General features: G+C 31.5%; 53 protein-coding genes, 1 tRNA gene and 1 pseudogene (1 of these 55 running past the window's edge). 19 read left to right on the top strand and 36 right to left on the bottom strand.

The window, feature by feature from the left end; all coding sequences use genetic code 11:
• The 16 genes from lepB to RMO70_RS00345 form a co-directional block, all read right to left on the bottom strand.
• Positions 1-875, bottom strand: partial view of a signal peptidase I gene (gene lepB / locus RMO70_RS00420; protein WP_310554442.1) — the 5' portion only. 817 nt of this gene lie to the left of the window's left edge; only the first 875 of its 1,692 coding nucleotides appear in the window; it begins with the start codon at positions 873-875; its stop codon lies off the left edge, out of view.
• A 128-nt stretch (positions 876-1,003) separates the two neighbouring features.
• A complete protein-coding gene (gene dapB, locus RMO70_RS00415; RefSeq protein WP_310554441.1) occupies positions 1,004-1,705 on the bottom strand; it encodes a 4-hydroxy-tetrahydrodipicolinate reductase in 702 nt (233 codons plus the stop codon).
• 11 nt (positions 1,706-1,716) lie between these two features.
• Positions 1,717-2,298 carry a DUF5683 domain-containing protein gene (locus RMO70_RS00410; protein WP_310554440.1) on the bottom strand — a complete coding sequence of 194 codons (582 nt, stop codon included), beginning with the start codon at positions 2,296-2,298 and terminating at the stop codon, positions 1,717-1,719.
• A complete protein-coding gene (locus RMO70_RS00405) occupies positions 2,298-3,200 on the bottom strand; it encodes a ParB/RepB/Spo0J family partition protein (RefSeq protein WP_310554439.1) in 903 nt (300 codons plus the stop codon). The genes RMO70_RS00410 and RMO70_RS00405 overlap by 1 nt, the downstream gene beginning before the upstream one ends.
• Positions 3,201-3,208: 8 nt before the next feature.
• Entirely contained in the window at positions 3,209-3,973 is a 765-nt protein-coding gene (locus tag RMO70_RS00400; RefSeq protein ID WP_310554438.1) for an AAA family ATPase, read from the bottom strand.
• Between the two features lie 336 nt (positions 3,974-4,309).
• A complete protein-coding gene (locus RMO70_RS00395) occupies positions 4,310-5,914 on the bottom strand; it encodes a serine hydrolase (RefSeq protein ID WP_310554437.1) in 1,605 nt (534 codons plus the stop codon).
• Positions 5,915-6,132: 218 nt separating this feature from the next.
• The gene (locus RMO70_RS00390) at positions 6,133-7,182 is read right to left on the bottom strand and encodes an aspartyl protease family protein (RefSeq protein WP_310554436.1); all 1,050 of its coding nucleotides are present in this window, start codon (positions 7,180-7,182) and stop codon (positions 6,133-6,135) included.
• 42 nt (positions 7,183-7,224) lie between these two features.
• The gene (locus RMO70_RS00385; RefSeq protein WP_310554435.1) at positions 7,225-9,003 is read right to left on the bottom strand and encodes a T9SS type A sorting domain-containing protein; all 1,779 of its coding nucleotides are present in this window, start codon (positions 9,001-9,003) and stop codon (positions 7,225-7,227) included.
• 164 nt (positions 9,004-9,167) lie between these two features.
• Positions 9,168-10,265 (bottom strand): serine hydrolase domain-containing protein, encoded by a 1,098-nt coding sequence (locus RMO70_RS00380; protein WP_310554434.1) that lies wholly within the window; start codon positions 10,263-10,265, stop codon positions 9,168-9,170.
• 10 nt (positions 10,266-10,275) lie between these two features.
• Positions 10,276-11,724 carry a serine hydrolase gene (locus tag RMO70_RS00375; protein WP_310554433.1) on the bottom strand — a complete coding sequence of 483 codons (1,449 nt, stop codon included), beginning with the start codon at positions 11,722-11,724 and terminating at the stop codon, positions 10,276-10,278.
• Between the two features lies 1 nt (position 11,725).
• Positions 11,726-13,018 (bottom strand): M20/M25/M40 family metallo-hydrolase, encoded by a 1,293-nt coding sequence (locus RMO70_RS00370; protein ID WP_310554432.1) that lies wholly within the window; start codon positions 13,016-13,018, stop codon positions 11,726-11,728.
• Positions 13,015-13,968, bottom strand: a complete 954-nt coding sequence (locus RMO70_RS00365) for a T9SS type A sorting domain-containing protein (RefSeq protein WP_310554431.1) — start codon at positions 13,966-13,968, stop codon at positions 13,015-13,017. Before RMO70_RS00365 ends, RMO70_RS00370 begins: the two co-directional genes overlap by 4 nt.
• A gap of 123 nt (positions 13,969-14,091) precedes the next feature.
• Positions 14,092-15,702, bottom strand: a complete 1,611-nt coding sequence (locus tag RMO70_RS00360) for a hypothetical protein (protein WP_310554430.1) — start codon at positions 15,700-15,702, stop codon at positions 14,092-14,094.
• Between the two features lie 5 nt (positions 15,703-15,707).
• A complete protein-coding gene (locus tag RMO70_RS00355; protein ID WP_310554429.1) occupies positions 15,708-16,112 on the bottom strand; it encodes a hypothetical protein in 405 nt (134 codons plus the stop codon).
• A 5-nt stretch (positions 16,113-16,117) separates the two neighbouring features.
• Positions 16,118-16,261 (bottom strand): hypothetical protein, encoded by a 144-nt coding sequence (locus tag RMO70_RS00350; RefSeq protein WP_310554428.1) that lies wholly within the window; start codon positions 16,259-16,261, stop codon positions 16,118-16,120.
• A 107-nt stretch (positions 16,262-16,368) separates the two neighbouring features.
• Positions 16,369-17,250 (bottom strand): SDR family oxidoreductase, encoded by an 882-nt coding sequence (locus tag RMO70_RS00345; protein ID WP_310554427.1) that lies wholly within the window; start codon positions 17,248-17,250, stop codon positions 16,369-16,371.
• Between the two features lie 215 nt (positions 17,251-17,465).
• Between RMO70_RS00345 and RMO70_RS00340 the strand changes: the two genes are divergently transcribed.
• Positions 17,466-20,717 carry a VIT domain-containing protein gene (locus RMO70_RS00340; protein WP_310554426.1) on the top strand — a complete coding sequence of 1,084 codons (3,252 nt, stop codon included), beginning with the start codon at positions 17,466-17,468 and terminating at the stop codon, positions 20,715-20,717.
• A gap of 63 nt (positions 20,718-20,780) precedes the next feature.
• Here RMO70_RS00340 and RMO70_RS00335 read toward each other — a convergent pair whose 3' ends face one another.
• Positions 20,781-22,742 carry a T9SS type A sorting domain-containing protein gene (locus RMO70_RS00335; protein ID WP_310554425.1) on the bottom strand — a complete coding sequence of 654 codons (1,962 nt, stop codon included), beginning with the start codon at positions 22,740-22,742 and terminating at the stop codon, positions 20,781-20,783.
• A gap of 180 nt (positions 22,743-22,922) precedes the next feature.
• On the opposite strand from RMO70_RS00335, the gene RMO70_RS00330 reads away from it, so the two are divergent.
• Complete coding sequence (locus RMO70_RS00330; protein WP_310554424.1) at positions 22,923-23,807, top strand: glycerophosphodiester phosphodiesterase family protein; 885 nt, start codon at positions 22,923-22,925, stop codon at positions 23,805-23,807.
• 14 nt (positions 23,808-23,821) lie between these two features.
• On the opposite strand, the gene RMO70_RS00325 is transcribed toward RMO70_RS00330, so the two are convergent.
• The 10 genes from RMO70_RS00325 to RMO70_RS00280 all read right to left on the bottom strand — a co-directional run bounded on the left by RMO70_RS00325 (position 23,822) and on the right by RMO70_RS00280 (position 34,616).
• Positions 23,822-24,877: a hypothetical protein gene (locus RMO70_RS00325; RefSeq protein WP_310554423.1), complete on the bottom strand. Its 1,056-nt coding sequence runs from the start codon at positions 24,875-24,877 to the stop codon at positions 23,822-23,824.
• An 11-nt stretch (positions 24,878-24,888) separates the two neighbouring features.
• Positions 24,889-27,036: a methylmalonyl-CoA mutase gene (gene scpA / locus RMO70_RS00320; RefSeq protein WP_310554422.1), complete on the bottom strand. Its 2,148-nt coding sequence runs from the start codon at positions 27,034-27,036 to the stop codon at positions 24,889-24,891.
• Between the two features lie 304 nt (positions 27,037-27,340).
• Complete coding sequence (locus tag RMO70_RS00315) at positions 27,341-27,571, bottom strand: hypothetical protein (protein WP_310554421.1); 231 nt, start codon at positions 27,569-27,571, stop codon at positions 27,341-27,343.
• A gap of 44 nt (positions 27,572-27,615) precedes the next feature.
• On the bottom strand, positions 27,616-28,980 hold the full coding sequence (locus tag RMO70_RS00310) for a methylmalonyl-CoA mutase subunit beta (RefSeq protein WP_310554548.1): 1,365 nt from the start codon (positions 28,978-28,980) through the stop codon (positions 27,616-27,618).
• A 58-nt stretch (positions 28,981-29,038) separates the two neighbouring features.
• Complete coding sequence (locus tag RMO70_RS00305; RefSeq protein WP_310554420.1) at positions 29,039-29,362, bottom strand: septum formation initiator family protein; 324 nt, start codon at positions 29,360-29,362, stop codon at positions 29,039-29,041.
• Positions 29,363-29,540: 178 nt separating this feature from the next.
• Positions 29,541-30,149: a uridine kinase gene (udk, locus tag RMO70_RS00300; RefSeq protein WP_310554419.1), complete on the bottom strand. Its 609-nt coding sequence runs from the start codon at positions 30,147-30,149 to the stop codon at positions 29,541-29,543.
• 86 nt (positions 30,150-30,235) lie between these two features.
• A complete protein-coding gene (locus tag RMO70_RS00295) occupies positions 30,236-30,583 on the bottom strand; it encodes a hypothetical protein (RefSeq protein WP_310554418.1) in 348 nt (115 codons plus the stop codon).
• Complete coding sequence (locus tag RMO70_RS00290) at positions 30,576-30,791, bottom strand: hypothetical protein (protein WP_310554417.1); 216 nt, start codon at positions 30,789-30,791, stop codon at positions 30,576-30,578. Before RMO70_RS00290 ends, RMO70_RS00295 begins: the two co-directional genes overlap by 8 nt.
• The gene (locus tag RMO70_RS00285; RefSeq protein WP_310554416.1) at positions 30,788-31,969 is read right to left on the bottom strand and encodes a hypothetical protein; all 1,182 of its coding nucleotides are present in this window, start codon (positions 31,967-31,969) and stop codon (positions 30,788-30,790) included. Before RMO70_RS00285 ends, RMO70_RS00290 begins: the two co-directional genes overlap by 4 nt.
• Before the next feature lie 34 nt (positions 31,970-32,003).
• On the bottom strand, positions 32,004-34,616 hold the full coding sequence (locus tag RMO70_RS00280; protein ID WP_310554415.1) for a DUF2339 domain-containing protein: 2,613 nt from the start codon (positions 34,614-34,616) through the stop codon (positions 32,004-32,006).
• Positions 34,617-34,969: 353 nt separating this feature from the next.
• Here RMO70_RS00280 and RMO70_RS00275 point away from each other — a divergent pair, with 353 nt between their 5' ends.
• The gene (locus RMO70_RS00275; protein WP_310554414.1) at positions 34,970-36,250 is read left to right on the top strand and encodes an ATP-binding protein; all 1,281 of its coding nucleotides are present in this window, start codon (positions 34,970-34,972) and stop codon (positions 36,248-36,250) included.
• A complete protein-coding gene (locus RMO70_RS00270; RefSeq protein WP_310554413.1) occupies positions 36,234-37,337 on the top strand; it encodes an RloB family protein in 1,104 nt (367 codons plus the stop codon). The genes RMO70_RS00275 and RMO70_RS00270 overlap by 17 nt, the downstream gene beginning before the upstream one ends.
• A gap of 36 nt (positions 37,338-37,373) precedes the next feature.
• On the opposite strand, the gene RMO70_RS00265 is transcribed toward RMO70_RS00270, so the two are convergent.
• Positions 37,374-37,448: transfer RNA gene (locus RMO70_RS00265), tRNA-Pro, on the bottom strand.
• A gap of 243 nt (positions 37,449-37,691) precedes the next feature.
• On the opposite strand from RMO70_RS00265, the gene trxB reads away from it, so the two are divergent.
• Together trxB and RMO70_RS00255 are read left to right on the top strand one after the other, a co-directional pair.
• A complete protein-coding gene (trxB, locus tag RMO70_RS00260) occupies positions 37,692-38,639 on the top strand; it encodes a thioredoxin-disulfide reductase (protein ID WP_310554412.1) in 948 nt (315 codons plus the stop codon).
• Positions 38,640-38,704: 65 nt separating this feature from the next.
• Positions 38,705-39,205 (top strand): DUF6557 family protein, encoded by a 501-nt coding sequence (locus RMO70_RS00255; protein WP_310554411.1) that lies wholly within the window; start codon positions 38,705-38,707, stop codon positions 39,203-39,205.
• A gap of 51 nt (positions 39,206-39,256) precedes the next feature.
• On the opposite strand, the gene RMO70_RS00250 is transcribed toward RMO70_RS00255, so the two are convergent.
• From RMO70_RS00250 to RMO70_RS00215, 8 genes are all read right to left on the bottom strand, one after another.
• Positions 39,257-40,264 (bottom strand): hypothetical protein, encoded by a 1,008-nt coding sequence (locus RMO70_RS00250; protein WP_310554410.1) that lies wholly within the window; start codon positions 40,262-40,264, stop codon positions 39,257-39,259.
• 24 nt (positions 40,265-40,288) lie between these two features.
• Positions 40,289-41,125, bottom strand: a complete 837-nt coding sequence (locus RMO70_RS00245) for a GIN domain-containing protein (protein WP_310554409.1) — start codon at positions 41,123-41,125, stop codon at positions 40,289-40,291.
• Positions 41,126-41,229: 104 nt separating this feature from the next.
• Entirely contained in the window at positions 41,230-42,693 is a 1,464-nt protein-coding gene (locus tag RMO70_RS00240) for a serine hydrolase (protein WP_310554408.1), read from the bottom strand.
• 12 nt (positions 42,694-42,705) lie between these two features.
• Positions 42,706-44,352, bottom strand: coding sequence for a serine hydrolase (locus RMO70_RS00235; RefSeq protein ID WP_310554407.1), 1,647 nt, complete (start codon positions 44,350-44,352; stop codon positions 42,706-42,708).
• Positions 44,353-44,400: 48 nt separating this feature from the next.
• Entirely contained in the window at positions 44,401-45,150 is a 750-nt protein-coding gene (locus RMO70_RS00230; RefSeq protein ID WP_310554406.1) for a head GIN domain-containing protein, read from the bottom strand.
• Between the two features lie 2 nt (positions 45,151-45,152).
• On the bottom strand, positions 45,153-46,895 hold the full coding sequence (locus RMO70_RS00225; RefSeq protein ID WP_310554405.1) for a PspC domain-containing protein: 1,743 nt from the start codon (positions 46,893-46,895) through the stop codon (positions 45,153-45,155).
• A 4-nt stretch (positions 46,896-46,899) separates the two neighbouring features.
• Positions 46,900-47,229 carry a PadR family transcriptional regulator gene (locus tag RMO70_RS00220; protein WP_310554404.1) on the bottom strand — a complete coding sequence of 110 codons (330 nt, stop codon included), beginning with the start codon at positions 47,227-47,229 and terminating at the stop codon, positions 46,900-46,902.
• A 76-nt stretch (positions 47,230-47,305) separates the two neighbouring features.
• The gene (locus tag RMO70_RS00215) at positions 47,306-47,770 is read right to left on the bottom strand and encodes a DUF4870 domain-containing protein (RefSeq protein ID WP_310554403.1); all 465 of its coding nucleotides are present in this window, start codon (positions 47,768-47,770) and stop codon (positions 47,306-47,308) included.
• A 187-nt stretch (positions 47,771-47,957) separates the two neighbouring features.
• Between RMO70_RS00215 and RMO70_RS00210 the strand changes: the two genes are divergently transcribed.
• From RMO70_RS00210 to RMO70_RS00150, 13 genes and pseudogenes are all read left to right on the top strand, one after another.
• On the top strand, positions 47,958-48,413 hold the full coding sequence (locus RMO70_RS00210; RefSeq protein WP_310554402.1) for a DUF4442 domain-containing protein: 456 nt from the start codon (positions 47,958-47,960) through the stop codon (positions 48,411-48,413).
• Positions 48,414-48,504: 91 nt separating this feature from the next.
• Positions 48,505-49,413, top strand: coding sequence for a TIGR01777 family oxidoreductase (locus tag RMO70_RS00205; protein WP_310554401.1), 909 nt, complete (start codon positions 48,505-48,507; stop codon positions 49,411-49,413).
• A gap of 207 nt (positions 49,414-49,620) precedes the next feature.
• Complete coding sequence (locus RMO70_RS00200) at positions 49,621-50,196, top strand: nucleotide exchange factor GrpE (protein WP_310554400.1); 576 nt, start codon at positions 49,621-49,623, stop codon at positions 50,194-50,196.
• 56 nt (positions 50,197-50,252) lie between these two features.
• On the top strand, positions 50,253-51,365 hold the full coding sequence (gene dnaJ, locus RMO70_RS00195; protein WP_310554399.1) for a molecular chaperone DnaJ: 1,113 nt from the start codon (positions 50,253-50,255) through the stop codon (positions 51,363-51,365).
• Positions 51,366-51,554: 189 nt separating this feature from the next.
• Positions 51,555-52,475: an ABC transporter ATP-binding protein gene (locus RMO70_RS00190; protein WP_310554398.1), complete on the top strand. Its 921-nt coding sequence runs from the start codon at positions 51,555-51,557 to the stop codon at positions 52,473-52,475.
• A gap of 70 nt (positions 52,476-52,545) precedes the next feature.
• Positions 52,546-53,850: an ABC transporter permease gene (locus RMO70_RS00185; protein WP_310554397.1), complete on the top strand. Its 1,305-nt coding sequence runs from the start codon at positions 52,546-52,548 to the stop codon at positions 53,848-53,850.
• 255 nt (positions 53,851-54,105) lie between these two features.
• The gene (locus RMO70_RS00180) at positions 54,106-54,555 is read left to right on the top strand and encodes a hypothetical protein (RefSeq protein WP_310554396.1); all 450 of its coding nucleotides are present in this window, start codon (positions 54,106-54,108) and stop codon (positions 54,553-54,555) included.
• Positions 54,556-54,557: 2 nt separating this feature from the next.
• On the top strand, positions 54,558-55,721 hold the full coding sequence (locus RMO70_RS00175; protein WP_310554395.1) for a sigma-54 dependent transcriptional regulator: 1,164 nt from the start codon (positions 54,558-54,560) through the stop codon (positions 55,719-55,721).
• An 88-nt stretch (positions 55,722-55,809) separates the two neighbouring features.
• The gene (locus RMO70_RS00170; RefSeq protein WP_310554394.1) at positions 55,810-56,442 is read left to right on the top strand and encodes a DEAD/DEAH box helicase; all 633 of its coding nucleotides are present in this window, start codon (positions 55,810-55,812) and stop codon (positions 56,440-56,442) included.
• Positions 56,443-56,467: 25 nt separating this feature from the next.
• Positions 56,468-56,713 carry a hypothetical protein gene (locus tag RMO70_RS00165; RefSeq protein ID WP_310554393.1) on the top strand — a complete coding sequence of 82 codons (246 nt, stop codon included), beginning with the start codon at positions 56,468-56,470 and terminating at the stop codon, positions 56,711-56,713.
• A 1-nt stretch (position 56,714) separates the two neighbouring features.
• Complete coding sequence (locus RMO70_RS00160; RefSeq protein WP_310554392.1) at positions 56,715-57,014, top strand: type II toxin-antitoxin system RelE/ParE family toxin; 300 nt, start codon at positions 56,715-56,717, stop codon at positions 57,012-57,014.
• Between the two features lie 9 nt (positions 57,015-57,023).
• Entirely contained in the window at positions 57,024-57,242 is a 219-nt protein-coding gene (locus RMO70_RS00155) for a putative signal transducing protein (RefSeq protein ID WP_310554391.1), read from the top strand.
• A 111-nt stretch (positions 57,243-57,353) separates the two neighbouring features.
• Positions 57,354-57,671: pseudogene (locus RMO70_RS00150) on the top strand (Fic family protein); the annotation flags it as partial.

The raw sequence follows: 57,671 nt of genomic DNA, 5'->3' as shown, positions 1-57,671 counted from the left end.
AGTGTTAATTTATGTTGATATTGCAATAAAGTTCTTTGGTTATAGCTTGATTTTTTATTATTAATATAAACATCACCATTTTTGATAGATAAATTATCGCCAGCAATTCCCACACAACGTTTTACATAATTAGAACGTTTGTCTTTTGGTTTGTCAATATGTCTTCCTGATCTATCAAAAAATTGATAGACCGTGTCCACAGGCCAATTGAATACAACAATATCATTGCGTTTAATTTCTTGTAATCCAGGAAATCTAAAGGAGGGCAATTGTGGAACACTTAAATAAGATTTCATTTTGGTTAATGGAATACTGTCGTGGACCATTGGCAATGCCACAGCCGTTCTAGGCGTTTTTGCACCATAATGAAATTTGCTCACAAACAAGAAATCCCCTATTAGTAGCGATTTTTCTAACGATGAAGTTGGAATATTAAAAGGTTGAATCACATACGTATGTACCAAAGTGGCCACCACAATGGCATACAATAAGGAACTGATAGTATCGCCAGCTTTGGTTGTAGCGACCAAACTTCTATCTCGTTTGTACTCCACATTTTCAAAATAATTAATATAATAAATATAAAATCCAAGTGTTACAACCCCTAGAATGGTATCTTTTGTTGTGTTTTTACCAAAACTTCTCAAAGTTTCTACCCAAACCACAATAAACATAATTAGATTTACTACTGGAACGAACAATAATGCTGTCCACCACGTTGGACGGTTTATTATTTTCATTAAAACGATAGCGTTATAAACAGGAATTCCTGCTTCCCAAGATTTCCTACCTGCTTTTTGGTATAGTTTCCAAGTTCCTAAATAGTGAACAATTTGTATAGCTAAGAAAAATATAAACCACTGTAATATTGACATAAATAAATTAATTAGTGAATTAGATAATTTGAAAATTAGATAATTCGTTATTTTTAAATCTTTTAATTGTCAAAAGTAAATTATTTAATAAGGTTAATTATTATTTAATTTTCTAATTGACACATTTTCTAATTTAATGAAAGAACATCTTTCATTGTGAAAACTCCTTTTTTATTTTGAAGCCATTCGGCTGCAATTACTGCACCAAGAGCAAAACCTTCTCGGTTGTGTGCGGTATGCTTAATCTCAATCTGATCCACTTCGGAATCATAAAAAATGCTATGCGTTCCAGGAACATTATTGATGCGTTTGGCATCAATTCTGATTTCATTTGGTTCAGGATTCTCTAATGTCCAATTTATGTAATTTGAATTTTCGATTATTCCTTTTGCTAATGAAATGGCTGTTCCACTTGGTGAATCTAGTTTTTGCGTGTGATGAATTTCTTCCATCGAAACTTTATATTGATCTATTTTTGACATCATTTTTGCCAAATAGGCATTCAATTCAAAGAAAATATTTACACCCAAACTAAAATTAGAACCATATATAAAACTTCCATTTTTAGATTTGCAAAGCGATACCATTTCGTCATACTGATCTAACCAACCCGTTGTGCCACATACTACTGGGATATTAGTATCAAAACATGCTGTAATGTTACAAACCGCACTTTCAGGAATGCTAAAATCGATGGCGACATCGGCATTTGTTAATCCATCATAAGAGGAAGTGCTTGATTTTCGCAATACAATTTCGTGACCTCGTTCTAGAGCAATTCGTTCAATCACTTTCCCCATTTTCCCGTAGCCTAAGAGTGCAATTTTCATAGAAATAGAATTTAAAAACGGTAGTTTAGTGTAAGAGCAAAATTCCGGTTATAGTCTAAATTATTTTGATAAACCTCTGGCTTGACAGTAAGTTTTTCATTGACATTAAACTGTTTCAGGTGACCATCAACATTCGCGTCAATTATATTTAAAACATATAATAATGAGGTAACTAAAAGTGATAAATCTCTTTGTTTTTGAAACTGTTTTTGAGCAGCTATTAATTTTTCTGGAGAAAGAAATACACCATTACCAATATTGTTAAATCGATCTGGACTTTTTACTCCAAATAAAAGCCTTTGTTTGTAAGCGTCTCGGTATTCGTTGTATTTATTTTTATTCCAAGAATAAGAATATACACCAGCACCTATGGCACCAAATACAAGCGGTATTTTCCAATACTTTTTATTATAAGCCTGTCCTAATCCTGGTAATAAAGCGGAATAAAACGCTGCTTTTGCAGGGGCAAGTGGATTTATTTTGACTTCAACAGTGTCAATGGCTACAAGAATATCTTTGGGTTTTTGTTGGCAAAATCCAGAGACGCTTGTCATCAAAAAGCAGAAAGATACTATGTGAAATAGTTTATTCACTATCCTTTTATCAAGTTGATAATTCTATTAAAATCAGCTTCAGAATTGAATGGAATAGTTATTTTTCCTTTTCCATTCCCTGCAACTTTTACATCCACAAGAGAACCGAAATAGTCGTTAAACGTTTTTTTATCAGTACCTTTAACTTCAAATGAAGCAGCAGTTTTTACTACACTTCCCGTCTTTTGTTTCACGCCTTCTTGATAGTTTTTTACCAAGGCTTCCGTGTCACGAACCGATAAGTTTTCACTTACTATTTTCTGATAAATGTCAGTTTGAATGTCGTGATTCTCCACATTTATAATCGCACGTCCGTGTCCCATTGATATAAAACCATCACGAATTCCAGTTTGAATAATCGGATCTAATTTTAGCAAACGCAAATAATTAGCAACTGTCGAACGTTTCTTTCCAACACGATCACTCATTTGTTCTTGAGTAAGTTGAATTTCGTCAATCAATCTCTGGTAAGACAACGCAATTTCGATAGGGTCTAAATCGTGACGTTGAATGTTTTCGACCAAAGCCATTGTCAATGATTCATTATCATCAGCCAAACGAATATAAGAAGGAATGGTTTTTAAACCTAAAATTTTTGAAGCTCGCAAACGGCGTTCTCCAGAAATTAATTGGTATTTGTTAAACTCTGTTTTACGAACCGTAATGGGTTGAATAACACCCAATTCTCTAATAGAAGTCGCCAATTCTTGCAATGATTCCTCATTGAAATTGGTTCTTGGTTGAAACGGATTAATTTCTATAACTTCAATATCCAATTCAACAATACTTCCAATTAATTTATCAGCATTTTTATCTTTTACAGATACAATATCATTTTCAGGATCTTTCAATAATGCTGAAAGTCCACGTCCCATTGCTTGTTTTTTTATCGCTTGTGCCATAAATATTTTTAACTATTTTTCTTTATAATTTCGTGAGCCAAACTCAAATAATTTGTAGCTCCTTTGCTTGTAGCGTCATAGTTTATAATGCTTTCGCCATAACTAGGAGCTTCACTCAATTTTGTATTTCGTTGAATAATGGTTTCAAAAACCATATTGTTAAAATGCTTTTGCACTTCTTCCACTACTTGATTTGACAATCGAAGGCGCGAATCAAACATAGTTAACAACAAACCTTCAATATCTAATTCAGGATTGTGAATTTTTTGCACACTTTTTATCGTGTTCAATAATTTGCCCAAACCTTCCAAGGCAAAATATTCACATTGAATAGGAATCACCACTGAATCGGCAGCAGTCAAAGCATTCAAAGTTAATAATCCTAATGATGGTGCACAATCTATAATAATATAATCGTATTTATCCTTGACAGATTCTAATGCTTTTTTAAACATATACTCTCTGTTTTCCTTGTCAACCAGCTCAATTTCGATTGCTACAAGGTCAATATGCGCAGGAATTACGTCTACATTTGGTGCCGAACTTTTTACAATCGCTTCCTCGGGTGTGTTGCTGTGTTCTAAAATTTGGTACGTACCAATTTCTACTGCATCCACATCAATACCCAATCCAGAGCTTGCATTAGCCTGAGGGTCAGCGTCAATCAGTAACACTTTTTTCTCTAAAACACCTAGAGCGGCTGCTAAATTTATCGAAGTAGTTGTTTTTCCTACACCGCCTTTTTGATTGGCAATTGCAATGATTTTACCCATTTTGTTTTTAAAATTTTGAGCCGTAAAAATACAATTATTTATGACTTTTTCAAGTCTTATTTGTTAACAAAATGGGAAAGTTTACAATCATTAACTTTTAGAAGCTATTCCTGCTGTTCGTTGCAACCTTTTTGGCGGTAACTTTTTTTTGTAAGCCCCAAAAAGAGCTTCCTTTGGTCGCTTTTTTAGCTCAACAAAAAATAAGTTCCCTCTGCAAAAGGGTTTTCACTACTATCAGGGCTAAAAAAAAAGAGCAATCAAATTGATGCTCTTCTTAAAAAAATATTAACCTACAATATAATTACTTTTCTAATAATTTCTTGACACTAATAGTTTTTAATTATAGGTTTTTACAATTTTATATTTCGGATTTTCAAAGTCGGTCAAGTCTAATAAAACATCATAAACTCCTACTTTGATTTCTAAATTATTCCCTTCAGGCATTAGCCTGTCACTCATATCTTTTCCAAAATTTAAAGTCCAATCATCATTGAAACGAAATTTTAGTTCTCCAGTTTTTAAAGACACATTTTTAATTGTCCAAATGCCTTTTGTTTCAGTTTCAAAAAGTTTTGTATCAGGTCCTTCCCAGCCTTTTTCTGTGGCACTTCCTACAATTCCCCAAGAAGGAAATATTTTTTTTGCTTTTGTTGGTTGGTCTCCTTTATAAAAAATTAATGACGCTATTTGTGCATTGCTGTTTTTTTCAAAACTCACATAACCATTTAATTCCTCAGCGTAAAATAAATTTTCTTTTACAGGATAAAGAATACTTTTGGGGTTGTTTCCACTTTGCGCTATTAATTTATTGTTTACAATTGTAAGATAAATTACAAAATTGTTTTCTACTTGATAAGTTCCAACATATTGCTTTAAAGTTTCTTTATTTATATTGGCTACAATTGGAATTTTATAATCTTTATTATACAAAATTTTAATAATAGCACTCGTGGCAATGTTTAAATCTCTTTCTGTATTTGTAAGCAGAATAATGCAGATATCATCTTCGGGAATTTGAACAAAATTGCTCCTAAAACCAGCTCCTGCACCACTATGTCCAACTGTCATTTTTTCAAACATTGGAATAGTAACCCAACCATAACCATAATTATTTTTGAAAGGTGTATATGCTTTTTCTAAAGTTTTTTTGGAAATAATTTTGTAATTTTTAAGTCCATTATAATATTTGTTTAAGTCTTCAACACTTGAGTATATTCCACCAGCGGCAAAAGGTCCAGGTGGATCATAAACAACCGATGGTTTTTGTGCTTTTTCAGAAAAAACCTCATAGCCAATAACTTTATTTTGACTTTTTAGGTTTTTAAAAGCAAAACCACTTTGCTCCATTAGCAATGGTTTAAGTATGTATTTCTCAACAGCTTTTTCGTAACTTATTCCAGTAACTTTTTGAATTACGTAACCTAGAAAATAATATCCCGAGTTAGAATAACTCCAATCAGTTCCAACTAGAAAATCCAAAGGTTTTGTTTTTTGAAATTCAATAAATGATTTTTCCGTTTGGTCTTTCATATCATTTCCTCTTGTATAGTCATAAACTCCAGCGGTATGGTTTAATAAACTTTCAATTGAAATAGAACTTGCATCGGGATAATCTGGATAGAACTTTGAAAGTTTATCCTGCAATGATAGCTTTTTTTCTTCTACTAATTTTAAAATTACAGTTGCTGTAAAGGTTTTTGTAATGGAATATATTTGAAAAATGCTGTTAGAGTTATTTTCCTTTTTTAAATCTACATTAGCTAATCCATAACCTTTATTTAGCAAAACTTCTCCTTTTTGTGAAACAAAAACAGAGCCGTTAAATTGATTTTGCTGCTTATAAAATTCAAAAAGTTGTTGTAATTTTTCCTTTTTACTTTGCGCAAAAGATAAATTAGTGGTTAATAATACTAACAGTACGATTGATTTGATTTTTTTCATGATTTTTGATTTTGATTGATTTTGATTGATTCATTTTTTTTAAGTTTTCTAAATCTAACAAACATTACTATCGGAATAATGATTAACAGTCCGATAATAAAATATGGAATTATTCGGTTTTTTTTTCCAAAAAAAAACTCGGTTTCAAATAGATAAACCCTTGCTGATTATCAATAATAACATTAAATTGTTTTAGAATTTTATTGCCAATAAGTCCGCTAAATTTGTATTGCGATCCGTTTTTGTTTGGTTTTCTCTAAAATAATTACACCATCTGAAATTGATTGATTTGCAATTATTAATTTTGGAATAAAGGCTATTTTTTTACTTCCTAGACCTACTAGGTTCGAGAATTTATCATATAAGTCATTTCGAGTCAAAAAACCATTTCCAACAATACCATTTCCAGTATTTCCGGTATCAAACAAAAACCAATCTTTGTATTTTTTACCATCAATATCAAACATTGCTTCAAAAACTGGCCGAACGCCATTGTCTAAAAGCATGTCTTGCTTTACAAAATCGGCATCTATTTTGGGCATTTCATCATACACTACAATGATTTGTTTATCGTAATCTATTTTATAAATTTTGTCTAAAAAAAAACTATTGCCTATAATCGCATCTTCATAATTGTTCATGTTCTTGGTTTCATACATTTCAATATTACTCCAAGTTAAACCAGAAATTTCAAAGGTGTTAGTTGAGCTTACACGAGTTTCGTTTATACCATCACTATTTATAAGATTTCCTTTTTTGTCAAAATCTATATTAATTTTCTTGACCGATTTTTTATTAATGTTTACGGCATCTGCTCCCAAATCGAACTGAAAATTTAAAACTTCAGAACCGTTAATTTTACCTTGAAAATAAATTCTATTATTTTTCATTGTAATAGGAATTGTGTCGTTTCCTTTTTTGTTTTTTTTATAGGTCTTTAAAAGAGGATAATTTGCCGAAATTCTAGTGTAGCACGAATCTTTACCATTCAATAAAACAATGAAGTCTTTAGTCTCACCAAATTTCATATCAAATGTAATTTCTTCAATATCAGTAATAAACTTAATTTTTTGCGCTTTTTTAGGTAAATCTAAATAATAAATATCCGGCTTGGTTTCGGGGAAAACTACCCAAAAATTTGGTTTGAAATTTTTACCATCCAAAATCTTGACGTTTTTAGAATTGGCTTTGATTATGGGTAGCTTTTGTTGTGCGCATATGTTTTGAAAAACAAATACACAAAACATTACTACTGTTGATGTTTTCATGATTTTTGATTTTGATTGATTGATTTTTTTTTTACATATTTTTTAATTTTTAACAACTTTTCTAATAATTTCTTGACCTTCAACTGTTTTTAGTTTCAAGAAATAAACACCGCTATTCAAGTTACTAGTATTAATTGAATTTGTTACTTGACTTGAAAACACCTTTTTCCCTAAAAGATTATACATTTCAATAGAATTAAGCGTTAATTCAGTTTCTATATTAACACTATTTGAAAACGGATTTGGATATACAGCTAATTTGTTACTAATATCAAAGTATTCAATCCCTAAAGTAACAACATTTACACAAGTAGAAGTTACAGTACATCCTCCAAGAGTAATAACTACTCTATAAAGTCCAGCAACTGTAGGTGTATAGCTTCTATTTGTTTCTCCAGTCAATAATACATCTGGTGTACCACATTGGTACCATTGGTAAGTAGCGCCAATTTGAATCGCTTCTAGTACTCCTAAAGCTAATGTTACCCCAGCAACTGGTGAAGGATTAACTGTAACCGTAGTTCCTGCTGATGTATCCGAAGTACAACCAGCGCTTGTAACCGCAACAGTATAAGTCCCGCCTGTTGTAACTGAAATAAACTGCGTTGTAGCTCCATTTGACCAAACATTTCCTGTGGCTGATGAAGATATTAAAGTAACACTTCCTCCTGAACAAAAAGTAGTTGGTCCAGTTGGTGTGATGGTTGGTGTTACCGGAATTGGTGTAACAGTTACTACTGCGCTTCCATTCATAGTTGTAGTACAAGCACCAACTGTTCTAGTAGCTATTACAGTATAAGTAGTTGCAATGGTTTGATTCCCGAATGATATTGCTGAACCTGTACCTACAACCGCTGAACCTACATTTGCAGCTCCATTTTTTAACTGATAAGTAACCCCAGTTTCTGAATTGGATAAACCAACAACAACTCCTGTTCCTCCTGAACAATATGCACCACCACCCGTTACATTGTAAGCAGTAGGGTTTACACATGCTGCAACCAAATAAGAACAACTTGAAGGCAATACAACTGTTGTTGGATAAGTATCTGATAAAAACCAATTTACTCTATTATTAAGTGCTGCTCTAGCATTAGTAACAGTAGTAACATCTGGTCCACACGTAAAACGACCTGTTCTTCTCTCTGAAGCATTTGTTCCTTGAACTCCAGACCATAACCAAATTGCATTTACACCAGTTGTTAAACCCGTTGGCAAACCGCTTCCATTTGTATTACTATTGGCTCCTTCCCAATCTGTATCTGTAGTATTTACTGGGTCTCCACCTGTTGTAGAATAAACATTAAAATGTATTGCACTTATGAAAGTTGGCAAAGCAGTTGTACCTTGGAATGCAAGTATCTGATCTCCATTGGCCCCATTAAGACTCAACATTACTCCAGCACAAGTACCAGCAGTTCCTAAACTTGCTCCAGTTGCACTATAGGCCTGAATAATAGTAGGGGCTGCTGGAGATGTTCCATTATAAATCCCTCCAATTACAATTTCGGTTCCAGCGGGATAGGCGGCATTACTAGTAAAAGTAAAATTTTGCTCTCCAGTTCTAAAAGTACCAGTAGTAGCATTTGTTCTCAACCAACCGTTGTCTGTAAAATTAATTACAGTATTGTTTGTAATGGCTTTAAGAAGAACAAAAGAAAATTTATCATTGCTGTATCCAGTGACTGGCTCAAATTCGTTTGTTACCAATCCCGAAAAAGCTATATCGCCTGCAACCAAAGTGGTTTGTGAGTTTGCATTAAATTGAAATACAACAGTTAAAAGTATTGCTTTTAACATTGCAAAATAATTGTTTTTCATAATTTTTGTTTTTAATTGTTAAATGTTTAATATAAAGGTTTTTAAGACTCTAAAGATAGTAAAAATGTAAAATTTATAATGTATAAGTTATTGAATATTATATCTTTATCCAAATCTAGTAACTTTTATTTGTACCAAACTAAATATCTTTTTTAGTTGTATTCCTAATACATCATTTCTTCTTCTAAATATTCAAATAACTTATGCACAAATTTTGAAGAGAAGAAGTTGTCGCAATTACTAAGCATTACTATTCCAAATTTTTCTTTTAGATAAAAATGAGTATATGATCTTGTGTCGCTATTGTTTCCTGTATGGTAATACCTGATTTTTCCGTTTGTCATTTTGTATGGAAAACCAAAACTTCTGTAAAGGCTGTCTGGTTCTTTTGGTAGCGTTGTATTTAATGACAAAAGTTGTTTGCCAACTTTATTTTTACTATCCATAACCGAAAGTAAAAACTTGGCATAATCTTTTGCTGTGCAATGCAAACTTCCTGCTGCTCCAAACCAATCGGCTGGACCTTGAGAGCTATTGTCTGTTGGTTTTCCGTTTTTATGTGAATAGGCTTTTAATTGCTGGAGGCTATTATTCCAAGTAAAATTCATTGATTTGGCTCTAAATGGTTGCACAACTTCTTTTTGAAAATAGTCATTTAATTCAAGGTCTGTTTTATGTAAAATTTTCCCTAAAACTCTTGCAAGATATTGATAACCTTCGCCTGAATATCCATATTTTTCTCCAGGTTTATTCACAAAATATAAGGTGTTGCTTTCGTCTTCATCCTTTCGCCAATTTGGAAAACCCGAACAATGATTTAAAACCATTCGTGCAGTAACTAATTTATAATAATCATTTGAAGTATCTATTTTCGGGTCTGTATAATATTGATACAATGGTTTGTCTAAATCAATTTTTCTCTTATTTGCTTGTTTCAGAATGAAATAGGCAAATACTGGTTTAGAAACCGAACATACTTCAAAAATGGTATTTTCATCTACTTTTTCTTTAGTATCTATATTTTTTACACCATAGTTTTTAGCATAAGCAATAGCTCCATTATTAATCATTGCAAATGAAAGTCCGGGAATGTTTAGACTGTCCATTTGTTTTGTAATAAAAGTATCTAAATGTTCGAAAGTAATTCTTTTTCCTTTAATGGTTAAAATACTTTTATCTTCCAAACTATTTGGGTTATTTTGTCCGAAACAAAAAATCGAAAAACATAAAAAACAAATGATAAAACTGTGATATTTTTTCATTACAAGGCTATTATTTAGTTTTGAGTTTGTTTAACAAAAAAGTCCAACGCGGATTTTGAGGTTCCATTTCGACTAGTTTTTCAAAATAGGTGATAGCTAATTTTTTGTTTCCGTTTCTTTTATAGAGTTCTGCCAAACTTTCATAAACATTTGGTAGCGATGGATATTCGGTTGCATTTAGTTCAAATATTTTTATGGCTTCTTTTATTTTGTTTTCTTTTCGTAGTTCGTTTCCTAAATTGTTGAGTTGCATTGGTTCAAAAACAAAATGGGAATTATTTTCTTTTTTTAATTTATGATATAAAATAATGGCATCATTAACACCTTTTGATTTAGTTGTTGAGGCTAAAGTGTCTAATAAATTCCATTTGTATTTATAGGGTTTAATATCATTGCTGTTATCCAGAATATGTAGTCCTATATCTGTAACAGGATTGTCGCTATTTGATAAAATAACAATTCCAAACTTATTTTTTTTATCAATTCCAATAAAGGAACGGCATCCAAATGTGCCACCATCTTTCCACAATATTTGCAGATTATCTTCACTCATAATTGTCCAGCCCATTGTTACAAAACCATCATTGCCATCTTTTTTACCTTGATTAATATGTGTTAATTCTATCGCTGGTGATAAATTTGTTTTGAATAATCCCAAATTAGCTGCCGCAAATTTTAACAAATCGTTCACAGTAGAACGCAATGCACCTGAACCGGCCAAAGTTTGATTTTTCCCCCAACTCCAACCACTAACTGGTTTTCCATATTCTGAATGTCCTGTTGCAACATTTGGATATTGTTTTGGTGAAAATGAAACAACTGTATTCTTCATATTTAATGGTTCACAAATTTTCTGTTTTACCAAAGTTTCATAATCTTTTTGTGCTGTCAGCGAAAGGATATGACCTAAAAGGCCAAAGCCTATATTTGAATATTGCCATTTGGAGTTAATATCCTTATTTAGCTCTACACTTGAAATATATTCATACAATTGAGTCGTAGTATAATCAGCCCAAGGGTTATCCAAATTTTTTGGATCAAGATTAAACTGCATACGCGGTAAACCAGATCTATTGGTAGATAAGTTAAGTAAAGAAATTTCTTTACCATTTCTTGTTGGGGTTTTTACAGTTTTTGGTAAAAATTTTGAGATAGGATCGTTATAATTCAATTCGTTTTTTAGACTCATTTCTGCCATTGACAAGGCGGTAAAGATTTTACCGATAGATCCAATTTCATAAATAGTATTACCATCAGGTTTTTGTGGATTTAAATCACTTTTTATTCCAAAACTAAAAGTTTGTGTTCCATTAGCATCAACAATACCTAAAATCATACTTTTAGACCTTTTGTTTGAAACTTCTTTTTGTATTATTTTTTTAATACTGTCTATAGGAATTTGTGCAAATAAAGTGCTAGTAATAGTAAAGAGAAAAGTTATTAATAGTAATTTTTTCATTTTATTTTTTTAATCTTTCGAAAATTAAAGAAGAAAAACTTTTAACTCCTACTCTTATACACTCTTCATCAACCATAAAATTCGGAGCGTGAATCATGGCAATCATTCCTTTCTCAAAGTTGGAACCACCTAAAAAGAAATAAACACCGGGAATTTTCTCTTGAAAATAAGAAAAATCATCATTAGAATAAGGTATTTGCCCATAGTCAAGCGTAACTGTGCCTTTTCCAAAAGTTTTGTCTAATGTATTTATAGCAATATTTGTCAGTTTTGGGTCGTTTTGAATCGTTGAATTTTCTTTGAAAAACGAAACTGAAATCAATTGATCAGACAAACCTTGGCTTTCAATCACTTTTTTTATGCCAGGAATAATATCTTTTAACTTATCTTTATCTGTTTCATACATATCTGCTTCTAAGATAATAGTGTCGTCTTTGGTATAATGTCCAAAATTTGGATCGACCATAAAATAATTTGTATAAATTGTACTTGGACTAGCAAGCCCATCTTTAGGGTCAAGTATTTGTTGCAACTCCCAAGGGTTACTATTATTAATACTTCGGGTCATACTGCTTACTATTTTTGCATATAATTCAGTTAAATTTTCTTTAGTTACTTTATTTTTAAACTGAATTCTAACTCCTTTTTGGTAAGCATACATTTCATTTGATTTGACCATTATTTGCCCAACTGGCCCAGGAGTAATATGCAAACCGTAAATTTCAGTAGGCTTTATTATCGAAAACAAACCGCCCTCAACCATACCTTTTCCACCTTTAAAAGTTTCTTCTTCGGGTTGAAAAATAAAATAAACCGTGCCTTTCAAATCTTGTTTGTTTTTAGATAATACTTCGGCAATACCTAAACCAATTGCCATATGAATATCGTGCCCACAACCATGCTGCACATCTTTTACTTTAGATTTAAAATCAACATTATCTGGAAAGTCGTTTGGCAAGGCATCCATATCAGCACGCCAAGCAATATGCTTTCCTTTTTTGCCTCCTTTTAAAATACCAACAATACCATAACCATAAATATCGGTTTTCACTTCAAGTCCCAAGCCCAACAAATATTGTTTAATGAATTCTTGTGTTAGTTTTTCATTACCTGCCAATTCGGGGTTCTTATGCAAGTCTCTTCTTACTTTAACTATCTTGTCAAAAATTTTGTCGGTTTCAAGTTTAATTAACTCGTGGGTTAGAATTCCACTGTTATTTTTTTGACTGAATAATTTGCTTTGATGGCTACTAACAAGAATAAATAATAGCGATACTAAAATTTTTAATTTCATTTTTTTATAAATTTAGTAGTATGTGGCAACTCTGAATTTTCTGATTTTATAAAATACATTCCAGAAGCCAACAGTGAAACATCAATTTCAATTTTTTGACCTCTTTCATTTATCTTTTTTACGATTTGACCTTGCATATTCACAATCGAAAAATCGAATGAATTATTTTGATTATTATTCGTTATAACTATATGATTATCAACTAGCGTAGGATATATATTAAAACTTGAAAATGAATTGTCTTTTACGGTCAATAGTGGATTAAATACCTTTACATCATCTATTATAATTCTTGTTCCGTAGTGTGGTGTTGAGCCTTGGGCAGCCATATTGAACTTTAAAGTCATAAAAACTGGTGCTTCATTTGTGGTATAAACAACAGGTGTTTCAATATAATTAAATTCAATAAGTCCTGAATAAATATAGTTAGGTTCTGCAATTTTAATTGTTGCTTTTCCGATTTCTCCATTTTCTCCAAAAACGGTTAAAGTAGCCTCAACTACATCAAACAAACCATCAAAATTATTTATTGGAGTGAAAAAATAATAAAACCCTAGAACATTTACTAAATTACCATTTGTAATTGGAACCCCAGAATTCCAACCAGGAGTGTCTTGTGTAGCATCAAAAAACAACTCTGCTCCACCTGGAATTACTTTGTCTTTTGTATAGTTATAAGCGTTTCTAATTTCTAATGATTTATCGCCAGTGTAAAATACTGGCGCACTACTTATAGCAAAAGAATCATAATTATCAAACTGGATAAAATCCTGAGTAATTGCCCCTGTATTAATATCAATACTTACAGGATGCACAAAATCAATTCCCCAATTACTTATTTTCCCATTAGGTTTTATGGTTTCGAATCCTGAATTTAAAACTTGAGCTTGTGACGAAAAAGTAAAAGCGATTAAAACAAATACCACTTTATAAAAAGTATTTTTTTTCATAATTATAATTATTAAAAGTTACAAATCATCATCATTCCAAAATTAAAGAAAGTTAATTTATTATATTACTAGAATAGGTAGACAAAAGGTGTACAAAGTACTATATTATAAACAAGTGTTGGTTTACAAAGCTAAAATAAAAGCTGTTAAATTATCTTCATTATTTAGTTGCAATTTTTTTCTCAATCTGTATCTAGCCGTTTTTACACTATCTGGCGATATGTTTAAAATAGAAGCCATTTGCTTTATGGAGAGATTTAACTTTATTAATGCGCATATTTTTAAATCATTTGGGCTAATGTCTGGATATGATTGCTTTATACGGTTGTAAAAATTATTGTTTATGCCTTCAAAATACAGATTAAAATCGTTCCAAGCGTTATCTTGCGATAAATGTTTGCTTACAATTTTTTGCAATTGATTTTTGGATAAAACTTCATCTTGTTCTATTGTATTCTTCAACTCATCAACCAACTCATTTTTTTGCAACATTTGCAGGGTTATAATACTCAACTGGCTTTCTTTGTTCTCAATATTATCTTGAAATTGTTGGGCTTTAATTTTTTCTTGACTTTCTAAAACCAATAGTAAATCCTCTTTGGCTTTTATTAAAATTTTATCTCTTTTGTTTATTTTTTTTAAAAAGAAATAAACCATTACGAAAATGATAAGTATCACTAAAATTCCAATTAGTAGAAGATAATTTGTTAATTGTGATACTTTTTTTTCTTTTAAAATTAATTCAATTTTCCTGTTTTTTTCAGAAATATCAAATTTAACTTCAAGGTTTTTTAAAATTTTTGCTTTTTCCAAAGAAAAAAAATCATTTTTAATAGTTAGCAACTTATCTTGCCATTGAGAAGCTTCAAAATAGTTGTTTTGCTTTTTTTTGATTTGTATTAAAGCGTCAATTGCTTTAACTTCAAACATTTTATCAGTAAGTGGTTTTGCTATATTGTATCCTTTTTCTAAACAATCTTCAGCTTTTGAAGTATTGTTATCCATTTTTTGAAACCAATTACTAATAGCCAACCAACTGAACACTTGAGCTTGTTTGTTTTCGGTTTTTATAGCGAATTCAAGACCTTTATTTAATAAAAAATAACTTTCTTCCTTTTCGTTTTTTAATTGTTTTATTTCCCCAATTTTATTGTATGCACTTGGTAGATAAGCCGAGTTTTTAGAAGTTAAAAACTCATTCAATGCCTGTTTATAATAAACTTCGGATGAATCAATGTTTTTTGTGTTCTTATATAAATCACCCAAATTGGTATAAGCAAGTCCCAAAGTTCCTGAGGTATCTTTCTTGTTTTTTAGTAATGAAATTACTTCGTGACTAATTTTTATTACTTCAGCTTGCTTGTTTTGCCGACTGTAAATTGTTGCTATGAGTTGCAAACATTTAGCTCGACCGATTATTGATTTTAAAATTTCTTTTCTTTCAATTTTTTTATATTCATTCAAGGATTTTGTTGCAAAATCCAAACCTTTTTCTAAATCGGAACCAAAAGTAGCTATCCCAAGATATAATAAGGATTCCGCTTTGCCAATAGTGTTGTCTTCTTTGTTTGCTTTTTCATTGGCTAATGAGAAATAATGGTACGCTTCGGTTTCGTTGTCTTTAATCAATGCCGCCCAACCTTTCTGCATTAAAGCATTCCTGTTTTCTTGAGCAAATCCGAAAGCAATAGTGAAAAATAATAGACAGAAATAATATTTTTTAATAGATATCATAGTTATTAATTTTCGTGACCGAAAAAATATCCTTTTATGAATTCACTGTATTCTTTGAGGTCATTGTTTGGTTGTTTTTTCAACTTGTTAAGCTCAATCAATATTGTTTTGTATTTTTTATTCAGTTCAGGTTTTTCATTCAGTTCTGATTTTACAAAGGTAATGACATTGTCATTGGGTTGATTCATATACATCATTTCTCTGTCTAACATAGTTCCAGCATCCATACTTTTTGAATTAAATTTAGCGTCATAAATCAAAAAAACATCTTCTAATTTTCCTATTTCAAACAAATAGTAACACAATTGATATAGATTATCGTGACGACGGGTTATTAATTCGCATTTCAATTCTTCCTCAAAAATTGTTCTAATTAATTTAATGTCTTTTAACGAAAAATCATTTAGCAATTCTTCTACAATTTCAGTTCTAAATGTAAATTATCGTCAGCAATTTCATTATCTACATTTTCAGAAAATGCAAACATTAAAATTAGTTCAGCTGGAACTATTTTACCTTCACTTTTTCGGTATTTTTGTATTAACTCTTTTGCCGTCATAAAATCTCGTTTCGTTCCCTATTTGAAATAACAAATCCCTACAAAATAAATACTTTTTTTATGATGTAGGGATACTTTTTAAAAAACAGAAAAATATTTTTGTAATTCTAACTTGATTTTTTTGATTTAACCATAGCTTCTAACTGATCCCAAAGTTCTTCAGGAATTGCTGATAAGTCGTTAAATTGACCAGCACCTTGCAACCATTCTCCACCATCAATAGTAACCACTTCGCCATTAATGTAAGCTGAAAAATCTGAAACCAAATAAGCAGCTAAATTGGCTAATTCTTGGTGTTCACCGTTTCGACGCAATGGAACTCTTTTTGAAGTATCGAATTTTTTGGCTAAATCGCCTGGTAATAATCTGTCCCAAGCCCCTTTTGTAGGAAATGGTCCAGGTGCAATTGCATTCATTCTAATTCCATATTTTGCCCATTCGACAGCCAAACTTCTAGTCATAGCCAAAACTCCTGCTTTTGCAGTAGCACTCGGCACAACATAGGCAGAACCTGTCCAAGCATAAGTAGTAACAATATTTAAAACATTACAATTGGTTTGTTTAGCATCTATCCAATGTTTTCCAAAGGCCAAAGTACAGTTTTTGGAGCCTTTCAAAACGATATCAATTACGGTATCAAAAGCATTTGCCGATAATCTTTCCGTAGGAGAAATAAAATTTCCAGCGGCATTGTTTAATAGAACATCTACACGACCAAAAGTTTTTAGAACTTCTGCCAACATAGCTTCAACTTGGTCATAATGACGAACATCACATTGAATAGCCAAGCATTTTCCACCAGTTTCGGCTTCCAATTCTTTGCAAGTATTTTGTAGTTTCTCTAGGTCACGAGAAGTGATAGCTACTTTTGCACCCAGTTCAAGAAAATATTTTGTCATAGCTTTACCCAAGCCGCTTCCGCCACCAGTTACTACAATTACTTTGTCTTCTAAGGCATTATCACGAAGCATTTTTGCTGAAAAATTCATAGTTTTTTATTTTGATTTTCAAATGTAGTAAAAATATTTGTTATGCGCGCATAGTAAAAAAACATTCTTTTGATTTTTTTATACTATTACAACTTTTAAAGTGATACGTATCCATTAACTAATGTAATTTTTTTTTAACCCTTTCCAACCTTTTTGTAAAAAATAGCCTCTTTATAAGAAATGGAGTTTATTACAAATGCTTAAAACTAATTATTATGAAAAAAATACTGCTTGCCTCGATGTTTTTGTTTGGTTTTTTTGTTAATGCACAGAGTCCTCAACTGAATGTAAAAGGAAAAGATTCAGCTCAAGTTAAGATGAGCGAATTAATTGTCAATGTAAAAGTTGTTGGAAATATTGCTTATACCACAGCCGAAATGCACTTCACAAACACTAACTCCACTCCAATGGAAGCTGAATTATTGTTTCCGTTGCCTGAAGGTGTTTCGGTTTCTAGTTATGCAATTGACATTAATGGAAAAATGCGAGATGCTGTTCCTGTAAATAAAAGCATGGGCAAGCAAGTTTTTGAAGCCGTAATTCACCGTCGAGTAGATCCAGGATTGCTCGAAAAAGTAGAAGGAAATAATTTTAGAACTAGAATTTATCCGATACTTCCTAATAAAGAAAGAATTGTCACTATTGGTTACGAAGAAGAGTTATCCAGTTTTGATAAAAACAATTTGGCATATCAACTGGTTAGTAGCTACTCTAGAGAATTAGAGAAATTTGAATTGAATATTATTGTCATAGGAGCTATTTCGATTCCAACTATTAATGATATTGCGATTGATAAATCTAGCGAAGCAAGTTGGAATCAATCGTACCAAACAAGTATTAAAAAACAAAATTATAAACCTTCGGAAAAGTTCACCATCAAAATCCCTATTCAACACGAAATTTCAAGTGTGGTTGTACAATCTGTTAATGATCAACATTATTTTTATGCCAATATGGTTACTGAAAGTAATAAAATACTAAAGAAAAATCCAAATTCCATAGGCTTAATTTGGGATGTTTCCTTGAGCTGTAAAAATCGAGATTTGAAAAAAGAATTAAATCTTTTAAATGACTATTTTAAGAAATTGCAAAACACAAAAGTGACTTTGTATTGGTTGGGATACCATTTTGAAAAAGATGAGGTTTATATAATTGCTGATGGGAATTGGTCTGTTTTAAAAGCAAAATTAGAGAATGCAATCTATGATGGAGGAACTCGTTTCTCCAAAATTAAATTAGAGGGAAATGACGAATATTTATTTTTTACTGACGGACTTTCGACTTTGAGTGATAATCAATTGGATAAAATAAATAAGCCACTTTATAGCATTACTTCATTGGCAACAGCCGATTATGCTTTTTTAAATTACAATGCAATGAAAATGAAAGGCAGTTTTATCAATTTGAATGTATTAAATGTTGACAAAGCTTTAGATAAATTGATGTATCAAAGTTTAAAATTTCTAGGTGTAAAAGACAATTATTTAGTAACCGAATTGTATCCAATGATTGGTTCGCCAGTTTCAGGGAGTTTTAGTGTTTCAGGAATTTCTTTGAAGGCACAAAATGAAATCATATTGCTTTTTGGATATAATGAGATTGCTATTTTAGAAAAGAAAATTATAATTGATGCAAAAAATCATTCATCAAACAATTTGAATATAGAAAAACTTTGGGCACAAAAGAAAATTGCCAATCTTGAAATCCAATACAAAGCAAATGCAGTCGAAATTGAAGTATTGGGCAAAAAATATGGTATTATTACCCAAAATACTTCATTAATAGTCTTGGAAGATATCAACGATTACATTCAATATGATATTGTACCTCCAACAGAATTAAGAGCCGAATATGATAGAATTATCAAAGAGCAAAGAGAAAATAGATTGGCAGAACAAAAAAACAATTGGAACAATGTAGCTTCTTATCACAGTCAATTGTCTACTTGGTGGGATAAAAACACTAAATATGAAAAACCAAAACCTAAAAAGGTTGTAAAACCAAGAAAAGTAGTTTCAAGAAATACAACTAGAAATTCAGGAACTGGAAGGGTTACTTCAAGCGGGGTGGCTAATGGTACTATTACGGGAACGGTTTCGGATGCTTCAGGCCCGATTCCAGGTGTAAATGTAATTGTGAAAGGTACAAATAGAGGAGTAAGCACTGGTTTTGATGGAAAATATTCTATTCGTGCAAATGTGGGTGACAAATTAGAATTTTCATTTATAGGAATGGAATCCAAAGAAGTTACATTAAGGAATGCAAATGTTTATAATGTTCAATTAGAAGATGGTAATGCACAATTGAGTGAAGTTGTCGTAACTGCTTATTCTGTAAGCAGAAACCAAAGATCAGTAGGTTATGCAAGCCAAACTATTAGGGCGAATGCAATTGAACAAAAAGAAGCTGATTCCGAAGCATTTCCTATCGTAAATGCTTTATCTGGAAAAATTGAAGGAGTACAAATTTCTAATAATGGAGCTGTTGGCGCTTCGTCAAGTGTTGCTTTAAGAGATTCTTTAAACGAAGAAGGCGATTATGGTCGTGAACAAATGCAAAATATCAAAGCGAAATCTTGGAATCCAGATAGAATTTATCTAAAAGCAATTGATGCTGCTCCAATGGATAAAAAATATTCCGTTTACTTACAATTGAGAGAGGAACAATCGAATAATCCTAGTTTCTATTTTGATGTAGCTAATTATTTTTATAGTATTGGAAACAAACAAAAAGCATTTTTAATTTTAAGTAATATTGCCGATTTAGGTCTTGAAAATCATCAATTATACAAATCATTAACGTATAAATTGCGTCAATGGGAAGCTTATGATGATGCATTGTTTACAGCAAATCAAGTCGCAAAATGGAGAACATTCGAACCACAAAGTCATCGTGATTTAGGTTTGACGTTAGAAGACAACAAACAATATCAAGCGGGTTTTGATGAATTAGTAAAAGCTCTTGAAGTAAACTATTTTGGGAGTATGAGCGGACAATATTCAGGTGTAGAAGATATTATTTTGATGGATATTAACAGAATGATTTCCGAACATTCCAGTATTAAAACTGATAAATTGGATAAGAAATATTTGAATGCAATGCCTATCGGAGTGCGTATTATTTTAAATTGGAACCAGATGGATACTGATATTGATTTACACATAGTGGAACCAACTAACGAAGAATGTTATTATGGACACACTAGTACCGAAATAGGAGCAAAATTCTCTAAAGATTTTACTCAAGGATATGGTCCAGAACAATATTTACTGCGTAATACAGTGAAAGGAAAATTCCAAATCAAAACCAATTTCTATGGGGAAAGTGCCTTAACAGAAAATGGACCAACAACAGTTATGGTCGAAATTTACACTACCAAAAATGGTAGAACCGAAAGAAAGCTTCAAACAATTCAATTAGGAAAAGTTAGAGAAAATGAGAATTTAGCAGAGATTATAATAAATTAGATTAGTTTAGTGATTTGTTTGTTATCCTAACAAGTTTAAAAGCTTGTTAGGATTTTTTTGTACTTAGTTTTTCAAAAATTTTATATTTTTAATGCTAGTATCATTTTTGATAGATAATAGATAAAATCCAGAGGCTAAAAAGTCCATATTAATTTTTTCGTTAGTTGCATTTGAATTCATTTGGAATAATAATTTTCCCGATAAATCGTAAATTTTAATTTCATTCCCTGAATCTAAATTGTCAATTATCATTATATTTTCAACTGGATTTGGATACATAGAGATTTTATTATTTTCAAATTCTTCAGATAATAAGGTGCAAGTTGCGTTTACAGTTGCAGTAAATGCTCCAATCTCTGTAAAATTGACATTGTAAATTGCATCTCCACCTCGGTTTTGGTAATTCATACCGCAAAAACGTCCATTTCCATTAGGGTAACCTCTGTAAATTAGGAAGTGTCCTCTTTTCATTGTCGAATTTTCAATATTATTGCTTGGATATTCTTTCCCAGTTCCGTTAATGTTAATATTTTCAAAGGCAACATTATAAATGCCATCTCCAGCAAATTTTTGAATAGAAATTCCGTCATTTTTTGCATCAATAATATCAATATTAGAAAATTTTATATTTTTTACTTGTGTACCAGAAGTTGCAGTACAAAAAATGTCAATTGCCGCTGCGGGATTATTATAAGTGTTATTAAATGTTCCACAACCAATAACTGTTATGTCATTGAATTCATGTATGCCTAAACTATTAAATTCTGCACCAGCAAAATTGTTGTTCACTTTTATTCCTACTTCCAAATTATCTTTTATAATTAGATGATGCGCTTTGTTGTTTTTTCCGCCATAGATGGCTACTCCAGCAGAACGCCAACAGTTTTCGGAAGTGTTATAACGGAACGTATTATTGATGCATTCTTGATTGTTTGCACTCCAAATGGCTTGGTCATCGTCTCCATTATTTCGAAAACTACAATGCTCAACTATGGCGTTTGAAGTCCCTTTGCATAAATTAATTCCGTCGGCATAATTGTTTCTAAATCTACAATATGATAATGTAAAACCATCTGCAATAGCTGGTCCAGTGCTGTATTGTGCAATCCAAGCACCACAAACAAAATGTTCTGCCCAAATGTTTTTTATTGTTGATGTTGCGGTAAATACACCATTTATAGCTTTATAACCATCGTTTCTAGAAGTTAAATTTGTTGTCAAATACAAATCGGCAAAACTAATATTAGTAGCATTCGCTTGCAATCCACCACCGCCATTAAGATACGAAGTATTAGTGAAGTTTAATTGAGTGTACCACATACCAGCTCCTAATAAGGAAGTATTAGCGTTTCCAAAATATAATTTTCTATTAATAGTATAAACACCGCTTGGTATAAATATTTTTTGACCACCATTTGAATCAATAAAAGTTTGTAAATCACTTCCGTCTCCACTATAAATTACAGCTCCTGTTGGAGCGGAAACGATTACTGGAATTGGTTCTAATTCGGCAAAATCAATGTGAGGATTTCCAGTTTCTCTAATTAATTTTAGATTTCCTCCAACCAGAATTTTTGATGGAAGCTTATATCGAACTTCGTCAAATCGCATTTTTGCATTTAGGTTTGTAATACCTGTATTATTTGGATTTCCATTATTCCAAAGTGATTCCCAAGACCAAGTTGATGTTAAGGTTAGTGTTGTAACTTTTGTGGTGCCATTGTAAACTCCAATGGTTGCTGTTTGTCCATCAGGAACACAATAACGAATAACTAATCCATCAGCAGCTTCGGTAATATTCCAAGAAATAGTTGCATTTGTGCTTGACATATTTACACAAACTTGGTCTGAAGCTTCAGATTGCAGGTCTGATTGTGCATAAGATTTTGAAGTTGCAACAGCTCCATTTGTCAAAGTTCCTAAATTGGCTTCGTAACTTTTATAAGGCGCATCAAAATAGCCTCGTTGTGCAAATGTAAAATTTGCTAGTAGTACGAATAATGATAAGTAGATTTTTTTATTCAATTTTTAATTTTTGCAAAGTTATGTTTTTTTTAAAATTTAATTGGTGCCAAAAAGCAGAAAATTATATTTTTCAAATTTCGATATAAAAAATATTTAGCGATTGGTTTATGTTTTTTTTAACATAATAATTACGCCGATTAAATTATTAGCTTTTATTTTTGTTAAAACTAAAAAACTATTATGAAAAAACTTCATATTGCCTTAATTTTTCTAATCTCTACTTTTCAAATAATTGCCCAAAATCCTTTTTATTTAAAAATCACATCGTTTAAAAGTCTACAGAAAACATTAAAATATAATGGAAATAACACACCATTTGTAAGTGCACATAGGGGTGGACCAACAATCAATTTTCCCGAAAATTGCACCGCTACTTTTGAAAATACAATAAAAACTAATCCAGCAATTATTGAAACAGATATTTCAATTACTAAAGATTCGATTTTAGTGATGCTACACGATAATAAATTGGAGAGAACTACAACAGGAACTGGAAAAATTGGAGATTTTACCTTAGCCGAATTACAAAATTTTTTTCTAAAAGATAATGATGGAAATCTTACCAATTATAAAATTCAGACCCTAGATAGTATTTTGAAATGGGGCAAAAATAAAGTAATTTATACTTTAGATGTGAAAAGAGAAGTGCCTTACAAAATGGTGGTTGATGCAGTTAAAAAACACCAAGCCGAAAATTATTGTGTAATAATAACGTACACTGCTGATCAAGCAGCTGAGGTTGCGAAATTGCATAATAAGGTAATGATATCAGTATCAGCGAGAGGTAAGGAAGATATTGAACGTTTGTTAAGTGTAGGTGTAAATAAAGAAAATATTATTGCATTTATTGGTACAACCGTTCCTAAAGATGATGTTATACAATATTTTCATAATGAAAAAATGGGTGTAATTTTAGGAACAATGGGTAATATTGATAAAAGTGCGGCTGCAAAAAATGATTTGGTTTATTTAGACATTTTAAATAAGGGAATCTTTATTTTATCGTCAGACCGACCGACTGCTGTTGCTAATCAAATTGAAATTTATAAAAAAAATAAAAAGTAATGTTTCAAATAAAATTACTGGAGTAGCTCAAATTTTAAAAGTACATCTTTTGGGCACATTAAAATAGCAGGATTTATTTTTGGATGATTTGCAAATAGTTGAATTTCTTCTTGTGTACTAATTTTTGTGAATTTTATGTAATGTAAAGTTTCTGAATTATAAAAATGATAGATATTATCGAATTCTGTATCAGTAGATTTAATATTTTTTGAACCTTTTAATATATAATTAGAATTATTTTTTTTTAAAAAATAATTATCGCCTAGTTGAATGTTATCAATAAATCGATTAAAAAACCTTCCAGAATTTGTCATTCCCATATCGCTCAACGAAAAAAACTCAGGGTAAAACTCGGATTCAAATCCATAAAAATCGACAAATTTTTGATGTACACTTTCTTTAAATTCGATAGCATATTCTGTTGTTTTTTCGAAATCAGTAGTATTAATTTTAAAAGATTGAGTTCCATCATAATTATAAGATGTAATTGATTTGTCATTATTTAAAATATAAATACCAATATTTCTTATAAAATTATCAACGGTGCAGCTCATTAAATGATAATTTTCGAAATTAATTTTTCCAGTAATTGCGGGTAATAAAGCTATATTGTTTTTTAAAAACAATTTCTTATTATCGATTGTTGATGCAAAAATTAAATCATAACTTTTCTTAGATTTATAGTCATAAAAATTTTGGTTATACATAAACTTGTATTTTATCTTTAATGAGATTTTTTTATTACTAAACGGACTAATTAGGGTATTGAGTTTGGAATTAAAAATAAAAAGTTCTTTATCAATAACTACAAAAGAATTGTTCTCGGATTGGTTTATTTTTGCATAGGTTCCTGTAGATAAATTATAACAATGTACATTATCAAACAGGGCGAAAGAAAATTCGTTAATTATTTCAAGCCTTTTATATTTTGGTTCAACTATTTTCTCTTGTTTATCGTTAGCCAAACCATAGGAGTTGTTATAATAATAGGGTAAAAATTTACAATATTCTTGCGCACTACTTGAATGACCTATAATCGCTATTAAAAATAATATTAAAGCTTTTTTCATAATATATTATCTTAATCTTTCAATAAAACCTCCAAAATTTTAATCGCAGCCTCACTAATTTTTGTTCCAGGTCCAAAAATAGCTACTGCCCCAGTATCAAACAAAAACTGGTAATCTTGCTTAGGAATAACGCCACCTACAATAACCATAATGTCCTCACGACCATATTTTTTTAACTCTTCAATAACTTGCGGAACAAGGGTTTTGTGTCCAGCTGCCAACGAAGAAACGCCAAGAATATGCACATCATTTTCAACAGCTTGTTTTGCAGCTTCTGCTGGAGTTTGAAAAAGTGGCCCTATATCGACATCAAAACCAACATCGGCATAACCTGTAGCTACAACTTTGGCACCACGATCGTGACCGTCTTGTCCCATTTTGGCAATCATAATTCGAGGACGACGACCTTCTTTTTTAGCAAATTCGTTTGCTAATTGTTTTGCTTTTTCAAAGCTTTCGTCATTTTTAATTTCTTTGCTATACACGCCACTAAAGGTTTTAATTTGTGCTTTGTATCTTCCAAAAACGGTTTCCAGCGCCTCTGAAATTTCGCCTAATGTGGTTCTGTTTCTCGCTGCTTCAATCGCAATATCTAATAAATTGCCTTCGCCAGTTTGTGCACAATGTATTAATTTTTTGAGTGAATTCTGCACTTTTTCACTATCTCTAGTGGTTTTTATTTGCTCTAATTGTTCGACCTGTTGTTTGCGAACCATTTGGTTGTCCACATCGAGAATGTGCAATGGATCTTCTTTTTCTAATCTGTATTTATTGACACCGACAATAATGTCTTGACTACTGTCTATTCTAGCTTGTTTTCTTGCTGCGGCTTCTTCAATTCGTAGTTTTGGAATTCCAGCTTCTATGGCTTTGGTCATTCCACCGAGTGCTTCGACTTCTTCTATCAAAGTCCAAGCTTTGTCAGCAATTTCAGCTGTCAAACTTTCTACATAATAACTACCAGCCCAAGGATCGACCGTTTTGGTAATTTTAGTTTCTTCTTGCAAATATATTTGTGTATTTCTTGCAATTCTAGCGGAAAAATCGGTGGGTAAAGCAATGGCTTCGTCTAATGCATTGGTATGCAACGATTGTGTTCCGCCCAAAGCTGCTGCTATACCTTCTATGGTTGTTCGAGCCACATTGTTAAACGGATCTTGCTCGGTCAAACTCCAACCTGATGTTTGGCAATGTGTTCTCAAAGCTAACGATTTTTCGTCTTTTGGGTTGAATTGTTTGACCAATTTTGCCCAAATCATCCTAGCGGCTCGCATTTTGGCAATTTCCATAAAATGATTCATTCCAATTCCCCAAAAAAACGATAGGCGAGGAGCGAATTCGTCGATTTTCATTCCAGTTGATAATCCTGTTCGAATGTATTCTAATCCATCTGCCAATGTATAAGCAATTTCAATATCAGCCGTAGCTCCCGCTTCTTGCATGTGATAGCCTGAAATTGAAATCGAGTTGAATTTAGGCATTTTTTTGCTGGTATAATCAAAAATATCAGCAATGATTTTCATAGATGGAGTTGGCGGATATATATAAGTATTACGCACCATAAATTCCTTCAAAATATCATTTTGAATCGTACCTGAAAGCTGTTCAGGCTTGACTCCTTGCTCTTCGGCAGCTACTATATAAAAAGCTAGAATTGGCAAAACAGCACCGTTCATTGTCATAGAAACAGACATTTCATCCAGTGGAATTTGGTCAAATAAGACCTTCATATCTTCCACTGAATCTATCGCAACGCCCGCTTTTCCTACATCGCCTACTACACGCTCGTGATCGGAATCATAACCTCTATGTGTAGCCAAATCGAAGGCTACCGAAAGTCCTTTTTGACCAGCGGCAAGATTTCGACGGTAAAAAGCATTACTTTCTTCGGCGGTCGAAAACCCTGCATATTGGCGAATTGTCCAAGGACGACGCACATACATTGTGGCGTAAGGCCCACGTAGATTGGGTGTAAATCCTGCGCCAAAATCAAGATGTTCGAGATTCTCAATATCTTGTTTAGTATAGGTTGATTTTAGTTCAATTCCTTCGGCTGTAATAAATGTTTCCTCGACTGTGCTTCGACTGCGCTCAGCATAAACTGGAATGACAGTTTTGCTGGAATTTTCTATTGTGATATGTTGGATGTTTTTTCTCATTTGTAATAATTTTTATAAAAAAATATTTTGGATATTTTTTTGGACTTATTGAAGTATGAAAACAAGAAAGAATTTTTATGAGCTTTTTATCTTCGTCTATTGTAAAAAAGAGAATATATGGAAACTTTTTTATTGGAACGGCTCTAAAATTTTTGTAATGCTTTTGAAAATAAGGATTAATCTTTAAGTAGTTGTACGTTTCTGTTAGCCTTTCGTTAAATGGATTAGTACTATACGACTAATTTCGAAATAATAATCTGTTGCGGTTTCAATTTCAAATTGAGCTCTTGGAGAAATTATTATCCTAAATTTCATACTTTTTTTTTAGCCTACTTATAGATTCTTCGGATGTTAAATAATCCTCGGTTGGTTCATTTACTCTACTGTCCAGAATTTCTTTCATTTCATCAGTTAGAATAAAATTATCTTGTTTAGCAAAAATAATAACTTCAACTTCTTCAGCATTAAAATCATTAGGCAAAGTAATTTTGAATGAATGATTTTTCACTTTTACAGTTTGTCTTATCGCTTCCATAACTTATAATTTATTGATGTAAATATAAACTTTATTTCTGAAATTTATTCTAAAGATAGCCTTTCCTGCTCCATTTTTTCAGCCAATCGTTTTTCAATTATGGGCGTAATCAAAGTTTTTCGAGGTTTCACTTTTACAAAAGGAAAGAGCTCTAAATCGTTTTTCATTTTGTCGTTTTTGTTCGGATATTTGTTGGTTCCTAGCAAAACTTCTTTGCCTGAATCGAATAAATCTTGTTCTTTTTGAGCGCTTTCTTGTATTTTCTTTTGGATATTTCCTTCTTTGAGTTGTTTGATTAATCCGCCATTGGCTTCGATTTCTTTAAATAATGACAATCCTTTTTCTGCCAATTGGGAAGTGATACTTTCTATGTAATACGTTCCGTCGGCTGGATTATTAACTACATCAAAATAACTTTCGTGTTTGAGAACCAATAATTGATTGCGTGAAATTCTGTCTCCAAACTCATTGTCTTTATGATAAATAGCATCGTAAGCTAGATTTGAAATCGCATTTGCTTCGCCCAAAACTGCACTCATACATTCGGTTGTGGTGCGCAACATATTGGTGTTATAATCGTATAAAGTTTTGTTGCGTTTGGTTGGTGTTACTATAATATGACAATCTAAACTATGGTTATATTCGGCTGCTAGAGTATTGAAAAGCAATCGTAAAGCTCTAATTTTTGCTATTTCGAAGAAATAATTGGTGCCTACCGAAACCTCAATGGTTATAGGTTGCTGGATGGTTGTTATTTGGTTAAAATATTCGTTTGTGTGTGCTAAAATATAAGCGAGTTGTTGTACCATATTGGCACCTGCATTTTGATAAGTACTTCCATTGATATTGATAAACGAAATATTCTTGCACTGGTTTGATACGGAATTTAAAACGTCAAAATTGTCTTTTTCGACCGTCTCAAACCAGTTGCCATCGGTAAGTAATTGATGAATTGGATCTACTTGAATATGAATAATAGCATTTTGTGAAAGTGCTATTTGGTTGATTTTTTTTAGAAAATCAGTCGAAAGAAATTTCAGATTCAAATAAACTGGAATTTTAACCAAATCAATTTCCGAGAGTAATTTTACACTATCTATTTCTTCATTTTCGATTGTGAAGCGGATGCTTTCTGCACCACGAGCAATCGAATTATTTGTCTTTTTGATAGATTTTTCTACATCAAAGACAAAAATGTTTTGAACAATTTTGAAAGGTGAAGCTTTCGTATTTATAGAAATGGTTTTTTGATCTTCGTCTCTATGGTAAAACGGTTTAACCTTTATGCCTTCTGGACTTTCCCATACCAAAGTTTCGTTATAATCTAAACCTTTGAGTTCAAACTGGATTTGTTGTTTCCATTGTTTGGAAGTTACGGGTTCGAAGTCTTGAAATAGATTTTTCATTATGGTTTATTCGATGATTAGTTTTCTGTTGATTTGTTATTTAGGATTTGAATTTTGAAATTTATTTTTTTTCAAGAGTGTCTCCTTCAAATTCTATGATATAAATGTCTTCGCTGTCTTTTTTCATAAAATATTTTTCACGTGCATATTTCTCGATTTCGGCAGGATTTTTTAGTTTTTTTATTTGGCTATTGTCTTTTTTTATTTCGTCTTGATAATAAGTTTTGTTGTCTTCGAGTTCGCTTACTTCTTTGTTTAATAATCTATGATCTAGATAGGAATAATTATCTAGAAATAGCATCCAAACCACAAAAAACAAGGAGACTAAAACATATTTGTTTAGTATGAATTTATACCAAGGTTGGTTTTGGAATGGATTCTTCATTTTTTGCGGTTTTTTAGCCTCGATTGCTTCACATTATTTCTATTTTCATCGGAGTTCAGTGAACTTCGTTTGTACTGAAAATACTTTTCTTTTTTTGTCATCCTGAGCTTGTCTATGGACAAAAAAAGAAAAGATTGTAACAAATAGCGGGAAATAGCTCCTAAATATAATTAATAATTTATGATATTCTTTGATTTATTACCGCTCTAACGACGTCGATGGCTACGGTGTTGAATTTATCGTTTGGAATAATAATGTCGGCAAAGGCTTTTGTTGGCTCGATAAATTGCTGATGCATTGGTTTTAGTGTTGTTTGATATCTGTTTAAAACTTCTTCCATATCTCGACCGCGCTCGGCGATATCACGTTTTAGTCTTCGGATTAATCGCTCGTCTGAATCGGCGTGAACAAAAATTTTAACATCAAACATATCACGAAGCTCTGGATTTGTTAGTATAAGTATGCCTTCAACAATCATTACTTTGCGTGGATGAGTCGAAATGGTGTCGTCTGTTCTGTTGTGTGTAACAAATGAATAGACAGGTTGGTCTATAGTTTTGCCCTCTTTTAGGTCTTTTAGATGTTTCACTAATAGTTCAAAATCGATGGCTCTGGGATGGTCGAAATTGATGAGTGCTCTTTCTTCGTAGGCTAAATTATGTGTTTCTTTATAATATGAATCTTGCGAAATGATGCCCACTTCGGTATCAGGTAGCTCGTTCATAATTTGATGCACTACTGTTGTTTTTCCTGATCCTGTACCGCCTGCGATGCCTATTATTAACATTGTTGTGTAGTTTGTTTTGGCAAAAATAAGAATATTTAGTGAGAAGATTTTTTAATTTTTTGCGAAATTAAAAAAACATAATACTTTTACAACCCTAGAAAAACTAATAACCCCATCATTGATAGAATTGAAATCAAGATTGTAACTAGTGCAGAATTTCTAAGTTGGAATTTCTTTGTAACTTGATAATATATGGTTTCGACTATTAAAACCACCAAAAACACTAAAAATAAGACAGCAAAAACGATGGCTATTAAAAGTTCGTCATTTGATCCATTGCTAATTTCGATAAGATAATACGGTAAGCCAATGAGTACAACTAGAATACCTAAATGAATGGAAAAATATGGAATAAAATTCCTAGGTTTGATTGCTGTTTCGAGTGTATCTTGTTCTGAATTTATTTCAAGTAAATCGTCAATTTCCTTACTCATTACTGTTGGTTTTATTGTTTTGTTTTTGGTATAAAACATAGAAAAAGTTAGCTATTGAAACAAATCCAATAATTTCGATAGTATTTAACGCAATATAAATTTTTGAACCAAAAATATCCAAACTCAAAAGGTTGCTTATTAAATAAATAGTTCTTTCAATTATAATGGCTATTGCTCCATAAAGTGCGAGTTGTGTTGTTTGTTTCATATATTATTTTTATTTAAATCTTTTATTAAGGACATTGAGAAATATAAAACTGCAATTCCACCAATACTAATACAAACCCACATAAACCAAGGTTGTTCCCAAAGGGGTTTCTCTTGAATAATTTTAGCTCCTAATTTAGGTATTGCAATTTCAGAAATTTTGGCTTCTGGAAGTGCAACTGTGATTGAATTTTTAAAATTTTCTAAATCATAATTTGGCGCAATTGTATCTGAATTTCCTGTTTTTATCGTATAATTTTCATTGGTTTTTAAATCGGCAATAACCGAAATTGGAACTTGAAAAAACTTGATTTCTGAAATTTTTAATGGTTGATTGTCTTGGTTTTCAATCTCGATATAAAAATCTTTTTCGTGAATGTTGAATAAATTAAAATTATTTTGAGAATCTGAGCTTAATTCGAAATTTGAAATTTCGTTTTCAAACGTTTCAAACTTGTGTTTGATTTTGCGGGTTTCTAGTTTGAAAACCCGTACAGTTCGTTTGTATAATTTTGGTTCTGTAATTTTGAATCTAATTTGATTTAGAAATTGCTTGCTATCAAACAAAATATGAATTTTTGTTTTCTTTTCAGATTTTAAATCTATCATTTCTTTATCAGCATAATCAACAAGCAATAAATCACCAAATTTAGTTTGCGAATTGTCATTTCCGATTCTTTGAATACTAATGGGCAAGGATTTTTTATCGTCTAATTCGATTTTTAAAAATTTATAATTATTCAATGGGAACGAAATTGTTTTTGTAATATTTAAATCTTCGGCTGCATTCAATTCTGATAAAACGTTGTTGTTCGACAAACCATACCATTGTTTTTGGTCGTTGCTTCCTGATAAATTATAGGTTTTTTCGCCATCATAATTAGCAATGGATAATAGTAAAGAACTTATTGATTTTTCTGGATTTTCGAAAATTATTGTGGTTTGTTTTTTTGGTATTGCAGTTTCAGAAATAATTTTATATTCAACATAATTACTAGTTGTTGTAGATTCATTTGTATTATTGTAAAAATAAGGAACCTCATTCCCTTTGGAATCCAAAATTCTAAAATCGGATAAATCTTCCTTGGAAATTGAGCGAATCTGTGTTGGTAAAACAATGGTGTGTAAACCATCTTTGGTTACATTTATTATTTTTGCAGTAGTTAAATTTTGGGACATTCCTATATTTGCTATCAGCAAAAAAAGGATGATTTTATTTATTTTCATCATTGTTTTCGTTGTTTGAATTTTCTTCTTGAATAGAATCAATTGTCTTGATTTCGGGTTTGACATCATCGGAAACCAAAACTTTTAATTTTTGATATACAAACGAAATTATCAAAATCAAAACACCTAAGAGTATGAATGCAATGATTTTTCCGGTTTCGGAAACGTTGCTTATGTCATAAATGAAGAGTTTTGCAATTGTCAATCCAAGTAATGACAATGCAATAATTCGCATTGTTTTTGATGGTTTTTTTATACCAAAAACCAAGAAAATAAATGCGAATGCTCCCCATAAAACCGGGAAACTTGTTTTTAAAATTGTTTCGCGAGCATTGGCTATTTGATATTGCCCAAGATAAGATTTGCTGTTTTCAATCGAATATTTATCTTTTATAATCGCAGGATTGTCTTTCAAAACTTCTTGCATTGTTATAGGCGAATTATTTAAAATTAATCCGTGAAGCATTACTTCTGATGAGGCAAGATATATGATGAAGAATGATCCAATCCATATAAAAATTGGTTTTTTGAAAAAATCTAAAAGCTCATTTTCTCGATTCATTTTATACAATAAATAGCCAAAATAAATTGTGAAAGTTAACATTACATAATGCAAGTAGAAAACAATATTTTCGTTAATTCCTGACGATATATAATTTGAATGTTCAGTGAAAGCTAGATTCGAAAACACAAAAGTGTACAATATTATATTTGCAACTGCCAATAATGTTGTGGCTTGAATTCCGAATTCTGTATCTTTTTTCAATAAGAAATGACACAAAATTGCGCTAAAAAGCAAATGATAAACCACAGGAATAGCTGTTAGTGCTGGTGAATTTGGGAAATAATCAGCAGCTTGATAAGCGACTTCAAGAATTCCGACAAAATAAGCAAGAACGATTCCAATTAAGAAAATAAATTTTCTATATTTTTCTGGATTGAAAGTCAAACCAAATTTTTCGATGCTTTCGGTTTCGTTTTTCAACAAATAATAAACGCCAAAACAAGATGCGATTGCAACAATTCCAGTTATAAAAATTGGATTTAAAACGATTTGCAAAATCGAATTGCCAGCATAAAAATTACTCCAATCGAGTAAAAGGCTTCCAAACATTAAAAAATGAACGATTATTGAGCCAAACTTGTAGCTCGAAATACTTGATTTTTGTGATAACCAAAGCAATAAAACTGCTTCACCAGCCCAAAATAAAGTAATGTAATGTCCAGAAAATTGAATAGGCACCGCCAATGTTATAAACGTCAATGTTAGCCCGATTAACAAATAAATAGCATTTTTGTCGATACCGAATTTTTTGTATAAAAACCAAGCATAAATCAAATTTAATACTCCAACAAATGTGGTAAATAAACCTTTTAAATGCGGTTGATAATCAGACAATATCCAAATTCCAAATCCGTAAAAAACGAAAGTATTTGCCGTTAGCAATGCCAATTGTGTTTTAGAAACTTCTCCTTTATTTCGAATATTATTAATGATATTGATGACCATAAATAATAAATAAAATGCAAATGCAAAAGTTAATCCGCCCAAATAATGTTGTGGAGTTTCATATTTCTCTTTATTAAGCCAAGCCAAAAATAAAATGGATGTAAAAATAAAGGACAAAACATTGATGATGTGCCACTTTTTATGGTAAGCAATCGCCAAAATTCCAGCATTTAAAATCAGAATATAAGTAAATAAAACAATGTAATTTCCTTCGCCAGTACTGACCATAAATGGAACAGCAAAACCGCCAATTAGAGTTAGAATTCCCAGTTCGAGTCGATTATAAGAAATGGTTATAAGCGAAGCAAATGCAGTGATTAAGACCATAATCGAAAACGCAACCTCTTTACCAAAAAGCATGTATTCGTGAAAAGCGATGGCAATCGTAAAATAGAATATTGCGATGGCTCCAGCCACAAAAACCGAGCTAAAAGCAACATAAAGTTTTCGTAATTTATGAGCAACACCAAGCACTATTGCACCAGATAAAATTCCAATTCCGACTCTTGCAGGTGTTGGAATCCAACCTTTATCGATAGAATAGCTCACAAAATATCCAATTCCGAGAACCAAAATCAAGATTCCTATTTTATTGATTAAATTCTCACCAATAAACTTCTCCAAATCAGGATTATTGTCTTTAAAGTTCTCTATAAACGATTTTTTAGGTTTAACAGAAGCATAAGGTTTACTCGGATTATCGCCAACAGCCACATAAGGTTTTTGACCAATAGGAACAAAAGGTTTTTTAGGCTCAATCACAGGTGTGTTTATAGCATCTGCAGCCGCAAGAATCTGTTCTTTTTTCTCTTCTTCAACTGGTTTTATAACAGTAATTACAATAGGCTGTTTTACCTCTTCAACAATAGGAATAGATTTTATTTCTTCTTCGATAGGAGCAATAGGTATATTTTTTGCAACTTTTTCTGTAGATTTTTCATCATCGAGAACAATCTCACCAGATTTTAAAGCATTAATTTTTCTATTTAAATCCTCTAAACTATTTTGTAAAAAATCAAATCTTGAGTTGATTGAATTTTTTGTAATAAACAAAAAAACCAGTAAAACAATAAGTAAAACAATCTCCATAACAATAACTTAATATTAGTAATTGTAAATATAGGAATGTTTTTGATTTATCAATTACATTAAAGGCATTTGTGGCTGCTTTGTATATTTTTTTGAAGCTATTCCAACTTTTCGTTTCAAGTTTTTTCGTTCCAGACTTTTTTTGTAAGTCCAAAAAAGAGCTTCCGTTGGTCGCTTTTTTTCTCCAACAAAAAATAGTCAGTAACTTCAAAAAGCTTTTCACTGCAATTTGGGCTAGGGGTTAGGAGGTTATTTTTGTTTAAAAACAACATAAAATAGATATTAATCTTTAGTTTTGCTTTTAATAATTTATTTTTCGCTATTTTTGTACAAGAATCAAATTGTAATTTATTATGATATTAAAATTTAAAGTAAAAAATTATCGTTCTTACAAAGAAGAAACTGTTTTTACTATGGAGGCTGGTTCTTCAGAACAAAAATCGGAAAATATAGCTGATTTTACATTAGCAAATAGTCAGAAACAGCGTGTTGTTAAAACATCTGTTATATATGGTGCAAATGCATCCGGAAAATCTAATATTATTAGGGCTTTATTTGAAGTTGTTAATTTTATTTTAAACAAGCCAAAAGTTGATGAAAAACCAAGAATTTATAATCCTTTTATTTTTGACGTAGAAACTAAAGAAAAACCTTCTGAATTTGAATTAACATTTATTAATTCTGAGATAAAATATTTGTATAAATTTTCAATTCAAGACAAAAAAGTGCTTGAAGAGCAATTGGATTATTATCCAAATGGTAAAGTTACAAGAATATTTACCCGTGAAGTTTTTGATGATTCTAAAAGAATTCAAAAAGGATTTTTAGGAGATAGTTTTAAGAATAAAGAAATAAGTGTTTTTGAAAATCAGTTAATATTGTCCAAGTTTGGTGACGATGAACCACACGAATTACTTACAGAAGTTTTTTTATATTTTAAAAATTACAATGTAATTAATGCTACAAATGAAAAGCATAAAGATTACCTTTTAGGAAAAGTAAGTGGAGAGTTATTTAAAAACAATGATTTAAAAGGGCGTGTAGGTAAATTAATTAAAGCAGTTGATACAAAAGTTAATGATATTGATATTGTTCGTGTAGATGATGAAAATTTAAATGATGAAACAAAAGCACTGATTGAAAAAAATCCTTTTTTAGTTTTTGGCAATCACGATATGTATAATAAGAATAAATTTATTGGTACAGATTCTTTACCTTTAATGGAAGAGTCAACTGGAACTCAATCGTTATATGTTTTAGGAGGAGAGATTTTAAGTACAATAGAAAAGGGAGGAGTATTAATTGTTGATGAGTTAGACACCAGTCTTCATCCATTTATTACAAAAATGATTGTTATGATTTTTCAGTCTAAAACTATAAATAATAAAAACGCACAGCTCGTTTTTACTACACACGATGTGACTTTATTAGATAAGGATTTAATAAGAAGAGATCAAATTTGGATAGCCGAAAAAGATAATAAAGGTTCAACTGATTTATATTCATTACAAGATTTCGATGGTTTAAGAGAAGATATACCTTTTGAAAAATGGTATTTGGCAGGTAAATTTGGAGGTTTACCAAAAATTAAATCAATCGAATCTTTATTTTCTGAGAATGAACCAGTTTCGTAAAAACATTCTAATTGTTTGTGAAGGTAAAGTTTCTGAGCCTAATTATTTTGAGCAAATTTACGACATTCTCATAGAACAAGACGTAAAAATTTATATTGATGTTAGACCAAAGTCTGTAGTAAAAGAGGATAAAAAGGCGCCTAAATCTAAAGTTAGAGATGGTGGTAGAAAGCGTCAAATTCAAAATGAAGATGTAATTGTTCCAACAATCGAAATAGAAGAAATGTATAAGGCACAGCCTTTAAGTTATGTCAGAGAAGCACAACTTGCACTTGAGGATGAAACTTTCGATGAAGTTTGGGCTGTTTTTGACAAAGACGGACATCCAAAACATAAAGAAGCTTTTGAATTAGCGGAAACTGAGATAAATGGAAAGAGAGTCAATATTGCATTCACAAGCATAGCTTTCGAATATTGGCTTTTATTGCATTTTGAAGAAAATTCTACTGCTTTCGAAAAATCAATGTGCAGAAAGAATTTGTCAAAAGGCAAAAAGGAGCATTTTTATTGTGGAAGTAAATCTCATAAAGATGATTGTCAAGGTTTAAATTGTGTTTGTGGAAGATTAGTTAATCAATCTTATTTAGAATATAGTGGAAAAAATAAAAACTTTCTATTTTCTGATTATCATCCAAATGTAAATAGTGCAATTGAAAGAGCTATAATGTTGAGAAACTCTTATTCAGAAAACGAAAATCCGATTTATAGTTTAAACCCATTTACAAATATTGACAGGTTAGTTTTTAAATTACTTCAACTCTACAGGAAAGATTATTTTTGGTTTAATTTTTGTTCTAAAGTATTAATTAATAATTTTTTGATTCAGTCAGAATACGATAATATGATTATTAAAATATCAGTGCAAAATATCAATAAAACTAAGGAAATTCTAAATATTGAATCATTTTGTTTGGTAAGTTTAGATGGTGAAATGATTGAATGTGGTAAAAGAGAAAAAATTGATTCAGATGAAATTTTTTGTTTCAAAATAGATTTAAGTAAAATAGAAAATTTTTCGCCAGTATACTTTGGCTACAGAGAAAATGATTTCAAATATTATATTTCTGAAATTCCTTTTAGTTACTAACCAAAAAATCCTCTCCACAAAGTGAAAAGGATTTTGTCGGGGTGGCAGGATTCGAACCTGCGGCCTCCTGCTCCCAAAGCAGGCGCGATAACCGGGCTACGCTACACCCCGAAAACTTGTATTTAATTTTCGGTTTAAAACCAATTTTTTAAGAACTTTTCCGATTTGGATATGTACGAGTTAAAAAGCTACGCTACACTCCGTAAATGCGAGTGCAAATATAGGTTTATATTTTAGTTTTCAAAAGGAAATTTCAAAATAAATAAAATTTATTAACGCATAGTTATTTTGGATTTAATTGGCTGTGAAATTTTTATAATAAAGTTTACCTTTGCCTTTCAAAAATAAAAATATATGTCTGATACAATCGAAAAAATAAAATGCCTAATAATAGGTTCTGGCCCTGCGGGATACACTGCTGCAATTTATGCTGCTAGAGCCAATATGTTTCCTGTTTTATACCAAGGAACACAACCAGGTGGACAACTAACAACGACTAACGAAGTAGAAAATTGGCCTGGAAATCCTGAAGGAATTACGGGTCCTGAAATGATGGTTGGTTTACAACAACAAGCACAGCGTTTTGGAACTGACGTTCGTGATGGTTGGGCTACCAAAGTTGATTTTTCAGGTGATGTGCACAAAGTTTGGATCAACGATAGCAAAGAATTGCATTGTGAAACAGTAATTATTTCAACAGGAGCTACGGCAAAATATTTAGGAATAGAATCGGAACAACACTACTTGAAAATGGGTGGTGGCGTTTCTGCTTGTGCTATTTGCGATGGTTTCTTTTATAGAAATCAAGAAGTAGTAATCGTAGGTGCTGGAGATTCTGCTTGTGAAGAAGCGCATTATTTGTCTAAGTTATGTAAAAAAGTAACGATGTTGGTACGTAGTGAGAAATTTAGAGCCTCAAAAATAATGGAAGCTCGTGTTCGTAAAACTGAAAATATTGAAATCTTAATGAACCACGATACGGTAGAAGTTTTGGGCGATGGTCAAGTGGTTACAGGTGTGAAAGCCTTGAACAAGACTACCAATGAAACTTTCGAGATTCCATCAACTGGATTTTTTGTAGCCATTGGTCACAAACCCAATACCGATATTTTTAAAGATTTTATTACACTAGATGAAACAGGTTATATTGTAAATACGCCTGGATCATCAAAAACTAATGTAGCTGGTGTTTTTGTTTCTGGCGATGCAGCAGATCACGTGTACAGACAAGCAATTACTGCTGCTGGAACAGGTTGTATGGCAGCATTAGATGCGGAACGATATTTGGCTGCCAAGGAATAAATTTAGATATTAGATTTCAGATATTAGATTTTTTTAAAGTGATTAAAATACTTAAATCGTAAAATATGAAATTAGCTCAAATTATTCGTAGTAACAATTGGTTGAGTGTTGAAATGACATTGCTCAAATTGTATCCTGACCAATCGGAAAGTATTGAAGCATACAAAAAAGTATATGGAAATCTTCAAGAAATGAAGGTTGATATTAATGACATAAAAATTGAAATCGATCAAGAATATGATGATGAAACGGGAGATTTATGTTTTGCTAATGTGTACGGAGTTAATGAAAAAAGCACTAACGAAATAACTAATGGAGTTGCTATCGAATTTGAGCCTTGGAGTAAATGGTTGGGAATGACTATTAGTGAGCGAACTTGTATTGAATTTAATGAATTAGAAATCATAGCGCATTGTCTTTGGGAAATGACTTATATGGGTTATGATGAAAATGAAATTCAAAGTGAATTGTGCGAAATTAAGAATGTTAGAGAGGAATATATGAAATTGTCTGAGGAAGAAAAAAAGACTAAAACAAAATCAATAGATGATTTTGAAAATGAATAAGGTTCAACTAAATAAAAAAAATTCCAGTCTAAAATTTAGATTGGAATTTTTTTATTCTTCTGATTCAGAATTTTCAATTTCTGATTTTGGTTTCTGAATGTATTCTGTCATTTGATCAAACTCATCATCATAAACCAATGCCATGTTTGGTTTGTCTTTAAATTTTATTAGTAAAGCTGGAGTGCCATTTAATAATTTTTCTTCACTGTCCATATAGATTTGAGAATTATATTTCTCGTCCTCATTACTTTTAGTTTCAATAATTATTTTACTATAAAAAGTTTTGCTGTACAACAAATAAACTTTTTGATTTCTATTATAAGCAAAAACAAGAAGTTTTTCTGCACTATTTGGCTCACTTGGATCTTTTGATCTTAAAACAATTGCACATTCATTAAATTTATTTTGTGTAAAAAAACCATATTGAATTAATGATGAGATACTTCTTTGATCTGTTTCGGCGATAGTATAGTTCTCACTTTCGTTTTCGTTCAAATATTTTATTAAAACTTGTTTTATTGCATATGGTATGCTTTTTTGACTCAAATAAATAAATTCTGTTCCGTATTTTTCGTTATACGTTTCTTGATTTATAAAACCACCATCGCTTTCTATCGGATATTCCGCTTTTCCGGAATCCGTAAGTTTTAAGTATTTTTTTAAATTGTCAAATTTATAATCTTCGCTGGAAGCATCAATTTCTTTTGCCGTTTTCTTCGTTTCAAATAAACTGAAGCAAGGCACTGAAACCATTTCTTGAGGATCATTTTCTGAAGAATAAAGTTTATCTCCAAATTCTAAAACAGCAAGTGTATCTGGAATTTTGTCGTATTCTTCTTTGAATTTTAAATCTAATAATTTTCCTTTTACCAAATAGCCTCTGTCTTTTTCAAATATAAAAAGTTCTCTTTCTTGGGTGCTATTTGTTAATTCTTCACTTGTTAAAAATACTTCTTCATTTTCAAATAGATTTTTATCCTTAGAATTTTTATAATAAAAATAATAACCTAATCCAATTAACCCAATTAATAATGTTGCAACAATAATTTTAATTTTCATATTGGGCATTTATAAATATTGAAATTATTTAGTCATTTTCTTTATCAATTTGCTTTCGCCTGTAAACTTTTTTAACTCAATTTTTGGTTCACCATAAATTTTAATTTCTGATTTTCCGTTGGCAGTAATAATAAGATTTCCATTCGTATTTACAGTACAATCTGTATCGCCTTCTGTGGTGAGGTCAAGCGTTTTTGAGATTAGTTTTTTGCCCTCATATTTAGCATTATTGTCTAATCTCACTTTGAGCTCGTTTACATCGCCCTCGAGTACAGCATCTGATTTTTGGTACATATCAAAAGTAAGCTTGTTTGAAGAAATAAGCGCTTTTACGGAGGCATTTTTGCTTACTTCGACAAATGTATTTTCTCCTTTTATATTCATTGCAATTTCAGACTTATCGTTTGCAAGTAATGTAAATTTTGGAGAATTTGCATTAATAAAACTTTTAGAATAGTCAAATGTTTTTATAGTAATATTGGGAATTGCCATTTCAGTCAAAATATTTAATTTTGCTTCGTGACGGTTTGTGATGAGTTTTAGACTGTCCGTATAAGTTACTCGAACTTCTAATTTTTTGAATCCAGAAATCTCCTTATTAGTGTTTAATCGAAGGGTTTTTCCATAGGTTTGATGGTTGATAATAGCGTGGAGATTTTCATCGGTTTCAATTTCGACACTATTTTTTTCCCCTTTGATAAGAAACACTTCTAGGTTGTCTTCGATTTCAATTTCGGTAAACGGTTCCACTTCGCTTTTTACGATGGTCACAATTTTAGTCCCTTTGATTTTTTCTTTCTTTTGTGCGAGAGTTATTGTTGATAATAAAACTGTAAAAATTAGTAGGTATGTTTTTTTCATTTTGTATTAGTTTTTATGCAAATATAAATAAAAACATCGGTTTCAATAAAAATTAAAACCGATGTTTTCGAATGTTTAGGATACGAATTTAAAGAGTATAATTTCTATTTAGAAATTTCCTCTATTATTTTCTTTCCGTTTTCGTTTTTAGGATCAAGTTCCACTGATTTTTTATAATTTTCGATAGCCAATATTTTGTTTCCAGATTTTAAATAGGCTTCACCTAAACTATCATAAGCATTTCCTGATTTTGGAAAATTTTCGATATTAATTTTGAAAAATTCAATAGCTTCGGTTACTTTATCAATTTGTAAAAACTGATAACCAGCATCATTTATTTCGGATTCTTTTATACTATATTTATCAGATTTTTTAAGTTCTTTTAGTTTTTCTAAACCGCTTGTTAATCCTTTTTCTTTTATTTCGTTAAGTAAAGCATTTGCTAATGACATTTTTGGAGCATCGAATGGCAAATCATAAAGAATATTTCGAATTGCCTTATTCATTTCTCCTAAGTTTGTGCTTCCAGTATTATTTAATAAAATTACCAAATTTTTATCAGAAGGTATTCGAGAAATTACAGTGTTAAACCCATTAATTCCACCTCCATGTTCTATAATTCGTAATTTGTCATTTCCATTTGGCACTTCATTAGTATTCCATCCATATCCATAACTGCCTTTTCCAGTAGAAATATAAGAACCAAATAACAATTCCATTGATTTTGACGAAAGCAATTGGTTGTTGTAAAGCGCTTGATCCCAGAGGTATAGGTCTTCAACAGTTGAGTATAATGAACCTGCAGCATAAGGAATTGACATATCAATATAAGGTGCATTTTCATAACCATTTCCTTTTTTCTCATAACCAGATGCTCTATTTTTTAGTATCACAGAACTACTATCATAGCCAGTATTGTTCATTTTTAAGGGAGTGAAAATGGATTCGTGTAAGTTTTTTTCAAAACTCTTTCCCGAAACTTTTTCGATAATGTGACCCAATAAGAAATAACCAGAATTGCTGTAAGCAAATTTTTCACCTGGTTTAAATTGAAGGGGTAAATCTGAAAATTGTTTTACAAAAACTTCAGGAGTGAACGGATTTCGACTTACCTCTTTAAAAAAGTTAGGAAAAGAGGTGTAATTTGGAATTCCAGATGTGTGTGTTAGCAAATGATGAACAGTGATTATGTCTCCAGTTGTTTTAGGATAATCGGGTAAATATAATGAAATTGGTGCGTCTAATTTTAATTTCCCTTGTTCAACCAATTGAATAATCAATAAAGCCGTAAACTGTTTGGAAATAGAACCCAATCTGTGTTTCGTATCTGGATTGTTTGGAATATTCCATTCTATATTAGCCATTCCAAATCCTTTTTTGTATATTATTTTCCCTTGTTCTGCAACAAGTACAGACCCATTAAATTGATTATATTCAGCAAATTGAATCATTAATTTATCGATTTGTGAAGTTTTGTTTTGTCCTATACTAACATTTGTGGTAATTAGTAGAACTACAATACTTAAAGTGATTGACTTTACTATTGAATGAATTGATTTTGTTTTCATAATGATTGATTTTTATTTAGTTATTGCTGGTATTAAATATTCTTGCATCATCTTTTCAATTTGTTTTTCTCCGTTTGGCGTATTGTATGCTGTGGCAGTAATTACAATAACAATTGGTTGGTTTTTGAAAATGAAAATTCTATTTCCACCGTTTCCGCTAGAATAGTAAACTTCATAATCTTTGCCATTCAGTTTGTATGTTTTATTCCAAAATAGGTAGCCATAAAATTCGTCTTCTGATATTTCCATTTGATGCGACAAACTTTCAGTAACCCATTCTTTTGATAAAATTTGTTTTCCATTCCACGTTCCTTGATTTTTATATAATTGCCCGAATTTAGCATAGTTCAATGAACTTAATTGCAAACTTCCCGCCGTATTTACAACTTTTTGCGGTGTAAATTGCCATTTGTATTTAGTAATACCAAGAGGGCGAAATAAATTTTTGTCGGCATATTTTTCTAATCCATCTGGAACAGATTTATGAATTATGTCGCCCAAAACTATACAGCCAGCAGTAAAATAATCCCATTGTTTTCCCGCAACTTTTGTTTTGTTAATAGGAAGATTTAATGTAAAGTCAACCCAATTTTTAGTAGGATACATATTTTCTTCGTGACCAATTGATTCAGTATTCATATCCGATCCTTCAAAAGTTGAACTCATTGTCAGTAAACTTTTTAATGTGATACTGTCTTTTGCTGTTGAATAGTTTTGAAAGGATTTTAGGTCGTAAAATTCTTTTAGGGTTTGCGTTTCGCTTTTTATGTATTTGTCTTTTATTGCGATTCCTAAAAGAGTCGATGCAAATGATTTACCAACTGAACGCGTGTCGTGAAGCGAGTTTCTATTTGCGCCATTGAAATACTCTTCAATTAGAATTTTTCCGTCTTTTATTGCAACAATACTGGTTACATTTTTATAGGTTTTCTTCGCAATTTTTCGGTTTAGTTCTTCAATTTTAGCAATATCAATTTTATCTTTTGAAATCTGCCAATCTTTAATTGGTTTTATCGATTGAATTTTAACCAGTTTTTCATCGATTTTTATTTCTGGAATGATAATTTTTATTTGCCCTTCAGCAATTATGTTACCAGTCAAAACTTCGGTCAGTTTTAAATAAGGTCTGATTTCAATTTTAAGTAAATGTTCTCCTTCTGAAAGGGCTTCTTGACCGCCATTGCCAAAAAATCTATTCCAAAGAAATTTACCCCAAGAATCTTCGTTAGTGGAACTTATTAATGGAACTCTGAAAATTGTTTTCTGATTTTTGCTTTCTGCGCTTCCAGCTCCAATATTTAGGTTTTCAACATAAATTTTTTTGCCGTCAATAATAAATGTAAATTGATAATTCCCGTTTTTAGTCAGTTCGTCAGCAGTTGATTGCGGTGATAACAAATGAAGATAATTTGTCAAAGATTTGTCTAAAAAAACTCTGATATTTAAATCTGATTTCTCTTTTAATTCAAATGATTTTAGAAAATCTGTTTCTTTGAAGTTTTCGATTGCAATTGGCTGTGAAATAAAAGCAATTTTGCCAATGTTTGATTTGTGAATTGGATAAATTATGCTATCGTTTTTTACAAAGTCTTTCGTTTGTCCGAAAAAACTCAAATTGGTCAGTAAACTTAATATTAGGATTTTAAATTGACTTTTCATTTATTTTGTTTTCATATTGATTGATTTTATTGATTGATTTTTCAAAATTTATTCTTTACCCACACTTCCACCTGAAGATTCTTCAATGTCGATTTGATTTGGTTTTTTGATATATCCAATACTGCTTCCACTGCTGGCTTTGGCAGACAATTTTAAAATTGGATTTACTACGGTTTCACTGCCGCTGCTGCTTTGAGCATTTACTTCGTTGACAAGTAATTCTTCAGCATCTATTGAGCTTCCACTTGAAGAAGCAGTTTCAAGCGCAATTGCTTTGCCCTTTACTTTTATTTCGCTTCCACTGGTAGTTTCTACAGTAATTTTATCAGATTCAATAACAACATTCATATCAGCTGCACTACTTGACTTTAGATATATATTATTGCTTTTGATTACACCTTTATTTGTTAAATTAGAGCCGCTTGAACTTTCTAGCCCAGAAATGATAGGTAAATAAACAGTTATTTTCTTTGAAGCCACATTGTGATAGTTGTTGTACTTTGAGGTTATTTTTAAAGTGCCATTTTCCACATAGGTTTCAATTCCTTTAATTAAATTCTCATCAGCTTCAACAACTACTTTAAAGGTATTTGATTGAATAATTTCACAATCTAAAGCTCGATTTACAGTTACTTTTTCAAAACCAGATAAGTTTCTGTTTTCGGTAATCACGTTGCCGTTACCTTTGATACTTTCTTGTCCGAAATCGAAATCAATATCGTGCTTGCAGGAATTAAATAGTAACGCTATAAACGTGGCTACTATTATTTTTGCTAGATTCATAAGTAACTTTATCATAACTAATTGGTTTTAATTATTATCCCGTCTTTATTGATTTTTAACTCCTTAATATCTTTTGAATTGGAATTAATAGTATCGTTTGTTATAGAAATTCCGTTTTTGTTGATAGTCACATTACTCGGAATGATATCTTCTAAATCTTCTTCTAATTGATCGTTGTTGCCATCATTATATTCATACGTTTCCTCGTCTGGGCAATTCAAACATTTTATTTTATTCGATTCTACTTTATAAATATAGTCGTCTGAACTGTGGTGCAAGTTGAAGTAATCATTTTCGCTATCATCATATTCTTGAACTGATTTGTCTGCTTTAAAAACGATTCCTTTTGGTAAGTAAAGATAAATTTTAACTTCTTGGTCTCTGAATTTATTTTCTACATCGGTCAACCAGTAATTATCAAATACAAGTTCGTTTCCTTCAATTTTATAGCTGTATTTAATTTTTTCGGCTCTTTGTCTCGCATCAGACAATGATTTTCCTTCAGCTAATTTTTCAATTTGAATGTAAGGCGTTGTTTCATTGGATTCTAAAATTTCAATGGTTACTTCGTTAGAATAAATCAAATTTTTATTGGAAGCATCTTGCACCAATTCGTTATCATCATTATAAAATCCTTTGGCATACATATCGTTGTATTTGAATTTAATTCGCAATGTGTCACTTGGATTTAAATTTAGAGTTTGTTTTTCAGAAATGCGACCTTCGTATGCAGATTCAGTTCCTTGTTTGATTCCAAAACCTATTAGTATTATAATTGAAACAATCCACAAGCCTAATAGCGTATATTTTGCTGTATTTCCAATAGATCTAAGGTTAGTTACTAATAATTTCAGTCCTAAAATCAGTAAGAATATAAATGGAATTCCACCAGCTAGAATGCTTAAAAATATGATAAGCCACATCGGAATTCCTGAGAAATTTTCTATTTCTGCATGCTCTAAAAATGGTGTGTCCAAAAACTGAAATGTTCCAATGGTAAAGAAGGCAACTATAGATCCAATAATTACGGAAGCTGCTATGAAAACTATAAATCCCCCCAATACCTTACCAAATACTTCAAATAATTTAGGAAAAACAGTTTCTACTGCACCTCCAATTTTTTCGGCGCCAGATTTAAATTGAGTTCCCATTTTGTCATAATCAGCATTTTTTATTTTATCTGAAATACTGTCAAATTCTTCTCTAACTTTTTTTTCAATATTCGAAATGTTAATTGGTTCTCCTCGCATTTCTAATTTTTCGGAAGTCGTTTTTGCTTCAGGCATAATAATCCAAAATATAATATAAACTACTACTCCAGAACCAAAAGTTAATAACAATATAAGCATTATTAATCGCAACCAAATTTTATCTATTCCAAAATAATGCCCAAAACCAGACAAAACACCTCCAATAATTCCGCCTTCTACATCACGATATAGTTTTCTTGTTTTAATAGGATTATAGATTGTGCTAAAATTTTCTTGTTTTGGTTCGTCTTCGATTTTATAATCTTCGGGTTGTCCCATAACAGCAATAACATCATCTATTTCTTTTATTCCAAGAACTTGTTTTTCGCTGGTAATTTTTTCAGAAAATAGTTCAGATATCCTACTTTCAATATCATTCATTATTTCTTCACGTCCATCATTTGATAAAGAGCGTTTTATTGCATCAAAATAGCGATTCAATTTTTGATAGGCATCTTCATCTATGTGAAAGAAAAAACCTCCTAAATTCATATTTACTGTCTTGTTCATAGCTTTAGTTTTTGGTAGTTATAAGTGTTACTGCATCAGACAATTCAGTCCAAGTGCCATTTAATTCTGTTAAAAATGAGTTTCCTTCTTCGGTCAGACCGTAATATTTCCTTGGTGGTCCTGATGTGGATTCTTCCCAACGATAGTCGAGTAATCCGTCATTTTTTAATCTTGTCAGTAGCGGATATACTGTTCCTTCTACGACAAGCAATTTGGCGTTTTTTAAAGTGTCTAATATTTCTGAGGTGTATGCTTCCTTATCTTTCAAGACCGATAAGATGCAAAACTCAAGAACACCTTTTCGCATTTGCGCTTTTGTGTTTTCAATGTTCATAAAAATTCTTTTTTAGTGATTAAACTGTTCATTTTTTGATTGATTTTGATTTGCCTTTGCGGCTGATGATTGAAACTTATTTTATAAAATTAATTGTTAGTGGATATTTGAATTTATATCCTTCATTTGTTTTTACTGCTGCATATATAATTAAGAAAAACTCTGCAATTTTCATAAAGCAAAACAGTCCAATCGCTATTATTGCTATTAGGACAATTCCCGTAATGTTTCCAGTTGCTAATTTTTCGATTAGAAAATCGCCATTCTCAATTTCATTAAAACTCACATTACTAAATATGGAGAACAATAAAGTAGGAATAGAGATGGCTAATAATAGAATGGAATACAGTAACATACTTAGCTGAAAATTAATCACATGCTTTCCGTTATAATTTATAAATTCTGACGAATCTTTTTTACTTCCCCATAATAGTATTGGCAGTATATAATTGCCAAAAGGAATAAAATATTTTGTTAAAGCACTTAAATGAATAAATGCGGAGAAGTTTTTTTCTTTGTTTGATGTTAGAATTGCCTCCATAATTTTTGATTTTTTGATTGACGATTTATAATAGTACTTTCTTTTGGCTATTAATTTCTTATACAAAGATAAGGTTAAAAAAAGGTATTATGCAAAACAAAGTACTAAATGTTAACATTTATTTAACAAATAAAAAAAGTAGGCGTGCATAGTATTATTTTGTATTTTAGCAAAAAAATCAATCATTATGCAGTTTACAGCCTCAAATTTAAACAAGTTTTTGTTTTTTAAATTGCCATCAGCCTATTGGTCAGGCGTTAGAGCAAAAAGTATTTCTGAATCTCAATGTGTAGTTTCTGTAAAACACCGATGGATAAGTCAAAACCCTTTCAAATCAATGTATTTTGCCGTACAAGCTATGGCGGCTGAGCTTACAACGGGAGCATTAGTGATGTTACACATTCAAAAAAGCAGACGAAATATATCTATGCTAGTAGCTAATAATAAAGGAAATTTTTCTAAAAAAGCAACAGGTCGCATTACTTTTACGTGTCACGATGGACATTTAATAGAAGAAGCTATAAAGAATACAATTGCTTCTGGCGAAGGACAAACATTCTGGATGAAATCTATTGGTGTCAATGAAAAAGGCGAACAAGTTTCTGAAATGGATTTTGAATGGAGTATTCGAGTTAAATCGTAAATTCTCCATCTAGTAAACTTAAACAATAGTTAAACTGACTGCAATAACATTTTATTAAGAAGTACTATGGCTATTTTTGAATAAAAAGAAAATGAAAGTCTTAATTACTGGTGCAACAGGTCTTATAGGTAAACAAATTTCCGAATTGTTGCTTCAAAACGGTATAAAAATCCATTATCTCACCACTTCAAAAAATAAAATACAACATCAACCCAACTACTCTGGTTTTTATTGGAATCCTCAAACGGGAATAATCGATGAGAATTGCTTATTAGGAGTTACCGCTATTATTAATTTAGCCGGTGCATCAATTGCAAAACGATGGACTTTAAAGTATAAACAAGAAATTATTGAGAGTCGTGTTTTGTCCTCTAATTTATTGTTTAAAGTTTTAAAAGAAAATCCACATCAAGTAGAACAGTTTATTTCGGCATCAGCAATTGGCATTTATCCTGACAGTTTAAATCATTTCTACATTGAAGATTTTCACGATTTTAATAACTCTTTTCTTTCTAATGTAGTTCATAAGTGGGAGGAGTCTGTTGATCAAATTGAACGATTAAAAATTAAAGTTTGTAAGCTAAGAATTGGCTTAGTTTTATCGACTCTAGGTGGCGCTTTACCAGAAATTATAAAACCAACCAAGTTAGGTCTTGGAGCAGCTTTTGGTTCAGGAAAGCAAAAACAATCTTGGATACATATTCATGATTTAGCAAATATGTTTTTGTTTGCTTTGCAAAATAATTTATCAGGAGTTTATAATGCTGTTGGGCCAATTCCAGTGACTAATAATGAACTTTCTGAAGTAGTTGCAAGAACATTAGACAAGCCTTATTTCTTGCCAAATATCCCTAAATTTATAATGAAATTAGTTCTTGGCGAAATGCATACTCTGTTATTTGAAAGTCAAGATGTAAGTTCAGAAAAAATTGCGAAAGCAGGTTTTCAATTTGAATTCAAAACCATTCATACTGCATTAAATGATTTACTTAAAAAATAAACTAGCATAAATAATAAAAAGCACCATAGAAATTGGTGCTTTTAAAGTATGTTGAATTAATAATAGGTGAAAAAAGTAAATATTTTATATACGCCAAATTTACAAAATCAAAAATCAATCTTTCTTAAAATTATATTAAATTATTTAATGACAATTTGACATTTATTTCATAATTGGCAGTACTTTTGCAATCTGATTAGAAATACAATGAATTTTAAAAAGATATTTAAAAATAAAGCAAAAATGACTACTGAGAATACTGAAATTGACAAAGAATTAGATGAAATTACATTAGAACAAAATGCTAATGGAGAACAATTAATAGTTGAAGAATTAAGTGTTGAAGAACAATTAGCTAAGGATTTAGCACACGAAAAAGACAAATTCCTTCGTCTTTTTGCAGAATTTGAAAATTATAAAAGACGTACGACTAAAGAAAGAATTGATTTGTTTAAAACTGCCAACCAAGAAGTTTTACAAGCAATGCTTCCAGTAATGGATGATTTTGACAGAGCTATTGTGGAAATCACAAAATCGGAAGACGAAAACCTAATCAAAGGTGTCGAATTGATTCATACAAAACTAAAAGACACTTTGTATTCTAAAGGATTGGAAGTAGTTGAAATTAAATCTGGTGATGCTTTCGATGCTGATTTTGCTGAAGCTATTACTCAGATTCCAGCAGGTGATAAACTAAAAGGAAAAATAGTTGATGTAATCGAAAAAGGATACAAGTTAGGTGACAAAATCATCCGTTTTCCTAAAGTAGTAATAGGAAACTAAAATAGTAAGATTTTGAATTAAACCTAATTCTAAAATCCTTAATCCTTAATTTAAAAATGAAAAAAGATTTTTACGAAATATTAGGCGTTACTAAAAGTGCCAACGAAGCCGAAATCAAAAAAGCATACCGCAAAAAAGCGATAGAGCATCACCCAGACAAAAATCCAGGCGATGCAGCAGCCGAAGAAAAATTTAAACAAGCTGCCGAAGCCTACGAAGTATTAAGCGATCCTCAAAAGAAAGCACAATACGATCGTTTTGGTCATCAAGCCTTTGAAGGAGGTAATGGCGGTGGTGGTTTTAGCGGTGGCGGAATGAATATGGATGATATTTTCAGCCAGTTCGGTGATATTTTTGGTGGTGGTGGTTTTGGTGGTTTTGGCGGTGGCGGAGGTCAACGTCGTGCCAAAGGAAGCAACCTTCGTATCAAAGTCAAATTAACTTTGGAAGAAATTGCCAATGGTGTCGAGAAAAAAGTCAAAGTCAAACGCAAAACACAAGCACCAGGAGTTTCCTACAAAACCTGTTCAACTTGTAACGGTCAAGGGCAAGTAATGCGAGTTACAAACACAATTTTGGGACGTATGCAATCCGCATCAACCTGTCCAACTTGTGGTGGCTCTGGTCAAATTATTGAAAGAAAACCTGCCGATGCAGATTCTCAAGGTATGATTCTAGAAGACGAAACCGTTTCTATAAAAATCCCTGCTGGTGTGGTTGATGGAATGCAATTAAAAGTTTCCAACAAAGGAAATGATGCTCCAGGAAACGGAATTCCAGGTGATTTAATTGTAGCCATTGAAGAAATTGAACACGAATTTCTGAAACGAGAAGGTGAAAACTTACATTACGATTTGTATATCAGTTTTGCCGAAGCTGTTTTAGGAATTTCTAAAGACATTGATGCTGTAAACGGAAAAGTGCGCATCAAACTAGAAGAAGGAATCCAGTCAGGAAAAATTCTTCGACTAAAAGGAAAAGGAATTCCAAGTATTAATAGCTATGGAAATGGTGATTTGCTTGTTCACGTGAATGTATGGACACCAAAAACTTTAAACAAAGATCAAAAAGCATTTTTTGAAAAGAATATTACTGATCCAAATTTTACTCCAAATCCAGAAAAATCAGAAAAATCATTCTTTGAGAAAGTAAAAGATATGTTTTCATAATATAGTAGAATGAGTTTCGACTTATTTTATTTTTTTTCCCATCCTAGTGCAAATTAGGGTGGGTTTTTTGTAACATTTAATGCAATCTGTTATCTAACTATTAAATTTTAAAACTTAATTTTCTTAATTCCTTAATGGTTCTAAAAAAGTTTTAATTCTTATTTTTACCAAAAAAACCAATATTTTACAATGAATAATATTCTCGAAGTAAAAAACGTAGTCAAGCAATATGGCGATTACACCGCCTTAAACAGTGTCTCGCTGCAAGTTCCAAAAGGAAGTATTTATGGGCTTTTAGGTCCAAATGGAGCAGGGAAAACTACTTTAATACGTATTATCAACCAAATTACGATGCCAGATTCTGGTGAAGTATTGCTTGATGGCAAAAAACTAACGCCAAGTGATGTACAATACATTGGTTATATGCCTGAAGAAAGAGGTTTGTATAAAACGATGAAAGTAGGTGAGCAGTGTTTGTATCTTGCCCAACTCAAAGGAATGCCAAAAGCAGAAGCACAAAAACAACTCAAATATTGGTTCGAAAAATTTGAAATTGAAGGATGGTGGAATAAGAAAATCCAAGAATTATCCAAAGGAATGGCACAAAAAATACAGTTTATTGTTACCATTTTACACCAACCAAAATTGTTAATTCTCGACGAACCCTTTTCAGGATTTGATCCTGTCAATGCCAATTTGATTAAAGATGAAATAATCGAATTGAACAAAAAAGGAACTTCCATCATTTTTTCTACTCACAGAATGGAAAGCGTAGAAGAAATGTGCGATTATATAGCCTTAATACACCAATCCAATAAACTCATCGAAGGAAAACTTGAAGATGTGAAACGACAATACCGAACACACAAGTTTCAAGTTGGGATACTAACCAACAATGTCGAGGGATTAATGTACGATTTAACGCAAAAATTCACAGTGTCACAAACCAATTTCAAATCCCTAAACGACGATTTAAAACTTGAAATCGATCTAGGCAACGCCACTTCAAACGAACTTTTGAATATTCTAACAAGTCGAGGTCAAGTCACCCATTTTTCAGAAAATATTCCAAGCGTAAACGATATATTTATTCAAACAGTAACCAAATAGATTGTTGGATTGTTAGATTATTCGATTATTCGAAAAGTCTAACAACCGAATGATCCAAAAATCCAAAAAAATGTCTATACTATCCCTTATCATAAAAAGAGAATTCATTGCCAAAGTTCGCAATAAATCCTTTATTGTAATGACTTTTTTAAGTCCGTTATTAATCGTTGGACTTTCTTTTTTTGTAGGCTATCTAGCTACTATGAATAAAGATGAAGTAACCAAGATTGCCATTCATGACGAATTAAGTATACTGAAAGCCGACTTCAAAAACACCAAAGAAACAGTCTATGTGGATTTGTCAGGAATGCCATTGCAATTAGCAAAAGATACCGCAAGTAAAAACTACGAAGGTTTGATCTTTATTCCAAAAGTCGCTAACATTCAAGAGCTTTCCGAAAAAGTACAATACATTTCTGACGATAGCCCAAGTATGAAATTTATTATTACTACCGAAAAAGTCATCAATAATAAATTGACCCAAGCCAATCTTGCTGTTTTAGGCTTTGACAATGATAAAATTGAAAAAGCTGAGGTAAGTTCCAATATTCATTTGACCAAATTTTCAGGCGAAGACACTATTAAAGGAATCAATGAAATGAAAATTGCGATTGGTGGCGCATTTGGTTACTTAATTATGATGTTTATTGTAATTTATGGCAATTTTGTAATGCGAAGTGTCATCGAAGAAAAAACCTCACGCATCATCGAAATCATTATATCTTCTGTAAAACCTTACCAATTGATGATGGGAAAAATCATTGGAAATTCACTTGCAGGAATCCTACAATTTGCCATTTGGGCAATCGTTGGCGGTATTTTAATGTTTAGTATTTCCGCTTTTTTTGGTATTCAAACAGGTGCTGAATCCAGTGTAGATCCTGAAATGGTTGGCAAAGTTCAAGAAGGATTAGGCATAACAATTCAGAGTTATGTTAAAGAAATATTGAATTTACCACTAGGAACCTTAATCTCCAGTTTCATCATCTATTTCATCGGAGGCTACTTTCTATATAGTTCCTTCTACGCCGCCATTGGTGCTGCGGTAGATTCTGAAACCGATTCGCAACAATTTCTCTTGCCTATCATAATGCCTTTAATATTAGGGGTTTATATAGGTTTTTTTACCGTTGTCAACGATCCTCACGGAACTGTCGCCATAATATTCTCAATGGTGCCACTTACATCACCTATCGTAATGCTTATGCGAATTCCATTTGGTGTGCCTTGGTGGCAACTCGCCATCTCCATTACGCTATTATTCGCAACATTTTTAGGAGTAGTTTGGTTTGCTGCAAAAATATATCGAGTCGGAATCCTAATGTATGGCAAAAAACCAACTTGGAAAGAACTATACAAGTGGCTTCAGTATTAGGAGCCAATCCCGCTGTCATTCCAAATCTTTTTGTCTAAAACTTTTTTTCTAACAACTTGCAGGAACTTCCTTTGGTCGTTCTGCAAGTTCCAGAAAAAATAAGTTTTCTCCAAAAAGGATTTTCCCTTCCATCGGGGCTAGAGCAACATTTCGTTCCAAAACAAATAATACATCTTAATGAACCTTAATTTCTTAATGGTTCAAAAAAGACTTAACTTTGCCTTTTTGGCCACAAACGAATAATCAAATTAGCAAATGATTAAAAATTTAAAATTCGCAATACTGTTTATTTTCCTAAGCTTATTAACTTCTTGTTCTGTCGGAATGTTTTCAAATTCTAATTTCACCTATTTTGATCATCTTAAAAAAGTAGAATATGAAAAAAGTAGTTTAACTGAAGTACACAAAAAAATATCAAATGAAGAATCAGATTCTATTAAAATATTTGTTGAGGGAGAAACACTTGATTTTGAATTCGAAAAAATAGGTTTGATAGAAACATTAGGTGCACAACATTCTTTTGAAGAAGATTTATTAATAGAGATTAAAAAATTGGCAGTTGAACGAAATTGTGATGCCATTATCAACTTCAAAAAAAATTATACCGATCGAGAAAGTGGAGTTATGTTTAGCGATGCACCACGAACAAAATATACATCTAAAACTTTCAGCGGAATAGCAGTAAAAATCACCAAGAAAATATAATTATGTCAAAAATCCTAATCATCGAAGACGAACCAGCCATTCGCCGAGTTCTTACCAAAATACTAACCGAAGAAAGCGATACTTACAAAGTAGACGAAGCCGAAGACGGTGTACAAGGATTGGAAAAAATAAAAAACGATGACTATGATTTGGTTCTTTGCGACATCAAAATGCCAAAAATGGATGGTGTAGAAGTGCTTGAAGCTGCAAAAAAACTTAAACCCGAAATTCAAATGGTAATGATTTCAGGTCACGGAGATCTCGAAACCGCTGTAAAAACAATGCGACTCGGTGCTTTCGATTATATATCTAAACCACCAGATTTGAATAGATTGCTAAATACCGTTCGCAACGCACTCGACAAAAAACAACTCGTTGTAGAAAATAAGATTTTAAAGAAAAAAGTTTCCAAAAACTACGAAATGATAGGTGAGAGCCAACCCATCAATCAAATCAAAGAAATGATTGAAAAAGTAGCACTCACCGAAGCTCGTGTCTTGATTACTGGGCCAAACGGCACAGGAAAAGAACTTGTAGCGCATCAACTACACGAAAAAAGCGAGCGTTGCAACGCACCACTTATCGAGGTTAATTGCGCTGCCATTCCTTCAGAATTAATAGAAAGCGAATTGTTTGGTCACGTAAAAGGAGCCTTCACATCGGCCGTAAAAGACCGTACAGGAAAATTTGAAGCCGCTGATGGTGGTACCATTTTTCTGGACGAAATTGGCGATATGAGTCTTTCGGCACAAGCCAAAGTTTTACGAGCTTTGCAAGAAAGTTTGATACAAAGAGTAGGAGCAGACAAAGACATAAAGGTTAATGTTCGTGTCGTAGCGGCAACCAACAAAGATTTGAAACTAGAAATTGCCGAAGGTCGTTTCCGAGAAGATTTATACCATCGATTAGCTGTAATTTTAATAAAAGTGCCAGCTTTGAACGAGCGTCGTGACGATATTCCGTTATTAATCGAATATTTTGCTGACAAAATTGCTTCTGAACAAGGCAATGCAATCAAATCATTCTCAAAACAAGCCATTAAACTTTTACAAGAATACGACTGGACTGGAAATATCCGCGAATTAAGAAATGTGGTCGAAAGATTAATCATTCTTGGAGGAAACGAAATCTCAGAAAATGATGTAAAACTGTATGCAAGTAAATAAATTATTTCGCAAAGATGCACAAAGTAAGCTCAAAGTAAAGTCAAAAAACTTCGTGAATCTCTGTGGCTCTTAGTGTAACAACAAAAAAATGAATTTAAAAAAAATAAATCCTAGTCTCCAAAAAGCACTCATCGAAAACGGTTTAACCGAAGCCAATGAAGTGCAACAATCAACATTCAGTACTATTAAAAGTGGTGCCGATGCTGTTGTAGTTGCTCCAAAAGGTGCTGGAAAATCCACAACGATAATCATTAACGTGATTCAGCGAATGGAAAAATCTATTGGCGAAAGCACCAGAGCATTAATCATTGTCGAAAATAAAGAACGTGTTCTAGAAATGGAAGAAATGTTTTTGAAATACGGAAATTACCACGATTTAAGTGTTTTAGGAGTTCACGACAAAGGCGATATCGATTATGATAAAAACATAATTTCCTTAGGATTGGATGTATTAATAGGAACGCCAAATAGAATAAACGCGATGTTTGCTTCAGCTGGATTTAATATTAGTACCATCAAAATGTTTGTGGTTGATGATGCTGATATTCTTTTCAGAACCCGAATGGATGCTATTATCCATCGATTGTCAAACAGTATCGAAAAATCACAACGTCTTTTCTTCACTACGGATTTAACCGAAAGAGTAGAATCTCTCGCCGATAAAATAATGATTGAACCTTTGTTTTTTGAAATGGATGCCGACGAAAGTGACGAAAATTAATATATTTGTATAAAACTTTAAATTTATGAATATAGCAGCTAAGAAAATAGAGTTGATGGATTGGTTACTTCATATAAACGATGAAAGTAAATTAAAAAAAGTTTTGGCTTTTAAAACTATTCTAGATGCAGAAATCGTTGCTTATGATGTAAAAGGGAATCCCATTTCAAAAGACGAATATATTAATATGGTTCATAAAGCTGATAAACGAATTTCTTCAGGCGAATATAAATCTATTGATGATTTAGAAAAAGAAATTGAAAATTGGTAGTATGCAAAAACCAATTAGAATTCTTTGGGATAATGAGGCTATATCAGATTTAAAAATAATATTTGACTTCTTAAAATTGAAATCACATCAAGGAGCAAAAAATGTAATTAAGGATGTTGTCAACCAAAGTAGAGATATTCATTTTACAAATCAATATCAAGTTGATGAATATTTAGGAGAGCCTTTCAGAAGAATGGTGGTAAGAGATTATAAAATTATTTATAAGGTGCAATCTGAATCTGAAATTAGAATTCTTCAAATTTTTAATTCAAGACAAAATCCAAGTAAGTTAAAAAAATAATAAAGTATTATGGGATTAATGAAAATATTTTCAGGCAGCGAAATTTTAGCGCAAGCTTTACAATCTAAACTAGAAGAAGCTAAAGTTACCACTTCTATTAAAAATAATATTCAATCAGGACGATTGGCTGGTTTTGGAACAGCGGACCAAGCCGTAGAAGTTTTTATACAAGAAACCGATTTTGCCAAAGCAAATCCAGTGATTGAAGAGTTTCGAATGAGTATTTAGAGTCAATATTCAAAAGTCAAAATCAATGTTTTGGCTTTTTTTATATAGAATTTTTTAATATCGGATAAAATGTTTTTTTAATATATCCGATATTATTATCTTTGTAGTATTATGTGGAACATTGATAGAACATATTTGCCGGAATTTGAATCAACTTTTGAACGATTGTATGATAAACAAACTATTTTAGTTAAAAATAGATCTTTGTCAAACAGTGCTTTGAGCAAAATTAAAGAAGCACTTTCTGTCGAATGGACTTATAACTCCAATAGTATCGAAGGGAATACTTTGAGTTTACAAGAAACTCAAATGGTTCTTCAAGACGGAATTACTATTAGAGGAAAATCGCTTCGGGAGCATTTTGAAGCAAAAAATCACGAACGAGCTATTAACTATTTGTACTCTATTGTAAGCGAAGATTATAAAATA

This window comes from Flavobacterium sp. (assembly GCF_031422135.1).
In the GTDB taxonomy this organism is placed as follows: domain Bacteria; phylum Bacteroidota; class Bacteroidia; order Flavobacteriales; family Flavobacteriaceae; genus Flavobacterium.
Note: the sequence above shows the minus strand (reverse complement) of the source record. Positions and strands in the feature narration are given on the sequence as shown.

What these genes read in the sequence shown, in the direction of transcription:
- dapB (WP_310554441.1), bottom strand. Translation starts at nt 1,705, where the DNA reads ATGAAAATTGCACTCTTAGGCTACGGGAAAATGGGGAAAGTGATTGAA.
- RMO70_RS00405 (WP_310554439.1), bottom strand. Translation starts at nt 3,200, where the DNA reads ATGGCACAAGCGATAAAAAAACAAGCAATGGGACGTGGACTTTCAGCA.
- RMO70_RS00400 (WP_310554438.1), bottom strand. Translation starts at nt 3,973, where the DNA reads ATGGGTAAAATCATTGCAATTGCCAATCAAAAAGGCGGTGTAGGAAAA.
- RMO70_RS00395 (WP_310554437.1), bottom strand. Translation starts at nt 5,914, where the DNA reads ATGAAAAAAATCAAATCAATCGTACTGTTAGTATTATTAACCACTAAT.
- RMO70_RS00390 (WP_310554436.1), bottom strand. Translation starts at nt 7,182, where the DNA reads ATGAAAACATCAACAGTAGTAATGTTTTGTGTATTTGTTTTTCAAAAC.
- RMO70_RS00385 (WP_310554435.1), bottom strand. Translation starts at nt 9,003, where the DNA reads ATGAAAAACAATTATTTTGCAATGTTAAAAGCAATACTTTTAACTGTT.
- RMO70_RS00380 (WP_310554434.1), bottom strand. Translation starts at nt 10,265, where the DNA reads ATGAAAAAATATCACAGTTTTATCATTTGTTTTTTATGTTTTTCGATT.
- RMO70_RS00375 (WP_310554433.1), bottom strand. Translation starts at nt 11,724, where the DNA reads ATGAAAAAATTACTATTAATAACTTTTCTCTTTACTATTACTAGCACT.
- RMO70_RS00370 (WP_310554432.1), bottom strand. Translation starts at nt 13,018, where the DNA reads ATGAAATTAAAAATTTTAGTATCGCTATTATTTATTCTTGTTAGTAGC.
- RMO70_RS00365 (WP_310554431.1), bottom strand. Translation starts at nt 13,968, where the DNA reads ATGAAAAAAAATACTTTTTATAAAGTGGTATTTGTTTTAATCGCTTTT.
- RMO70_RS00360 (WP_310554430.1), bottom strand. Translation starts at nt 15,702, where the DNA reads ATGATATCTATTAAAAAATATTATTTCTGTCTATTATTTTTCACTATT.
- RMO70_RS00350 (WP_310554428.1), bottom strand. Translation starts at nt 16,261, where the DNA reads ATGACGGCAAAAGAGTTAATACAAAAATACCGAAAAAGTGAAGGTAAA.
- RMO70_RS00345 (WP_310554427.1), bottom strand. Translation starts at nt 17,250, where the DNA reads ATGAATTTTTCAGCAAAAATGCTTCGTGATAATGCCTTAGAAGACAAA.
- RMO70_RS00340 (WP_310554426.1), top strand. Translation starts at nt 17,466, where the DNA reads ATGAAAAAAATACTGCTTGCCTCGATGTTTTTGTTTGGTTTTTTTGTT.
- RMO70_RS00330 (WP_310554424.1), top strand. Translation starts at nt 22,923, where the DNA reads ATGAAAAAACTTCATATTGCCTTAATTTTTCTAATCTCTACTTTTCAA.
- RMO70_RS00325 (WP_310554423.1), bottom strand. Translation starts at nt 24,877, where the DNA reads ATGAAAAAAGCTTTAATATTATTTTTAATAGCGATTATAGGTCATTCA.
- scpA (WP_310554422.1), bottom strand. Translation starts at nt 27,036, where the DNA reads ATGAGAAAAAACATCCAACATATCACAATAGAAAATTCCAGCAAAACT.
- RMO70_RS00315 (WP_310554421.1), bottom strand. Translation starts at nt 27,571, where the DNA reads ATGGAAGCGATAAGACAAACTGTAAAAGTGAAAAATCATTCATTCAAA.
- RMO70_RS00305 (WP_310554420.1), bottom strand. Translation starts at nt 29,362, where the DNA reads ATGAAGAATCCATTCCAAAACCAACCTTGGTATAAATTCATACTAAAC.
- udk (WP_310554419.1), bottom strand. Translation starts at nt 30,149, where the DNA reads ATGTTAATAATAGGCATCGCAGGCGGTACAGGATCAGGAAAAACAACA.
- RMO70_RS00295 (WP_310554418.1), bottom strand. Translation starts at nt 30,583, where the DNA reads ATGAGTAAGGAAATTGACGATTTACTTGAAATAAATTCAGAACAAGAT.
- RMO70_RS00290 (WP_310554417.1), bottom strand. Translation starts at nt 30,791, where the DNA reads ATGAAACAAACAACACAACTCGCACTTTATGGAGCAATAGCCATTATA.
- RMO70_RS00285 (WP_310554416.1), bottom strand. Translation starts at nt 31,969, where the DNA reads ATGTCCCAAAATTTAACTACTGCAAAAATAATAAATGTAACCAAAGAT.
- RMO70_RS00280 (WP_310554415.1), bottom strand. Translation starts at nt 34,616, where the DNA reads ATGGAGATTGTTTTACTTATTGTTTTACTGGTTTTTTTGTTTATTACA.
- RMO70_RS00275 (WP_310554414.1), top strand. Translation starts at nt 34,970, where the DNA reads ATGATATTAAAATTTAAAGTAAAAAATTATCGTTCTTACAAAGAAGAA.
- RMO70_RS00270 (WP_310554413.1), top strand. Translation starts at nt 36,234, where the DNA reads ATGAACCAGTTTCGTAAAAACATTCTAATTGTTTGTGAAGGTAAAGTT.
- trxB (WP_310554412.1), top strand. Translation starts at nt 37,692, where the DNA reads ATGTCTGATACAATCGAAAAAATAAAATGCCTAATAATAGGTTCTGGC.
- RMO70_RS00255 (WP_310554411.1), top strand. Translation starts at nt 38,705, where the DNA reads ATGAAATTAGCTCAAATTATTCGTAGTAACAATTGGTTGAGTGTTGAA.
- RMO70_RS00250 (WP_310554410.1), bottom strand. Translation starts at nt 40,264, where the DNA reads ATGAAAATTAAAATTATTGTTGCAACATTATTAATTGGGTTAATTGGA.
- RMO70_RS00245 (WP_310554409.1), bottom strand. Translation starts at nt 41,125, where the DNA reads ATGAAAAAAACATACCTACTAATTTTTACAGTTTTATTATCAACAATA.
- RMO70_RS00240 (WP_310554408.1), bottom strand. Translation starts at nt 42,693, where the DNA reads ATGAAAACAAAATCAATTCATTCAATAGTAAAGTCAATCACTTTAAGT.
- RMO70_RS00235 (WP_310554407.1), bottom strand. Translation starts at nt 44,352, where the DNA reads ATGAAAAGTCAATTTAAAATCCTAATATTAAGTTTACTGACCAATTTG.
- RMO70_RS00230 (WP_310554406.1), bottom strand. Translation starts at nt 45,150, where the DNA reads ATGATAAAGTTACTTATGAATCTAGCAAAAATAATAGTAGCCACGTTT.
- RMO70_RS00225 (WP_310554405.1), bottom strand. Translation starts at nt 46,895, where the DNA reads ATGAACAAGACAGTAAATATGAATTTAGGAGGTTTTTTCTTTCACATA.
- RMO70_RS00220 (WP_310554404.1), bottom strand. Translation starts at nt 47,229, where the DNA reads ATGAACATTGAAAACACAAAAGCGCAAATGCGAAAAGGTGTTCTTGAG.
- RMO70_RS00215 (WP_310554403.1), bottom strand. Translation starts at nt 47,770, where the DNA reads ATGGAGGCAATTCTAACATCAAACAAAGAAAAAAACTTCTCCGCATTT.
- RMO70_RS00210 (WP_310554402.1), top strand. Translation starts at nt 47,958, where the DNA reads ATGCAGTTTACAGCCTCAAATTTAAACAAGTTTTTGTTTTTTAAATTG.
- RMO70_RS00205 (WP_310554401.1), top strand. Translation starts at nt 48,505, where the DNA reads ATGAAAGTCTTAATTACTGGTGCAACAGGTCTTATAGGTAAACAAATT.
- RMO70_RS00200 (WP_310554400.1), top strand. Translation starts at nt 49,621, where the DNA reads ATGAATTTTAAAAAGATATTTAAAAATAAAGCAAAAATGACTACTGAG.
- dnaJ (WP_310554399.1), top strand. Translation starts at nt 50,253, where the DNA reads ATGAAAAAAGATTTTTACGAAATATTAGGCGTTACTAAAAGTGCCAAC.
- RMO70_RS00190 (WP_310554398.1), top strand. Translation starts at nt 51,555, where the DNA reads ATGAATAATATTCTCGAAGTAAAAAACGTAGTCAAGCAATATGGCGAT.
- RMO70_RS00185 (WP_310554397.1), top strand. Translation starts at nt 52,546, where the DNA reads ATGTCTATACTATCCCTTATCATAAAAAGAGAATTCATTGCCAAAGTT.
- RMO70_RS00180 (WP_310554396.1), top strand. Translation starts at nt 54,106, where the DNA reads ATGATTAAAAATTTAAAATTCGCAATACTGTTTATTTTCCTAAGCTTA.
- RMO70_RS00175 (WP_310554395.1), top strand. Translation starts at nt 54,558, where the DNA reads ATGTCAAAAATCCTAATCATCGAAGACGAACCAGCCATTCGCCGAGTT.
- RMO70_RS00170 (WP_310554394.1), top strand. Translation starts at nt 55,810, where the DNA reads ATGAATTTAAAAAAAATAAATCCTAGTCTCCAAAAAGCACTCATCGAA.
- RMO70_RS00165 (WP_310554393.1), top strand. Translation starts at nt 56,468, where the DNA reads ATGAATATAGCAGCTAAGAAAATAGAGTTGATGGATTGGTTACTTCAT.
- RMO70_RS00160 (WP_310554392.1), top strand. Translation starts at nt 56,715, where the DNA reads ATGCAAAAACCAATTAGAATTCTTTGGGATAATGAGGCTATATCAGAT.
- RMO70_RS00155 (WP_310554391.1), top strand. Translation starts at nt 57,024, where the DNA reads ATGGGATTAATGAAAATATTTTCAGGCAGCGAAATTTTAGCGCAAGCT.